Annotated in this window: 36 protein-coding genes (1 of these 36 cut by a window edge); 15 read left to right on the top strand and 21 right to left on the bottom strand. The window is 71.0% G+C overall.

Annotated features, from left to right (window positions below):
• From Q5425_RS02665 to Q5425_RS02675, 3 genes are all read left to right on the top strand, one after another.
• Window positions 1-491, top strand: the end of a protein-coding gene (locus Q5425_RS02665) for a winged helix DNA-binding domain-containing protein (protein ID WP_308670436.1). The gene continues 604 nt to the left of window position 1, outside the view; the window shows 491 of its 1,095 coding nt (coding positions 605-1,095); the start codon falls outside the window, past its left edge; its stop codon occupies window positions 489-491.
• Between the two features lie 75 nt (window positions 492-566).
• Window positions 567-2,030, top strand: a complete 1,464-nt coding sequence (locus Q5425_RS02670) for an NAD(P)/FAD-dependent oxidoreductase (RefSeq protein WP_308670437.1) — start codon at window positions 567-569, stop codon at window positions 2,028-2,030.
• A complete protein-coding gene (locus Q5425_RS02675) occupies window positions 2,030-3,688 on the top strand; it encodes a GMC family oxidoreductase (RefSeq protein ID WP_308670438.1) in 1,659 nt (552 codons plus the stop codon). The genes Q5425_RS02670 and Q5425_RS02675 overlap by 1 nt, the downstream gene beginning before the upstream one ends.
• Before the next feature lie 52 nt (window positions 3,689-3,740).
• Here the strand turns inward: Q5425_RS02675 and Q5425_RS02680 are convergent, their stop codons facing one another.
• Window positions 3,741-5,222 carry a glycosyl hydrolase family 18 protein gene (locus Q5425_RS02680; protein WP_308670439.1) on the bottom strand — a complete coding sequence of 494 codons (1,482 nt, stop codon included), beginning with the start codon at window positions 5,220-5,222 and terminating at the stop codon, window positions 3,741-3,743.
• A gap of 143 nt (window positions 5,223-5,365) precedes the next feature.
• Between Q5425_RS02680 and Q5425_RS02685 the strand changes: the two genes are divergently transcribed.
• Window positions 5,366-7,756 (top strand): Tex family protein, encoded by a 2,391-nt coding sequence (locus Q5425_RS02685; protein ID WP_308670440.1) that lies wholly within the window; start codon window positions 5,366-5,368, stop codon window positions 7,754-7,756.
• A 192-nt stretch (window positions 7,757-7,948) separates the two neighbouring features.
• Window positions 7,949-8,665, top strand: a complete 717-nt coding sequence (locus Q5425_RS02690) for a hypothetical protein (RefSeq protein ID WP_308670441.1) — start codon at window positions 7,949-7,951, stop codon at window positions 8,663-8,665.
• Window positions 8,666-8,739: 74 nt separating this feature from the next.
• Here the strand turns inward: Q5425_RS02690 and Q5425_RS02695 are convergent, their stop codons facing one another.
• Genes Q5425_RS02695 through Q5425_RS02710 form a run of 4 tightly spaced genes read right to left on the bottom strand, consistent with a single transcriptional unit; the run spans window position 8,740 to window position 12,077 of the window.
• Entirely contained in the window at window positions 8,740-9,153 is a 414-nt protein-coding gene (locus tag Q5425_RS02695) for a hypothetical protein (RefSeq protein WP_308670442.1), read from the bottom strand.
• A 4-nt stretch (window positions 9,154-9,157) separates the two neighbouring features.
• On the bottom strand, window positions 9,158-9,928 hold the full coding sequence (locus tag Q5425_RS02700) for a fumarylacetoacetate hydrolase family protein (protein ID WP_308670443.1): 771 nt from the start codon (window positions 9,926-9,928) through the stop codon (window positions 9,158-9,160).
• Entirely contained in the window at window positions 9,925-10,371 is a 447-nt protein-coding gene (locus Q5425_RS02705) for a nitroreductase family deazaflavin-dependent oxidoreductase (protein ID WP_308670479.1), read from the bottom strand. Before Q5425_RS02705 ends, Q5425_RS02700 begins: the two co-directional genes overlap by 4 nt.
• A complete protein-coding gene (locus Q5425_RS02710) occupies window positions 10,371-12,077 on the bottom strand; it encodes an acyl-CoA dehydrogenase (protein ID WP_308670444.1) in 1,707 nt (568 codons plus the stop codon). The genes Q5425_RS02705 and Q5425_RS02710 overlap by 1 nt, the downstream gene beginning before the upstream one ends.
• 236 nt (window positions 12,078-12,313) lie before the next feature.
• Here Q5425_RS02710 and Q5425_RS02715 point away from each other — a divergent pair, with 236 nt between their 5' ends.
• The gene (locus Q5425_RS02715; protein WP_308670445.1) at window positions 12,314-13,804 is read left to right on the top strand and encodes a DEAD/DEAH box helicase; all 1,491 of its coding nucleotides are present in this window, start codon (window positions 12,314-12,316) and stop codon (window positions 13,802-13,804) included.
• 81 nt (window positions 13,805-13,885) lie between these two features.
• Here Q5425_RS02715 and Q5425_RS02720 read toward each other — a convergent pair whose 3' ends face one another.
• Genes Q5425_RS02720 through Q5425_RS02730 form a run of 3 tightly spaced genes read right to left on the bottom strand, consistent with a single transcriptional unit; the run spans window position 13,886 to window position 16,620 of the window.
• A complete protein-coding gene (locus Q5425_RS02720) occupies window positions 13,886-14,770 on the bottom strand; it encodes an ABC transporter permease (protein WP_308670446.1) in 885 nt (294 codons plus the stop codon).
• Window positions 14,757-15,548, bottom strand: a complete 792-nt coding sequence (locus Q5425_RS02725; protein ID WP_308670447.1) for an ABC transporter ATP-binding protein — start codon at window positions 15,546-15,548, stop codon at window positions 14,757-14,759. Before Q5425_RS02725 ends, Q5425_RS02720 begins: the two co-directional genes overlap by 14 nt.
• Before the next feature lie 19 nt (window positions 15,549-15,567).
• Window positions 15,568-16,620, bottom strand: coding sequence for an ABC transporter substrate-binding protein (locus Q5425_RS02730; RefSeq protein ID WP_308670448.1), 1,053 nt, complete (start codon window positions 16,618-16,620; stop codon window positions 15,568-15,570).
• A 206-nt stretch (window positions 16,621-16,826) separates the two neighbouring features.
• Here Q5425_RS02730 and Q5425_RS02735 point away from each other — a divergent pair, with 206 nt between their 5' ends.
• Window positions 16,827-17,210 (top strand): hypothetical protein, encoded by a 384-nt coding sequence (locus Q5425_RS02735; protein ID WP_308670449.1) that lies wholly within the window; start codon window positions 16,827-16,829, stop codon window positions 17,208-17,210.
• A gap of 277 nt (window positions 17,211-17,487) precedes the next feature.
• Here Q5425_RS02735 and Q5425_RS02740 read toward each other — a convergent pair whose 3' ends face one another.
• The 3 genes from Q5425_RS02740 to Q5425_RS02750 are packed head-to-tail and all read right to left on the bottom strand — an operon-like array spanning window position 17,488 to window position 20,565.
• Complete coding sequence (locus Q5425_RS02740; protein WP_308670450.1) at window positions 17,488-18,495, bottom strand: S-adenosylmethionine:tRNA ribosyltransferase-isomerase; 1,008 nt, start codon at window positions 18,493-18,495, stop codon at window positions 17,488-17,490.
• Window positions 18,492-19,163 (bottom strand): SDR family NAD(P)-dependent oxidoreductase, encoded by a 672-nt coding sequence (locus Q5425_RS02745; protein WP_308670451.1) that lies wholly within the window; start codon window positions 19,161-19,163, stop codon window positions 18,492-18,494. Before Q5425_RS02745 ends, Q5425_RS02740 begins: the two co-directional genes overlap by 4 nt.
• A 31-nt stretch (window positions 19,164-19,194) precedes the next feature.
• Window positions 19,195-20,565 carry a cytosine permease gene (locus Q5425_RS02750; RefSeq protein WP_308670452.1) on the bottom strand — a complete coding sequence of 457 codons (1,371 nt, stop codon included), beginning with the start codon at window positions 20,563-20,565 and terminating at the stop codon, window positions 19,195-19,197.
• 175 nt (window positions 20,566-20,740) lie between these two features.
• Here Q5425_RS02750 and Q5425_RS02755 point away from each other — a divergent pair, with 175 nt between their 5' ends.
• The gene (locus Q5425_RS02755; RefSeq protein ID WP_308670453.1) at window positions 20,741-22,258 is read left to right on the top strand and encodes a sensor histidine kinase; all 1,518 of its coding nucleotides are present in this window, start codon (window positions 20,741-20,743) and stop codon (window positions 22,256-22,258) included.
• Between the two features lie 83 nt (window positions 22,259-22,341).
• Here the strand turns inward: Q5425_RS02755 and Q5425_RS02760 are convergent, their stop codons facing one another.
• Both Q5425_RS02760 and Q5425_RS02765 read right to left on the bottom strand, forming a co-directional pair.
• Window positions 22,342-24,300: a S53 family peptidase gene (locus Q5425_RS02760; RefSeq protein ID WP_308670454.1), complete on the bottom strand. Its 1,959-nt coding sequence runs from the start codon at window positions 24,298-24,300 to the stop codon at window positions 22,342-22,344.
• 304 nt (window positions 24,301-24,604) lie between these two features.
• The gene (locus Q5425_RS02765) at window positions 24,605-25,741 is read right to left on the bottom strand and encodes an ROK family protein (protein WP_308670455.1); all 1,137 of its coding nucleotides are present in this window, start codon (window positions 25,739-25,741) and stop codon (window positions 24,605-24,607) included.
• 62 nt (window positions 25,742-25,803) lie between these two features.
• Here Q5425_RS02765 and Q5425_RS02770 point away from each other — a divergent pair, with 62 nt between their 5' ends.
• Window positions 25,804-27,039 (top strand): MGH1-like glycoside hydrolase domain-containing protein, encoded by a 1,236-nt coding sequence (locus Q5425_RS02770; protein WP_308670456.1) that lies wholly within the window; start codon window positions 25,804-25,806, stop codon window positions 27,037-27,039.
• Here Q5425_RS02770 and Q5425_RS02775 read toward each other — a convergent pair.
• Window positions 27,018-28,790, bottom strand: a complete 1,773-nt coding sequence (locus tag Q5425_RS02775; RefSeq protein ID WP_308670457.1) for an alpha-L-fucosidase — start codon at window positions 28,788-28,790, stop codon at window positions 27,018-27,020. The two genes, Q5425_RS02770 and Q5425_RS02775, sit on opposite strands and share 22 nt — an antisense overlap.
• A 351-nt stretch (window positions 28,791-29,141) precedes the next feature.
• Here Q5425_RS02775 and Q5425_RS02780 point away from each other — a divergent pair, with 351 nt between their 5' ends.
• Complete coding sequence (locus tag Q5425_RS02780) at window positions 29,142-30,329, top strand: glycoside hydrolase family 88 protein (RefSeq protein WP_308670458.1); 1,188 nt, start codon at window positions 29,142-29,144, stop codon at window positions 30,327-30,329.
• A 176-nt stretch (window positions 30,330-30,505) separates the two neighbouring features.
• Here Q5425_RS02780 and Q5425_RS02785 read toward each other — a convergent pair whose 3' ends face one another.
• From Q5425_RS02785 to Q5425_RS02800, 4 genes are all read right to left on the bottom strand, one after another.
• Window positions 30,506-31,987, bottom strand: coding sequence for a glycosyl hydrolase family 28 protein (locus tag Q5425_RS02785; protein ID WP_308670459.1), 1,482 nt, complete (start codon window positions 31,985-31,987; stop codon window positions 30,506-30,508).
• 244 nt (window positions 31,988-32,231) lie between these two features.
• Window positions 32,232-32,858 (bottom strand): TetR family transcriptional regulator, encoded by a 627-nt coding sequence (locus Q5425_RS02790; protein ID WP_308670460.1) that lies wholly within the window; start codon window positions 32,856-32,858, stop codon window positions 32,232-32,234.
• A 16-nt stretch (window positions 32,859-32,874) separates the two neighbouring features.
• Entirely contained in the window at window positions 32,875-34,446 is a 1,572-nt protein-coding gene (locus tag Q5425_RS02795) for an alkaline phosphatase D family protein (RefSeq protein WP_308670461.1), read from the bottom strand.
• Window positions 34,447-34,476: 30 nt separating this feature from the next.
• Window positions 34,477-35,133, bottom strand: coding sequence for a hypothetical protein (locus Q5425_RS02800; protein ID WP_308670462.1), 657 nt, complete (start codon window positions 35,131-35,133; stop codon window positions 34,477-34,479).
• Window positions 35,134-35,247: 114 nt separating this feature from the next.
• On the opposite strand from Q5425_RS02800, the gene Q5425_RS02805 reads away from it, so the two are divergent.
• The 4 genes from Q5425_RS02805 to Q5425_RS02820 all read left to right on the top strand — a co-directional run bounded on the left by Q5425_RS02805 (window position 35,248) and on the right by Q5425_RS02820 (window position 41,959).
• Complete coding sequence (locus tag Q5425_RS02805; RefSeq protein WP_308670463.1) at window positions 35,248-38,181, top strand: BTAD domain-containing putative transcriptional regulator; 2,934 nt, start codon at window positions 35,248-35,250, stop codon at window positions 38,179-38,181.
• 50 nt (window positions 38,182-38,231) lie between these two features.
• Window positions 38,232-39,176: a pentapeptide repeat-containing protein gene (locus Q5425_RS02810; RefSeq protein WP_308670464.1), complete on the top strand. Its 945-nt coding sequence runs from the start codon at window positions 38,232-38,234 to the stop codon at window positions 39,174-39,176.
• A 103-nt stretch (window positions 39,177-39,279) separates the two neighbouring features.
• Window positions 39,280-40,506, top strand: a complete 1,227-nt coding sequence (locus tag Q5425_RS02815; protein WP_308670465.1) for a hypothetical protein — start codon at window positions 39,280-39,282, stop codon at window positions 40,504-40,506.
• 217 nt (window positions 40,507-40,723) lie between these two features.
• Entirely contained in the window at window positions 40,724-41,959 is a 1,236-nt protein-coding gene (locus tag Q5425_RS02820) for a glycoside hydrolase family 88 protein (protein ID WP_308670466.1), read from the top strand.
• A gap of 39 nt (window positions 41,960-41,998) precedes the next feature.
• On the opposite strand, the gene Q5425_RS02825 is transcribed toward Q5425_RS02820, so the two are convergent.
• On the bottom strand, window positions 41,999-42,451 hold the full coding sequence (locus tag Q5425_RS02825; RefSeq protein WP_308670467.1) for a DUF4396 domain-containing protein: 453 nt from the start codon (window positions 42,449-42,451) through the stop codon (window positions 41,999-42,001).
• Window positions 42,452-42,742: 291 nt separating this feature from the next.
• On the opposite strand from Q5425_RS02825, the gene Q5425_RS02830 reads away from it, so the two are divergent.
• A complete protein-coding gene (locus tag Q5425_RS02830) occupies window positions 42,743-43,759 on the top strand; it encodes an autoinducer 2 ABC transporter substrate-binding protein (RefSeq protein WP_308670468.1) in 1,017 nt (338 codons plus the stop codon).
• Between the two features lie 4 nt (window positions 43,760-43,763).
• Here Q5425_RS02830 and Q5425_RS02835 read toward each other — a convergent pair whose 3' ends face one another.
• Together Q5425_RS02835 and Q5425_RS02840 are read right to left on the bottom strand one after the other, a co-directional pair.
• Window positions 43,764-45,032, bottom strand: a complete 1,269-nt coding sequence (locus Q5425_RS02835) for a DUF6923 family protein (protein WP_308670469.1) — start codon at window positions 45,030-45,032, stop codon at window positions 43,764-43,766.
• Window positions 45,029-45,796 carry a hypothetical protein gene (locus Q5425_RS02840; RefSeq protein ID WP_308670470.1) on the bottom strand — a complete coding sequence of 256 codons (768 nt, stop codon included), beginning with the start codon at window positions 45,794-45,796 and terminating at the stop codon, window positions 45,029-45,031. Before Q5425_RS02840 ends, Q5425_RS02835 begins: the two co-directional genes overlap by 4 nt.
• Between the last annotated feature and the right edge of the window lie 591 nt (window positions 45,797-46,387).

Here is a 46,387-nt window from a genome sequence, read left to right on the forward strand (position 1 = left end):
CGCGGTACCTGCGCGCGTTCGGACCGGCCACGGTGGCGGACGTGCAGACGTGGGCGGGCATCACGCGGCTGGGCGAGGTGGCCGCCTCGATGGACCTGCGCCGCTACCGCGACCCGGACGGCCGCGAGCTGCTGGACCTCCCGGAACTGACGGTGCCGGACGAGGACGTCCCGGCCCCACCGCGGCTGCTGGGCCCCTTCGACCAGACGATCCTGTCCTACGCGGACCGGACCCGGGTCATTTCGGACGTCTACCGCAAGCGCGTGATCTCGCACAACGGCCTGGTCAAGGGCACGCTGCTGGTCGACGGGCAGGTGTGCGGCTTCTGGGAGATCAAGGCATCCCGCAAGGCGGCGGCGATCGAGCTGTCGCCGTTCGAGAAGCTGGCGAAGCGGGACTTGGCGGCGCTGGAGAAGTCGGCGGCAGAGCTGGTGAAGTGGGCCGAGGCGGCCGCCGGGACGCACGAGGTGCGCGTCTCGGCACCGGAGTGAGGCTGGCCGGAATTCTCGATTGAGTGACCGTTCGTGGCCTGTTGTCACAGGCGTCCGGTGCGTAGCTTTTCCGGCATGACTGGTTCGGCGAAGGGGCCGTCGGTGCTGATCGTGGGCACCGGGTTCGGCGGCATCGGGACGGCGATCGAACTCAAGCGGGCGGGGTTCACCGGCTTCACGATCCTGGAGAGCGCCGCCGAAGCCGGGGGCGTCTGGCGGGACAACACCTACCCCGGGGCCGCGTGCGACATCCCGTCGCCGCTGTACTCCTTCTCCTTCGAACCCAACCCGCGGTGGCCGAAGCGCTTCTCCCACCAGCCCGACATCCTCGCCTACCTGCGCGGCGTCATCGCCAAGTACGGGCTGGAACCGCACATCCGGTACCGGACCGAGGTCACCGGGGCCGCGTTCGACGAAGAGCGCAACCTCTGGCGCGTCGAGACGAAGAGCGGGGAGACCTTCGAGGCGAACGTCTTCGTCCCCGCCGTCGGGCAGCTGTCGCGGCCGGTGCTGCCGGACATCCCGAACCGCGAGAGCTTCGCCGGCGACGCCTTCCACTCCGCGCGGTGGGACCACGGCGTCGAGCTGACCGGCAAGCGCGTCGCCGTCATCGGGACCGGGGCCAGCGCCGTGCAGTTCGTGCCCGAGCTGCGGAAGCACGCCCAGCACGTCACCGTCTTCCAGCGCACCCCGCCGTACGTCATGGCGAAGTCCGATCCGAGCTACCGGCGCTGGCAGCACTGGCTGTTCGAGCACCTGCCACCCGCCCAGCTGCTCGGCCGGCTGCGGATCTTCCTGCTCGCCGAGTACGCCACCTACGCCATGACGCGCCACCCTCTGCTGGCGAAGATGTTCGAGCTGCGGACCGCGCAGCTGCGTCGCCGCCACATCGAGGACCGGGAGCTGCGCGCGAAGCTGACCCCGGCCTACCCGCTGGGCTGCAAGCGGATCCTCTTCACCAACGACTACCTGCCCGCGCTGGCCCAGCCGGACGTCGACGTCGAGACGCGGCGGATCCGCGAGATCACCGAGAAGGGCGTGCGGGTCGAGGACGGCACGGAGATCGAGGCGGACGTCCTGATCTACGGCACCGGGTTCGCCGCGACGGAGTTCCTCGGCCGGATGGCGGTGCGCGGTCTCGGCGGCCGTTCGCTGCAAGAGGAGTGGTCCGGTGGCGCGCGGGCGTACCTGGGCATGACCGTGCCCGGCTTCCCCAACCTCTTCTGCGTCTACGGCCCCAACACGAACCTCGGCGCGGGATCCATCATCTACATGATCGAACGCCAGGCCCGGTACATCCGGCAGGCGGTGGAGCGGCTCGCCCGCCCCGGGGTGTCCACGCTGGACGTGCGCCCCGAGGTCGAAGACGCCTACGACCGGGAGGTGCAGCAGCGGCTGGGCCGCAGCGTGTGGACCGCCTGCACGAGCTGGTACCGCCAGGCCGACGGCCGGGTGACGACCAACTGGCCCGGCCTGGTCACCGAGTACGACCGCCGGACCCGGCGCTTCGACGTCGCCGACTACCGGGTGGCGGGCTGATGGACTACGACGTCCTGGTGATCGGTTCGGGGTTCGGCGGCAGCGTCACGGCGCTGCGGCTGACCGAGAAGGGCTACCGCGTCGGCGTGCTGGAGACCGGCCGCCGGTTCGCCGACGACGAGTTCGCGAAGACGTCGTGGCGGCTGCGGAAGTACCTGTGGGCGCCCGCGCTGGGCTGCTTCGGCATCCAGCGGCTGACGCTGCTGAAGAACACGTTCGTGATGAGCGGCTCCGGCGTCGGCGGTGGTTCGCTGGTGTACGCGAACACGTTGTACGAGCCGCCGGAGCAGTTCTACGCCGATCCCCAGTGGGCGCACATCACCGACTGGAAGAGCGAGCTCGCGCCGCACTACGACCAGGCGAAGCGGATGCTCGGCGTGGTCGAGAACCCGGCGACGACGGCCGCGGACCGGGTGCTTCGTTCGGTGGCCGAGGACATGGGCATCAGCCACACGTACCGCCGCACCCCGGTCGGAGTCTACTTCGGACAGTCCGGGGTGGACCCGTTCTTCGGCGGCGCGGGTCCCCTGCGTTCTTCCTGCACGCTGTGCGGCGAATGCATGACCGGCTGCCGGGTCGGGGCGAAGAACACGACCGTGAAGAACTACCTGTACCTGGCCGAGCAGGCGGGCGCTTCGGTGCACCCGTTGACGACGGCGGTGTCGGTGCGGCCGGTTCCCGGCGGGTACGCCGTGGACACCGTCCGCACCGGCCGCCGCGCCCGCCGGACGTTCACCGCGACGCAGGTCGTGTTATCCGCGGCGGCTTTGGGGACCCAGCGCCTGCTGCACCGGATGCGCGACACGGGAACGCTGCCTTCGCTGTCGCCCCGGCTGGGGCTGCTGGCCCGCACGAACTCCGAGGCCGTGCTGGCGGCCCGGTCGCTGCGCCCGGACACGGACTACACGCGCGGTGTCGCGATCACGTCGTCGATCCACCCGGACGAGGTGACGCACGTGGAGCCGGTGCGGTACGGGCGCGGCAGCAACCTGATGGGCCTGCTGGCCACGGTGCTGGTGGACGCGGCCCCGGGACGCCGTCGGTGGGTGCTGGGGCTGCGGGAGCTGTGGCGTTCCCGCCGCGACCTGGTCCGCATCCACAACCCGCGGCACTGGTCGGAGCGGATGATCGGGCTGCTGGTGATGCAGACGCTCGACAACTCGGTGACGACGTACACCAAACGCGGGCTGTTCGGCCGGCGCATGACGACTCGCCAGGGTTCCGGAGCGCCGTCCCCGGACTGGATCCCGGCCGGCCACGAGGTGACGCGCCGGGTCGCGGAGAAGATCGGCGGCCTGCCGCAGGGTGCCTGGACGGACCTGGCGAACATCCCGATCACAGGCCACTTCATCGGCGGCTGCGCGATCGGCGACTCCCCCGAGACCGGGGTCGTCGATCCGTACCAGCGGTTGTACGGGTACCCGGGGCTGCACGTGGTGGACGGCTCGGCGATCTCGGCGAACCTGGGCGTGAACCCGTCGCTCACGATCACGGCACAGGCCGAGCGGGCGATGGCGTTCTGGCCGAACCACGGCGAGCCCGACCCGCGGCCGCCGCTGGGTGCACCGTACCGGCGGGTGACGGCGGTGGCCCCGAAGAACCCGGCGGTGCCGTCGGCGGCACCGGGAGCCCTGCGGCTGCCGATCGAGCCCGCCTGAGCTGAACAGGCCCTCCCGGACCGCGCCGCCGGGAGGGCCGCTCAGCGCACGGTTACGGCAAGCCCGCGAGGCCGGCCGAGACCGTGTTGGCGAACGCGTACCCCTGCGACGCGTCCCAGTTGATCGACCACGTCATCGCGCCGCGGATGGTCGGGTACGTCGTCGACGGCTTGAACGAGCCGCACGAGGTTCCGCGGGCCAGGCAGTTCAGCGCCGACACCGTGTTGGCCGGGGACTGGTAGCCGCCGCCCGCCGCTTGCGGGGAGGCCGGGAGGCCGAGGCCGACCTGGTCGGCGCGCAGGCCGCCCTGGAGCTGGATGCAGGCCAGCGCCGTCAGGAAGTCGACCGTGCCCTGGGAGTAGACGTTGCCGTTGCAGCCGTTCATCGACCCCGAGTTGTAGTACTGCATGTTGACGATCGTCAGGATGTCCTTGATGTTCAGCGCGAGCTGGAAGTAGCCGCCCGCCGTGGACTGCATGTCGATCGTCTGCGGTGCCATCGTGATGACCTTGCCGCCGCCGTTGTGGATGCTGCGCAGCGCCTGGCCCATGTACGTGGCGTTGATGCCGTTCTCGAGGTCGATGTCGACGCCGTCGAAGCCGTAGTTCGCGATCAGCGACTTGATGCTGTTGGCGAAGTTGGTGGCCGACGACGAGTCGGCGACGCTGATCGTGCCGTTCTGGCCGCCGACCGAGATGATCACCTTCTGGCCGCGCGACTGGACCGTCTTGACGTCGGCCTTGAACTGGGCGTCCGTGTAGCCGCCGAGCTGCGAGGACAGGCCGGAGTCCAGCGTGAAGCTCACCGCGCCCGGCGTGCCGGTGGCGTCCGCGAACGACACCGCGATGATGTTGTACTTCGTCGGGACGTCGGCGAGCTTCAGCGCCTTGGCGCCGTTGTAGAAGTTCTGCCAGTAGCCCGTGAGGACGTGCTTCGGCAGGTCACCCTGGGTGGGCGGCGTGGTGGTCGTCGTCGGCGGAGTGGTCGTGGTGGTCGTCGTCGGGGTGGTGGGCGTGGTCGGCGTGGTCGGTGTCGTCGGCGGCGGGGTGCCCGGGCCGTCGAGGCTGACGTCGTCGGCGTAGTACCCCGGCTGGCCGTACCAGCCGTGCAGGTAGACCGTCAGCGACGTGCTCGAGCCGGTCGTGAAGCTCAGCGACAGCTGCTGGTAGCCGCTGGTGCCGGGCGTCCACGTGCTGGTCGTCGCCGAACCGGAGACGCCGACGTAGACGTAGCTGCCCTGGACCCAGGCCGACAGCTTGTACGCCGTGTTCGGCGAGACGGCGAGCGTCTGCGAGCACTGGGCGTTGTCCGACCCCGACGGCGTCGCGCTCAGGGCGCGGCTGCCGCTGTGCACCGGCGTGCTCACCGCGGCCGGCGTGCCGGTGCACGTCCAGCCCGTCGTGCCGGCCTCGAAGCCGGGGTTGGCCAGGATGTTCGCCGCCGAAGCGCTGCCGGCGAGCACGAACGTCACGCCGAGGGACAGCGCAACCACGGATAGTAACGAGAGCAGAGCGAAGCGAACTTTGGGGACCACGGGACCTCCACGGCCTTGGTGAGGCAGGTCACCACAAAATGGACTAGACCAATCTGATTGTCAAGGAGCCCCATCCGAAAGTCGGGGTGCCGGAAACGGCAGAATGAGACGATCGGATCCAGGTCTAGCAGGAGCGTGTTGGAGTGAGCGTGTCGGTCGAGCAGAAGATCGCCGAAGAACTGGGCGTGCGCGAAGGACAGGTGAAGGCCGCCGTCGAGCTGCTCGACGGCGGGTCGACCGTGCCGTTCATCGCGCGCTACCGCAAGGAAGTCACCGGCATGCTCGACGACGCGCAGCTGCGCACGCTCGAGGAACGGCTGCGCTACCTGCGGGAACTCGACGAGCGCCGGCTCGCCGTGCTGGAGTCCGTCCGGAGCCAGGGCAAGCTCGACGACGCCCTCGAGGCCCAGATCCTGGCGGCGGACACGAAGTCGCGGCTGGAGGACATCTACCTCCCGTTCAAGCCGAAGCGCCGCACGAAGGCGATGATCGCGCGCGAGGCGGGCCTCGAGCCGCTGGCCGACGGCCTGCTGACCGACCCGTCGACCGACCCGCAGGCCGCCGCCGCGGTGTTCGTCGACGCCGACAAGGGCGTCGCGGACGCGCAGGCCGCACTCGACGGCGCCCGCGCGATCCTCGTCGAGCGCTTCGCCGAGGACGCCGACCTGATCGGCGAGCTGCGCGAGAAGATGTGGGGCCAGGGCCACCTGGTGGCCAAGGTCCGCGCGGGCAAGGAGGAGGAAGGGGCGAAGTTCTCCGACTACTTCGACTTCTCCGAGCCGTACACGAAGCTCCCCTCGCACCGCATCCTCGCGATGCTGCGCGGCGAGAAGGAGGAGGTCCTCGACCTGACGATGGCGCCGGCGGAGCCCTCCGACGAGCCGCAGGTCGGGCCGACGGAGTACGAGCAGCGCATCGCGGCGAAGTTCGGCATCGCGCAGCAGGGCCGCCCGGGCGACAAGTGGCTCGGCGACACCGTGCGCTGGGCGTGGCGCACCAAGATCCTCCTGCACCTGGGCATCGACCTGCGGATGCGGCTGCGCCAGGCGGCCGAGGACGACGCCGTGCGCGTGTTCGCGGCCAACCTGCGCGACCTGCTGCTGGCCGCGCCGGCCGGCACCCGCGCCACGATGGGCCTCGACCCGGGTTTCCGGACCGGCGTCAAGGTCGCCGTCGTGGACGCGACCGGCAAGGTCGTCGACACCCACGTCATCTACCCGCACCAGCCGGCGAACAAGTGGGACCAGTCGATCGCCGAGCTGGCGGCGCTGTGCGCGCGGCACAAGGTCGAGCTGATCTCGATCGGCAACGGCACGGCGTCGCGTGAGACCGACAAGCTCGCCGTCGAGCTGATCAAGAAGCACCCGGAGCTGAAGCTGACGAAGGCCGTGGTGTCCGAGGCGGGCGCTTCGGTGTACTCGGCGTCGGCGTTCGCTTCGGCGGAACTGCCGAACATGGACGTCTCGCTGCGCGGCGCGGTCTCGATCGCCCGCCGGCTGCAGGACCCCCTGGCCGAGCTGGTGAAGATCGACCCGAAGTCGATCGGCGTGGGGCAGTACCAGCACGATTTGTCCGAGGTTTCGCTGTCGCGCTCGCTCGATGCGGTGGTCGAGGACTGCGTGAACGCGGTCGGCGTGGACGTCAACACGGCGTCGGCACCGCTGCTGACCCGGGTTTCGGGCATCACGACGGGCCTGGCGGAGAACATCGTCGCGCACCGCGACACGAACGGGCCGTTCCGGTCCCGGATGGCGCTGAAGGAGGTCGCGCGCCTCGGCCCGAAGGCGTTCGAGCAGTGCGCGGGCTTCCTGCGCATCCCGGACGGCGACGACCCGCTCGACTCGTCGTCGGTGCACCCGGAGGCGTACCCGGTGGTCCGCCGGATCCTGTCGAAGACGGGCACGGACATCCGCGGGCTGATCGGCAACACCCGGACGCTGTCGTCGCTGCGCCCCGGCGAGTTCGTGGACGAGACGTTCGGCCTCCCGACGGTGACGGACATCCTGTCCGAGCTGGACAAGCCGGGCCGCGACCCCCGCCCGGCCTTCAAGACGGCGACGTTCGCCGAGGGCGTGGACAAGATCGGCGACCTCAAGCCGGGCATGCGCCTGGAGGGCGTCGTGACGAACGTGGCGGCGTTCGGCGCGTTCATCGACGTGGGGGTGCACCAGGACGGCCTGGCCCACGTTTCGGCGCTGTCGAAGAACTTCGTGAAGGACCCTCGGGAGGTCGTGAAGCCCGGGGACATCGTGAAGGTGAAGGTCCTGGAAGTGGACGTGCCGCGCAAGCGCATCTCGCTGACGCTGCGGCTGGACGACGAGCCGGGCGCGGGGACTTCCCGCGGCGGTGGCGGTGGGGAGCGCCGGGACCGGGGCCAGGGTGGTCAGGGTCAGGGCCAGGGTCAGCGCCGTGGCGGCGGCGGTGGCGGTGACCGGCGCGGTGGCAGCGGTGGCGGTGGCGGGGCCCGGGATCGCGGCGGGAACGCGAGCGGCTCGATGGCCGAGGCGCTTCGGCGGGCCGGGTTCGGCAAGTAGGACTTCCGTGAAGGCCATCCTCCGGGGTGGCCTTCACGGCGTTCGGGCCGTCACCCGTCCGAAGGAATTCTGGTGACGGAACAGATACGGCCCTCCGAAGATCGTAACGCAGCGCAATGACCGGCCGAACTACTCACCGTTCAGCCCACGCGCCGGGGATTTTCCGCCCTGCTCGATCCAGGAGACGCCGCCATGACCGCTCCCTACTCGCCGCCCCCGGCCGGCTTTCCGTACGCGACTCCCGCTCCCGCCCGGAAGCCCGCCAAGTTCGCTGCTCTCGCGTGGACCGCGTTGATCCTCGGCATCGTCGGAGTGGTCGGCTCGCCGGTCATCTTCCTCAACAACCTCACCGCCGTCGTGGCTGCGGTCGGGTTCGTGCTCGGGGGCATCGCCCTCTTCGGCAGCAAGAAGATCCTCGCCGCCATCGGGGTCGTGCTCAGCGTCTTGGCGATCGTGTTCACCGTCATCGCGCAGAATGCCGCCGTCGAAGATCTGCAGGACAAGCTCGGGCTGCCCGCCACCGACGACAACGCCGCGGGGCAGACGTACCAGATCGGGCAGACCCACCGCGGCACCGACGTCGACATCACCATCGCCGACGCCAAAGCCTTCACCACCGGCGACACTGCCGCTCCCCAGCAGAACGCGCCGGCCACCAGCTTCCAGGTCACCATCGCGAACCACTCGGCCAAGCCCTGGTCCGCGGCCATGCTCATGGTGCAGGCGACCGCCGGTAACACCACCGCCGAGCAGGTCTTCGACACCGACCTCGAAGGCTCCCCCAGCCAGGACGTCCTGCCGGGCAAGGAACTCACCTACCGCATCGGCTTCCTGGACGCCCCGGGCGACCTGACCATCCAGGTCGGCGCCGTCGGCGGGGACAAGGTCTACTTCGTCCACCAACGCTGACACGCTGGGTGGGTGCGGGCAGGCTTTCCCTCGGCAGCCCGCACCACTCCTCGCACAACCGGGGCCCGTGCGTCCTAGCGCAGCGCGAACAGGCCCACCGCGAACAGCACCACCGGTACCACGGCGGCAGCGGCGCTGATCAGCCACAGCCCCCCGCGCCACCCCACCGGGGACGCGTCGAGGACCAGCCGCCGGACCAGCGCGGCCTCCACCACCGCCGTCAGCAGGAAACCCAGGCCGACGCTGAAGATCGCCGTCGCGCCGACGAACAGCAGGCCCGACGTCGAGGCCGCTCCCAGCGGGGCCGCGACCTCCCAGCGCACCACGCCCGCGGCCGCCGCCAGCAAGGCCAGCAGCAGCACGAACGCCACGAAGAAGCCGATCCGGGCCGTCATCGGGTGCGGGCCGCGCGCGAAGATCCAGTAGCCCGCGTCCAGTCCCGCCACGACCAGCGCCAGCACGACGAAACCTGCACGGAACGTCAGCACCCGATCACCCTAGCGGGCGGAACCTCGCTTCCACACTGCCCAGCTCGCCGAAGTCCGCCACCACGTGACCGCCCGCCCGGATCGGGCACGGCGGGGTCGCGGTTCCCGTCGTCACGATGTCGCCCGGGCGCAACGCCCGGCCGTGGCGGGGCAGCTCCATCGCCAGCCAGTGCAGCGCCAGCCTCGGGTCGCCCAGGACCAGGCTGCCGCTGCCGCGGGCGAACTCCTCGCCGTCGGCGTGGAGGACCACCGGCCGGCGGGGCAGGTCCAGGTCACGCCATCCCGGCACCGCGCGCCCCTCGACGAAGCGGCCCGCGCACGCCGCGTCGGCCAGCAGCTGGGGGCCGCCGACGTGGCGGTGGTCGGTGTAGCGGCTGTCCGGCAGCTCGATCGCCAGGAACATCGTGTCGACCGCGTCGAGCACCGCCGCCAGCGACGGCGACAACCCCGGGTCGGCCTTCAGCCGGAACGCGAACTCGGGTTCGGCGACACCCATGGTCATCGTGTCCGCCGGTACCGGGGCGCCCTCGACGTGGTGGAACCGCTCGAACATCGCGCCCGGCAGGGGGCCGGGGACGCTCAGGTACTGCCGGGCGTACACGGTCGTCGCCGCGATCTTCCAGCCGGACACCGGCCCGGCCAGCTCGGCCAGCGCCGCCTGCGCGGCCATGCCGTCGGCCAGGTCGCCCGGGCGGGCGTCGTCCGGGAGGCCCTCCAGCCGCTTGCCGGTCAGCCACGCGTCCCAGATCAGCTCCGCCGCCCGCTCTCGGTTCACGCCCGCGATCTTGCCAACCGGAACACCGGGTGTCGATCGGCTTCCGCGGCGAAGGCCTCCGCGGGGTCGGTCAGCTTCGCGTCGAAGAACGGCGCCGTCACCGGGATCTTGCGGACGTACGCGCGCAGCACCCGGCCGGCCGTGGCGGCGTCGGCCTCCTCGACCTCCCACGTCTCGCGGCGGCGGCCCCGCCACAGCCGGGCCGTGGCGTCGGCGCGCAGGTTGTGCACCCAGCCGACCCGCCCGTACGGCGACACGAGCCAGCGGTCGCCGCCGACCTCGATGACGTTGACCGGAGTCGTCCGGTCCACGCCGCTCTTGCGCCCCCGCGTGGTGAGCAGGAACCCGGTGCTGCCCGTGACCGGGATCCCGCGCTCCAGCATCGCCTTCACGAGGACGTTCGCGGCCTTCCGCGTCACGCCCAGCCGGTACTTGCGCGCCATCACGGGTGCATAGCGTAGACCCCGGAGAGCTCCCGCACCCGCGCCCAGACGTTCTCGAACCGCGCGGCGTCCACCACCGGCTTCCGCAGCGCGGCCAGGGCGATGGCCTGCTGGGCCTCGGTCGAGCTCGCCTTGCCGTTGAGGTCCACCGCCGCGACGCTGAAGTCCTGCACCAGCACCGCGAAGATCTGGTCGGCGACCTCGTCGTCCAAGCCGGTGATGCGGGCCTGCTCCAGGATGAGCTGGCCGTACACGATCAGCGTGAACAGCTCGGTGAGCGCGAGCCCGAAGTCGAGGTCGGCCTGCTGCGCCTCGTCCGGCGCCGCCTCGGTGAGCAGCTTGACCAGGTAGCCGGCCTGCTCGGTGAACAGCGCGACGTTCGGGATGTGCGCGGCTTGCGCGTAGGCGGTCTTCCAGTCGTGGAAGCGGACCTTCGACAGGCCGCGCGCCGGGCCCTGGCGGAAGAGGAACTCGTCGTCCGCGGCGTCGGTGCGGGTCGGCACCGGCGCGTACTCCTGCGGCGCGAACAGGTAGTTCGGCATGAACTTCGCGATCAGCGCGAGGTTCACCGCCACCGTGCCTTCGAGCTTCGGCAGGCCGTCGATGTCGTTCTTCGACATCGCCAGGTAGGTGTCGGCTTCGAAGCCCTTGGCCGCCACGACGTCGGCGACCAGGCCGATCACCTTCTGCGCCTCGGTGGTCACCTTCATCTTGGTGATCGGGTTGAACAGCAGGTAGCGCCGGTCTTCGGGGTGCGCGCTGCGGAAGTAGTCGACGGCGCGGTCGGAGAACAGCTTCATGCCGGTCAGCCGCGCGTAGGCCTCGACGAATTCGCGGCGGACGTGCGGGAAGTCCGTGACGGGCTTGCCGTAGAGGACGCGGTTGTGCGCGTGCGTGATGGCTTCGTACAGCGAGTGCGTCGCCATGCCGATGCCGCCGAAGCAGAGGTTGAACTTGCCGATGTTGACGGTGTTCAGCGCGGCGCTGAAGGCTTCGGCGCCGACGTGGAGGATGTCGTCGGCGTGCACCGGGTAGTCCTCGAGCCGGAACTCGGCGACGTACATCTGCGACGGCACGACGTTCTTCACGACGTGGTAGTTCGGGTGCTCGGAGTCGGCGTAGAAGAAGACGTACTGATCAGGGCCGTCGACGCCGTCGATGCGGCCGAACACCGACACCGTGCGCGCGCAGTTGCCGTTGCCGATGTAGTACTTGGAGCCGGTGGCGCGGTAGCCGTCGCCGTCCTTCGTGAGCACCATGTCGGACGAGTAGATGTCGGCGCCGTGGTCCTTTTCGGACAGTCCGAAGGCGCCGACTCCCCCGGCGTCCAGCGCGTCGGCCGCGCGCTTGCGGGCGGCGGCGTTGCCGCTCTGCCACACCGGGCCGAGGCCGAGGATGGTGACCTGCCAGGGGTACCAGTAGTTCAGGCCGTAGAACCCGAGGATCTCCGACAGCGCCGCGACGCGGCTGGTGTCCCAGCGCTTGTCCGGGTGGCCCTCGGCGTTCGCGGCCGGGGTCAGGAAGGTCGAGAACAGGCCTTCCTTGCCCGCGAACTCGATGAAGTCCGCGTAGAAGGTGCGGTTGTGGTAGTCCTCGGTCAGCTTCGCCTTGCCGCGCTGCTCGAACCAGTCGATGGTGGCGCGCAGCAGGCGCCGCGTCTCGGCGTCGAAGTGCGCCGGGTCGTACTCGCGCGGGTTCAGCAGCATGGTGGGTCCTCCTCGATTACCGACCGGTAACTTAGCAAGGCGCCGCGGGTGCGGGCAATCTCACTGGGAGTACGTCACCCTCTCCCGCTATACTGATCTTGCGGGCCGCTCAGTTCTGCCTCGGCCCGCTGCTGTTGTCGACTACCACGCGCCGCGGCCGTTGACGGTCTGCGCCGGGCAGGACAACCCTTCTCAGGTTATGGAGACCAGGGCGCTTCCACGCCCGCACGCACCCTATGAGCACTTTTTCCGAACTCGGCCTGCCCACTCCCCTCGTGGCCGCGCTGGCCACCCAGGGCGTCACCGAGCCCTTCCCGATCCAGGCGGCGACCCTGCCGCACACCCTCGCCGGACGCGACGTGCTGGGGCGCGGCCGCACCGGCTCCGGCAAGACGTACGGCTTCGTGCTGCCCTTGCTGGCCCGCCTCGCCGCGGGCCCGACGCGGCGCAAGCCCGGCCGTCCCCGCGCGCTGATCCTCGCGCCGACGCGCGAGCTCGCGACGCAGATCGAGGCGTCGATCCTGCCGCTGGCGAAGCCGCTGGGCCTGAAGACGACGACCATCTTCGGCGGCGTCAGCGCGAACCCGCAGATCACCCGGCTGCGTGACGGCGTCGACATCGTCGTCGCCTGCCCCGGCCGGCTCGCCGACCACATGCGCTCCGGGCACGTGAAGCTCGACGCCATCGAGATCACCGTGCTGGACGAGGCCGACCACATGGCCGACCTGGGCTTCCTGCCCGAGGTCCGGCGGATCATGGACGCCACGCCGTCGCGCGGGCAGCGGATGCTCTTCTCCGCGACCCTGGACAACGGCGTCGACGTGCTGGTCAAGCGCTTCATGACCGACCCGATCACGCACAGCGTCGACTCGGCGCAGTCGCCGGTGTCGACGATGGAGCACCACGTCCTGCACCTCGAGGAGACCCACCGGCTGCCGGTGCTGGTCGACCTGACCGCGGCGCCGGGCCGCACGCTGGTGTTCACGCGGACCAAGAGCCGCGCGAAGGCGCTGACCCGGAAGCTGGTGGCGTCGGGCGTCCCGGCCGTCGAGCTGCACGGCAACCTGGGCCAGAACGCGCGGACGCGCAACCTCGAGGCGTTCTCGTCGGGCGCGGCGAAGACGCTGGTGGCCACGGACATCGCGGCCCGCGGCATCCACGTCGACGACGTCCGGCTGGTCATCCACGCCGACCCGCCGGTCGAGCACAAGGCGTACCTGCACCGCTCGGGCCGCACCGCGCGCGCCGGGGCGTCCGGCACGGTGGTGACGCTGATGACCGACGCACAGGTCCGCGACGTCCGCGACCTGACCCGCAAGGCGGGCATCAAGCCGACGACCACCCAGCTCGGCCCGGGTCACCCGCTGCTGGCGGAGCTGGCCCCGGGCGAGCGGACGTTCTCGAAGGCCCCGGCGGTGGACAACCGGCCGAAGAAGGTCACCGCCACGGGCGCGGCGCCCGGTGGCGGCCGCGGTCGTCGGGGTGGCCCGGCCGCGCCGAAGGACAACCGGGGCGGTCAGCGTTCGCGGGTCGCCGGGCAGGAGCGTTCGGCCGGGTCCGGTTCGCGCCGCTCGGACGGCGCAGCCGCCTCGGGCGGTCCCCGCCGGTCGGGCACCACGGGCAAGCCGAGCGGCACCGGCGCCCCGGCCGCGGGCAACCGCCGTTCGAGCGGCGGAGCTGCGGCCTTCTCGTCCGGAACCCGGGCCGGCGGCCGCCGCCCGCGCTGAGCGGTCTGCCACGGCTTGTCGTGAGTGGTAAGGAGGGTTAGAACCCTCCTTACCACTCACGACCCCGGGCCGGAGGGGTTTCTACAGCGATGACGTGAGCCCGCGGGCCCGCAGCACCGCGCGCTCCAGCGGGCGGAACACGATCAGCTCGATCCCCACGCCGACCAGCAGGATCAGGAAGATCGCCGCGATCACCGTCTCCATGCTGTTGAACGACGAACCCTGGTTCAGGTACGCGCCGAGGCCGATGCCCAGCTGCGGGGACAGCGCGATCAGCTCGGCCGCCATCAGCGAACGCCAGGAAAACGCCCAGCCCTGCTTGAGCCCGGCGAGGAAGCCGGGCAGCGCCGCGGGCAGCAGGATGTGGCGGGCCGACGACAGCCGGTTGGCGCCCATCACCTGGCCGACGCGCGGGAGGATCGGCGGGATCTGGTCGATACCGGACACCAGGCCGTTCGCGATCGACGGCACCGAGCCGAGCAGCACCACGAAGTAGATGGCCGCGTCGTTGATCCCGAACCACAGGATCGCCGCCGGCACCCAGGCCACCGACGGGAGACTCTGCAACCCCGTCAGCAACGGCCCGATCGCCGCCCGCACCACGCGGACCTTCGCCACCACCAAGCCGAGCGGCGTGCCGATGAGCACGCCGGCCAGGAACCCGAGCGCGGCGCGGTGCACCGACGTCCAGACGAACCCGAACACCTGGCCGTCGACGACGATGCCCCGGAATTCGTTCCACACCGCCAGCGGCGCGGGCAGCTGCGCCTCGGGCCAGAACGCGGCCGCCCACAGGATCTGCCAGACGACGACCAGCACGACGAGCGCGCCCACCGGGGGCAGGAACCCCCAGGCGAACCGCTTCCAGAAACCCGGGCGCCGTTCCCCGACCGGGGCGTCGAGCGAATCCAGTCCGGCGCCGACCGCGTCGAGGTCGGCCTCCGCGGACCGGTCAAGCTGCGGCATGGGTGCTGATCACCTCACGCAGGTGCCCGGTGATTTCCTCGGTCAGCTCCGTGGCGTCGGCCAGCGGCACGTCCGTCCACTCCCGCACGACCCGGCCGGGCCGCGACGACAGCAGCACCACGCGCTGGCCGAGCCGGACCGCCTCGCGCACGTCGTGCGTCACGAACAGCACGGACGTGCCCGTGCTGCGGTAGACGCGCAGCAGCTCGCCCTGCAGGACGTCGCGGGTGATGGCGTCGAGCGCGGCGAACGGCTCGTCCATCAGCAGGAGCGACTGTTCCGGGTCACCGCCGACGCGCAGCGTCGCGGCCAGGGCGCGGGCCAGCGCGACGCGCTGCCGCATCCCGCCGGAAAGCTCGTGCGGCCGCTTGCCGCCCGCGCCGTTCAGCCGCACCAGGTCCAGCAGCTCGGCGGCCTTTTCGCGGCGCTCGGCCCGGCCGAACCCGGCCAGCCGCAGCGGCAGCTCGACGTTGCGGGCCGCGGTCAGCCACGGCATCAGCGCGGCTTCCTGGAACATCACCGCGGGCCGGGACGTGTTCAGCGTGATCTCGCCCGCCGACGGCGCGTCCAGCCCGGCGACCAGGTTCAGCAGCGTGCTCTTGCCGCAGCCGGAGGCACCGAGCAGGCAGACGAACTCGCCGGGCGCGACCGTCAGGTCCACGCCGTCGAGCGCGACGACCGCGCGGCCGGCGGTCCCGAACGTCTTGCGCACGCCGTCGAGACGCACCGCGGTCGCGCCGGTGAAATTCGACCGGCCGGTCGGGAGGGTGGTGGTCATCGGTGGCTGCCTCTCCGGATCACTTGGTCAGTTCGGGAGCTACGACGGCGGGCAGGTTCTGCGCCTTCAGCACCGCGTTCAGCGGCCCGAAGTCGGCGAAGCCCTTCAGCGCCACCGCCGACTTCACCACGCCGGCCGTCACCGAGTCCTGCGCGAGCTGCGGGAATTCGGTGGCGATGGGGTCGGTGGTCAGCTCGATGCCGGAGAACGCGCGGTCCAGGACCGCTGCACTCAGGGTACTGCCGGCCAGCTCCTTGAGGGCGCCGTTGACCACGGTCTTCGCGTCCGCCGGGTTGGCCTTCGCCCAGTCGATCGCGGCGAGCTCGCCCTTGAGGAGCGCGCGGACGGTGTCCGGGTGCTGCTGCAGGAACTCGCTGCGCACGATGACGACGGTGGACGGGAAACGCCCGCCCGGCCACAGCGTCTTCTCGTCGACCAGGACCTTCGCGCCGGCGTCGAGGACCAGCCGCGACGCCCACGGCTCGGGCAGCCAGCCGCCGTCGACCTCGCCCTTCTTGAAGGCGTCGAGCGTCTTCGGGTTGTCGAGGTTGGTGATCTTGACCTGGTCGGTCAGCTGCTTGCCGGCCAGGAACTTCTTGAGCGCGACGTCCTGGGTGTTGGCCAGCTGCGGCGTGGCGATGTTCTTGCCCTTGAGCTGCTCGACGCTCGTGATGTCCGGTTTGACGACCAGCTGCGCGCCGCCCGAGACGGCGCCGGAGACCAGCTGGATGGCGCCCTTGGACTTGGTGAAGGCGTTGATCGCCGGCCCGGAACCGATGAACGCGACGTCGAGGGAGCCGCCGAGCAGGGCGTTGACCTCTTCGGGGCCGGCGTTGAAGGTCTGGGTGGTGAGCTTGGCCGAGCCGAGCTCGTTCTTGAAGAAGTCCTTCTTGACGCCGATCAGGGCGGGCGCGTGGGTGACGTTCGGGAAGAACCCGACCCGGACCTCACCGGCGGCGCCCTGGTCGGCGGCCGGTGCGGTGGTGCTGTCCGCGCGCGAACAGCCCGCGAGCACGCCCACGACGGTCAGAGCGGCCAGCGCCGAGGCCAGGGTTCTCCGGGAGGTGCGCACGTCAGCATCGCCTTTCGTCGGTGTCGGGGCGAGGTTCGCACGGTCACCCACTCAGGCGCATAGCCATCCGCATCCCGGGACATCCGGTGAGATTTCTTGACATCGGCGGCCCCGGCCCCTACGGCCACCGGAGAAAGTCACCGGCGCGGGCAACCGCCCGCGTCACCCGGACGTGGTAAAGGTGACCACGGATTCGGGAGGAAGTCATGACGAGCACCGCACCTCGACGGGGCGTCGGCGTCCGCGTGGCGCTGGTGGTGTTGTTCATCGGGCTGGGCCAGGCGTCGTTCGAGTGGCTCAGGTCGTTGGGGATGGACCCGCTGACGAGCGCGGTCGTCTGGGCGATCCCGGTGACCACGGGTGCGGCGGTGACGCTGGTGCTGTGGGTGGCATCGGACCGGGCGTTCCTGCTGCGCAACTGGCTGCCGGTGGCGATGTCGATCCCGGTGTACCTGGGCGGGGCGTTCGGCCTGGCCACCGGGACGGCGAGTTTGGTGGCGTCGATCGTCAGCGGGGTCGGGCTGGGGGTGGCCGCCGTGGTGGTGGCCGGGTTGCTCCGCTCGCGGCGGCAGGTCGAAGCGGGCCGGTAGGGGTTGCTGGCCGGGTTGTCCACAGGTGGGTGGGCCTGTGGACAACCCGGGCTTGGCAGTGGGGTTTTCCGGTTTTTGTCGGGAGGGCCGGATACGCTGGACGCGGGGCCGGACCCCCGGAGAGGGCGGGGGCTGCTTGAGGGCCCGGGCTGCTGGGGGCCGCCACCGGCACCGGCGCCACTGACCGGGCGACCGAACCCGCTCGTAGGGCGGCCCTGCTCGAAGGCCCGGCCGGCGTCAACGCGAGCCTGCCCGACCGCGGCGAATCAGCCGCGACTCACCGGCGCAGCAGGAGCGACACGTCGCCGAACTCGTGCCACAAGTACCGCTGCTCCACCGCCGCGTCATACGCGCGCTGGACCACCTCCGCTCCCGCCACCGCCTCCAGCAGCAGCAAGTGGGACGCGTCCGGGGCGTGCAGCCCCGTCACGATCCCGTCCACCACCCGCGCCGGGCGGTCCGGGCCCAGCACCAGCTCCGTCCAGCCCTCGGCCGCGCCGACGACACCGCCGTCGAACGCCGACTCCAACGCCCGAGCCGCTGTCGTCCCCACCGCGATCACCCGGCCCCCGCGGGACCTGACCCACAAAACCAGGGCCGCCGTTGCCGGGGGGACGCGGAACCGCTCCGCCTGGGGTGGCTCGCCCGCCTCCGGCGAGGACACGCCCGTGTGCAACAGCAGCGGTGCGAACAACACCCCGTCCGTCACCAGCCCCGTCACCACCCCCGCCGTGAACGCCCGGCCCGCCGAGGGCATCTCCGCGCTGCCCGGCTCGCGGGCGAACACCGTCTGGTAATCCGCCAGCGGCCACTCCCGCGGGACGTACCCGTAGCGGATGGGGCGCCCCACCGTCGCGAGGAACTCCGGCACCTCGACCGACACCGCCGCCCGCCACAAGCGGGCCGTCCCCGCGACCGCCGGGGCCAGCAACGTCAGCGACGCGTCCCCGGCCAGCGAAAGGCGCTCCCCCACCCGACCGTCGAGCAAGGGACCTCCCGGCGCGCGCAGCTCGACGACCCAAGAGCCGTCGTCGAGCGCCGTCGAGAAGTGGACCACGACCGGGCGCCCCGCCCGTAGAGCGTCGACCGCCGCCGGGAGTGTCCCCGAGGTGTTGACGACCAGCAGGTCACCCGGCCGGAGGTACTCGCCCAGCGAGGTGAACACCGTGTGGTGGACGCCGGACGGCGATGCGACCAGCAGGCGGACCTCGTCGCGCGACAGGCCCCTGGCCTCGGGCGGGGCCGACGCCGACAGCTCCGCAGGCAGGTCGAACCGGATGTTCATGCCGTCACCAGGAGGTCGGCGGCGCGGTAGCGGCCGCTCGATGGGCGCTCGTCGAGCAACCTCAGGAACGCCGGGACGGCCGTCTCCGGCAGCGGGCGGTCCGAGATGTCCGCACCGGGGAACGCTCGCTGGTGCATCGCCGTGCGCAGGTCGCCCGGATCGACCGCGTACACGGACAGGTCCGGGTGTTCCACGCCCAGGACGGCGGTCAGCTGGTCGAGGGCCGCCTTCGCCGAGCCGTAGCCGCCCCACCCTTCGTACGCTTCGACAGCAGCGTCCGAACTGACGTCGATCACGACGCCGCGCGCCGCGGTCAGAGCGGGTAGCAGGAGCTGCGTCAAAGCCAGCGGTGCGAAGACGTTGACGCGGTAGACGTCTTCCAGCGCCGCCAAGGGATAACGGCCGAGCGGTGGGAGCGGGCTGACGCCCAGGGAACTCGCGTTGTTGACGAGCAGGTCGAGCGCAGGACAGGCGTCGGCGAGCGAGGCGCGGTGGGCCGGGTCGGTGACGTCGCCGGGGATGGCCGTGAAGCCGTCCTCGCGAGCAGCAGAACGCAACGCGGCCGCGTCGCGGCCGTCGCCGATGACCGTCCACTGGCGACTCACGAGGGCGGCCGCGAGGGCGCGGCCCAGGCCGGCGGAAGCACCGGTGACGAGTGCGGTGGGCATGGTTCCTCCTTCGAGGGGTTGCCCACCATCGTCAGACCTCTATATTACTCGAGGTCAACCGCGATCGGCCGCGCAGCAGGAAATACGCTGCCAGCGAAACGACGAGGCCGACGTAGTACGCGAGGTCCGCGCCGTGCAGCGCCGCCGCGACCGGTCCCGTGTAGAGGGACGTGTTCATGAACGGCACCGCCGCCGCGAACCCGAGCACGAACGCCACCACCGCGGCCCAGGGGCGGACGGGAACCGAAGCCAGGACGTCCACCCGCCGCCCGCCGCGGGTGCGCGCGAGCCAGTCCGGGAGCACCACGCCGAGGAACGGCGGAATCCAGTAGGAGACGAACAGCAGCACGTTCTCGAACTTCGCCGAAAGGTCGCCGCTGTGCATCCAGAGGATCAGCGCGAACGCGAGCACCGTGACGACCACCGCCGACACCGGGCGCCGTAGCCGGACGCCGACGGTCTGCAGGGCCAGCGAGCCGCTGTAGTCGTTCATCGCGTTCGACGACACCGCCGCCAGCGCGATCACCGCCAGCGCCAGCGCGCCCAGGAACCCGCCGCCGAGCAGCTGGGCGATCCCGGACGCCGTGTGGTCGCCGAGCGACGACCCCAGGGCGAGCCCGAGCCCTTCGCCGATCGCGTACGACACGACGAGGCCGAGCAGCGTCGCCCAGAAGACCGCTCGCGACGAAGCCGAGACGGGCAGGTAGCGGCTGAAGTCCGCCGCGTAGGGCGCCCAGGAGATCGCCAGCGACAGCGTGATCGTCGTGAACAGGACGAAGCCGCCGGCCAGGTCGGCGCCGGACGCGGTGTCGGCGACGGCGATCGCGTGTCCGGAAACGACTTTCCCGATCAGCGCGGCGAACGCGAGCACCAGCAGCACGCTCATCACCGCCTGGACGCGGTGGATCAGCGCGTAGCCGAACACGCCGAGCGCGCACTGCAGCACGAGCACGATCAGCACCGCCGCCCAGAACGGCAGCCCGGTCAGCTCGGCCAGCGCCTCGCCGCCGAACAGGCCGACGAGGGCGTCCCAGGCGATCGAGCCGAGCCACTGCACCAGGCCGGGCAGCACGACGCCGCCGCCGAACGGCAGCCGGGCGAGCGGCAGCTGCCCGGTGCCCGTGCGCGGGCCCCACGTCGACAGGTACGCCACCGGCAGCGACCCCAGCACCGTGCCCAGGAGCATCGCGGCCAGGCCCGTCCGGAAGCCGAGGCCGAGCGACGCCGCCAGGGTGCCGGTGAACACCGCCGTCATCGTCAGGTTGGGCGCGAACCACACGCTGAACAGCCGCCACGGGCGCCCGAACCGGTTGTCCTCCGGCACCGGTGTGATGCCGTGGGTTTCGATCGCCAGGTCGCGCCCGCCCGCCGGCATCCGCCCGCCGAAGACCTCAGCGTCCAAGCCACGTCCGCTCATGTCCTGCCTCTCGTCGCGATCACCCTAAAGCGCAGCCGCGTGGTGTAACGCGACGGCCCGAACGGACGAATCACGGTTAGCCGTTGCCGGACCACTTCACACACCCGCCAAGAAGCCGCCGGGGAGGGGTCGCGAAGTGCAGCACCCGCGGACGTCGGTGATGACGGGCCTCCTGGCGGCCGGCTGCGCGCTCGGCGTGGTCGCGCTGACGCTCAAAGCCGCCGAAGGCACCCACTCCGCGCTCGACACCGCGCTCAGCACCACGACCGGGTTCCTCTTCCTGCTCGCGGGCGCGGTCGCGCACGTGCGGCGCCCGGCCAACCCGATCGCGGTGCTCATCGCCCTCGCCGGCGTCGCCCTGTTCCTCGAGGACCTGCAGTTCACCCGGAACCCGGTGCTGTACACGATCGCCGTGCCGCTGCGCGCCGCGTCCAGCCCGGTGATCGCGCACCTGGTGCTCGCGTTCCCGCACGGGAGGCTGCGCTCGCGGTGGGAACGGCTGCTGGTGGCCGCGGCCTACGCCGTGGTGCTCGGCATCGGCGTGATCGGCTTGCTGGCCAACGACGACCCGCGCGACCTGCTGGCCGTCTCGGCCGACGTGCGGGCCAGTCCCGCGGTCGGCCGCGCACTGGCGCTCGCCGCGACGGCGACCAGCGCGGGCGTGGTCGTCGTGCTGCTCTACCGGTGGCTGACCGGGCGGCTCCCGCAGCGGCGGCTGCTGTCGCCGGTGGTGGTCATCGCACTGGCGGGCGCGCTGACGTCGGCGGCGGGCACGGCGCTCGGCGACGCGCACCCGCTGTCCGGCCCGCTGCTGCAGGCGTACCGGATCCTGTACTGCCTGTGGCCGCTGGCGTTCCTGGCCGGGGTGATGCGGGCGCGGGTCGGCAACGCCGAGATGATCCGGCTGCTGCTGGAGCGCGACGGGACCGGGCTGGCCGCGCTGGTGCAGGACGACGAGGTGTGGAAGGACAGCCGGTCGATCGACGCGCTGAACGCGGCCGCCGGGCTGGTGCTGGACAACCAGCGGCTCACCGCCGAGCTGGAACAGCGGCTGGCCGAGGTGCGCGCGTCGCGGGCGCGGCTGGTCGCGGCCGGGGACGAGGAGCGCCGCCGGCTCGAACGCGACCTGCACGACGGCGCCCAGCAGCGGCTGGTCAGCGTCGTGCTGCTGCTGCGGATGGCCGCCCGCCGCTCCGGCGCCGAGCTGCCGCCGGAGCTGCGGGCCCTGCTGACCGGCGCGGTCGACGAGCTGCAGACGGCGATCACCGAGCTGCGGGAGCTGGCCAGGGGCATCCGCCCGGCGATCCTCACCGAGGCGGGCCTGGTCGCGGCGGTCCGGTCGCTGGCCCACCGCATCCCGATGGAGGTGGCGCTGACGGTCGGCACGGTGCCGCGCCTCGACGCGGCGGTGGAGGCGACGGCCTACTTCGTGACGTCGGAGGCGCTGACGAACGCGCTGAAGCACGCCCGGACCGACCGCGCCGACGTCCGGATCGCGGTGGACGGCGCCGAACTGCGGGTGGAAGTGACGGACGCGGGTGTCGGCGGCGCGGACGCCGAGGGCGGCAGCGGCCTGGCCGGGCTGCGCGACCGGGTGCAGGCCCTCGGCGGCGAGCTGGACGTGGCCAGCGGCCCCGGCGGCACCACGGTGACCGCGGTCATCCCCCTCGCGGACTGAACGGCTCCTGACCCTGGCTGCACTTTCACGTGAAAGTGCCCCCTCGCCGGGAGCGGCGAGGGGGCACTTCCTTCGAGCACTGACTAGACGAGCAGCAGGAACAGCAGCCCGTTGGGCACCCCGAGCCCGGTCACGTCGTCGTAGCCGGGGGTGGTGTGGATGGTCAGGCCCTGGTAGTCCAGCGTCCGCGCCGAGCGGAGCAGGCCGTCCGAGGCGTCGACCGAATTCGCGTAGTCGACCCGGGCCACCGCCTGGCCGTCCACGTGCTTCACGTCGCTGATCGCCGCGGTGCGGGAGGTCAGCTTGTAGATCACGGGGTTGATGAAGCCGTGGTGGAAGTGGTCGAAGCTGTCGGCCACCGCCATGATGCCGGCGAACACCGGCGACGCGAGGCTCGTGCCGCCGATCCGGTACTGGTCGTAGTGCGCACCCTCCGGGAAGGTCTGCGTCTGGCCGACCAGGAAGCCGGTGTTCGGGTCGCCGACCGCGGAGATGTCCGGGACGACCCGGCCCTTCTTCTTGCCGGTCTGGTTCTTCGTCGCCAGCGCGTCCGGCACGACGCCCTTCTGGTAGAAGGGCTGCTCGAACAGCCGGCTCGTGCCGCCGCCGGAACCGCTGGTGTAGGCGGCCGGGCCGTAGACGCCGCCTGCCAGCAGCGACTTGCTGGTCTCCCAGCCGGTCTCGAAGATCCGCTTGCCGTCCTTGCCGATCGCGATGGACGTGCCGCCGACCGCGGTGATCCACGGCGCCGAGGCGGAGAAGTCCGGCGACGGCGTGCCGAGGCGCGCGACCTCGTCACCGTTGTCGCCCGAGGAGAAGTACACGCCGATGCCCTCGAGGACCGCCTGCAGCGAGATCTGGTTGAACACCTTGACCTCGTCGGCCGGGATGTCCTCGCCGGTGTCGCCGTAGGAGTTCGACACGATGTCGGCCTTGTGGCCGGCGATCACGTAGTTCAGCGCCACGTCGAGGGCGTTGTCCTCGCAGGACTCCCCGCCGACGTACAGGATGTTCGCGCCCGGCGCCATGCCGTGCGCGGCCTCGACGTCGAGGGTTTCCTCGCCGTACCAGCCGGCCGCGTCGCACTGGTCCGGCGGCTCGAGGACCGGGTTGGCCGGGAAGATGTGCTGCGAGAACTGGCTCTGCTTCAGCGGGTGCGCCGGGTCGTTGCGCCGCGCGTACTCGCTGGCGTCGGCGTAGATGGTCGGTGAGGCGAAGGCGTCCACGATGGCGATCGTGGTGCCCTTGCCGTCCGCGCCGACCTTGTCGACGCCGTAGGCCGACCGCAGCTGTGCCGGGGTGTAGCCGCAGGGCGCGTATGGCAGCTGCTTGCCGTTGTAGGCGGGGTCGGTGGTGTCGATCTTCTCGCCGTAGTAGGCGCTGCACGGCGGCGCGTTGCGGAACCCGGGGCCGGGCGCGACGTCGGACGGCTGCACGGACTTGGCCGCCTGGCCCGAGTCGATGCCGTCGGTGTGGTCCGGCTTGAACAGGTTGGTGGCCTGGTCGACACCGACGACGCCGAGCACGTCGCCGGCCAGGTTCGACGGCACCGACAGGTTCTTGTCGGCGGCGCGCAGCGTCTGGCCCTTGACCCGGTACTTGCCGAGGTCGACGGCGAACGCCTGCTCCGTCTGGCCCGCGGTGCCGGTGGCTTCGACGTAGGCGCGGTTCGACGGGACTTCGCCGATGCTGAAGCCGTTGCCGGTCAGCCACGCCTTGACGGCGTTCACGGTCGCGTCGGTGGCCGCGAAGCGGTCACGCACCTGGCCGGGGCTCAGGAACTGGCGGTAGGTCTTGCTGCCCGGGTCGGACACGGCCTGGGCCAGCGCCTCGGCGCCGGCGTTGTCGCGCTGGTTCAGGTAGACGCGGAAGCTCAGCTTCGCGGCGGGCGCCGTGTCGGCGACCTTCGCCTGCGCGTTCGCCCACAACGGGTGCGACTGCGGAATGTCCTGACGCCCCTGCGCGGACGCCGTCGCCGGCAGGGCGCCGGTCAGGCCACCCACCACCGCGAGCGAAAGGAGCAGGGTGGAGCTTCTTCGCACAGAAATCTCCCTCTTCGAAACGGCCCCCGGAAAATGGGCCTTGGAACACCCGGCTGAGACTAAGCCGGTGTTCCGCTCGCGGGGAAGTGCGTGCGGAACCGTTATCCGGCCGGGAATTCCCGCGCTGTGCACCGTGGGACGGAAATCCGATTTGTCGCGACGAAAACGCGAGGAATGTTATTCAGTGCGAGGTTGGTCCGTTTCGTGCTGGTACCGCGGACCACGCCCGAGGAGCGTGCGCCACCTACTAAAGTCGGTCGCTCCGTCCACTCGGGACAGTCCGGCGGTGGCGGTACTTCGGCCGTCACGCCAGCCGCCGGTCCACCTCGGCGGGGGCGAACACCGCGTCGACGACCATCGCGACCGCGCCGGCCACCGCCATTCCCTCGCCCCGGCCGCCGATTTCCACGCGCAGGTTCTGCGTCGCCCGCGGCAGCGCCCGCCGGTAGAGCACCTCCCGGACACCGGCCACGAAGTGCGGCTCCGCGAGGTCTCCGGCGATCACCACCACCCCCGGGTTGACCACGCACACCAGCGTCGCCAGCACCTCCCCCACCTGGCGGCCCGCCACTTCGGCGAGCCGCACCGCGGCCGGGTCCCCCGCCGTGATCCGGTCGCGGACACCCGAGCCCGAGTCCGTCGGCAGGCCCAGCTCCGTCAGCTTCGCCGCCAGGGCCCCGCCCCCGGCGACGGCCGCCAGGCAGCCGCGGGAACCGCACAGGCACGGCGCCTCCGGGTGCCCGGGGAGGCGGATGTGGCCGATGTCGCCCGCGCCGCCGTCGATCCCGCGGTACACCTCGCCGCCGAGGACCAGGCCCGCGCCGATCCCGGTCGACACCTTGACCACGACCAGCGCCGCCGAGTCCGAATACCGGGCGCGGTGCTCGCCCAGCGCCATCAGGTTCGCGTCGTTGTCCACCAGCACCGGGGCGCCGAACCGCGCGCCGAGGTGGCCGTCGATCGGGTAGCCGTCCCAGCCCGGCATGATCGGCGGCTGCGTGACCCGGGCGCGGCCGGGCTCCACCGGGCCCGGCACCGAAACGCCCACGCCGCACACCGGACGGCCCGCCTCGGCCCGCAGCGCCTCGAACCACTCCGCGATCCGGTCGAGCACGGGCTCCGGGCCGTCGGCGACCCGCAGCTCGCCCGCGCGGCGGGCCACTACCCGACCCGACAGATCGGTGACGGCCGCCTCGGCGTGCGTCGTGTCGATGCTCGCGGCGAGGACGACGGCGTGCCGGTCGTCGAACCGCAGCTGCCGCGCCGGGCGGCCGCCGGTGGAGTCCTCCTGGCCGCCCTCGGCCAGCAGGCCCGCCGTTTGGAGCTGCTCGAGGCGCGCGGTGAGCGTCGAGCGCGACAGCCCGCTGCGGACCTGCAGCGCCTTGCGGGTGCTCGCCTGCCCCGTCCGGACCAGCTGCAACAGCTCGCCGGCGCTGGTCATCGCAGAGCCCCCTTCAGACTTTTGTCCATTGACAAGACACAAGTCGGAGATAGATTGGACATATGAACGTAACACGGGAGCGGGCCGCGGCTGTCCTGGCCGGCAACTGGCTCGGCTCGTCGACCGTGCCCTCGCGTTCGCTCTACCCCCACCAGTGGAGCTGGGACTCCGCCTTCATCGCCTTCGGCCTGCGCCACCTGTCGCCCGGGCGCGCGCGGCGCGAGCTGCTGACGCTGTTCTCCGCGCAGTGGCCCGACGGCCGCGTGCCGCACATCGTGTTCGACCCGGGCACGCCGCCCGAGGCGTACTTCCCGGGCCCGTCCTTCTGGCGGGCCGGGCGGACGTCGGGCCTGGTCCAGCCGCCGGTGCACGCCCGTGCGGTGCTCGCGGTGCACGAAGCCGCGCCCGACCACGCCTTCCTCGCCGCGCTGTACCCGAAGCTCGTGGCCTGGCACGACTACCTGCGGACCCGCCGCGACGCGGGCGGGCGCGGGCTGGTGGCGATCGTGCACCCGTGGGAATCCGGCATGGACAACAGCCCGGCCTGGGACGGTCCGCTTTCGCGCGTCACGCCCGCCACCGGGTTCGTCCGCCGCGACCTGACGCACGGCGAGGCCGGCGACCGGCCGAGCGACGACGACTACGGCCGGTACGTCCGGCTCGCCACCGCTTACCGGGACAGCGGCTACCGCGCCCCCGGGGACTTCGTCGTCGAAGACCCCGGTTTCAACGCCTTGCTGGCCGACGCCGAGCTGGCGCTGGCCGAGATCGCCGAGGAACTCGGCCTGCCCTCGGGCGCGCACCGCGAAGCCGCGGCACGCGTCGAGAAGGCGTTGCAGGAAACGCTGTGGGAGAACGGCTTCTTCTTCGCCCGCGACGTCCACACCGGCGCGCTGATCCGCGAGCACACCTGCGCGGGCCTGCTGCCGCTGGTGCTGCCGGACCTGGCGGTCGCGCCGGCCCTGCTGGCCACCGCGACCGGCCCGCGCTTCGGGCTCGGCCGGGTGCACGGCGTCCCGAGTTACGACCTGACCGCGCCGGGCTTCGACCCGGGCCGCTACTGGCGGGGGCCGTCGTGGTCCAACGTCGGCTGGCTGGTCCGGCGAGGGCTGCTCGGCCACGGTGAGCACGCCCTCGCCGAGCGCTTGCGGGACGACCTCGTCGAGACCGCCTTCGGGACCGGCTTCGCCGAGTACTGCGACCCGCTGACCGGCACCGGCCACGGCACCCGCTCGTTCAGCTGGACCGCGGCCCTGACCGTCGACCTCCTGACCGCTCAGCCCGCCGCGGTCGCGTAGGCCGAGCCCAGCCAGGTCTCGTCGATCCGCAGCCGCTTGTAGCGTGAACTGTCGCTCGAGGCCGCGTACGTGCTCGTCACCTGGAGCCGCACGTACCGGGCCGTCACCGCGGAAAGGTCGACGAACCGGACACCGCGGTGGCTCGGCAGCGTCCCGGACTTGACGGCACTGCCCCAGTCCTTGCCGTCATCCGACACGAACACCTTGTACGCCTTGATCCGCGCCGACTGTTCGGTGTCCGAGCGGGCGTAGCCGACCGAGTCCTCGCGCTGGTTGACCCCGAGGTACTGCACCTTCTTCGCTGCTCCGAGGTCGTAGTCCAGGTTGACCGGCAGCGTCTTGTTGTTGTCGAAGTAGGTGAGGTAACTGCCGTCGCTCGCCGACTGTCCACTGTGTCCACTCGCCGAAGCGCTCGCCTTGAGCGTCACGGTCTTCGGGTCGTACGTGCCGGCGCGGCCCGCCGTCTCGACCTTGAACACCGTGTCGTAGGGATCCCAGCCGGACAACCCGGTCAGCGTCAGGCTGCCGCCGCCCTGGGTGAAGGAGATCGCCGCGCCGGTGCGCAGGTTCGTGACGCGGCGGATGCGGTAGCCGTTGTCGCGGATCTTCAGCGTCGACGTCGACGGCCTGGTCAGGACGTGCACGTACTGCGTGTCGCCCTTGATGGTGATGACGCCGTGGGCGCCGTCGTTCCAGAAGCCCGGCTGCATGCCGCCGTACAGGTACCCGGCGCCTTCGGTGCCGCCGAGAGACTCCCAGATCGCGTCCAGGTAGGTCTTCGCGAAGTTGTTGAACCCCTCCTGGTTCGAGGGGAACCTGCCGTTCACCATGGCCGTTTCCGCCATCAGCGACTTGATCGACGAACCCGAGTTCGTGATGAGCCGGCCGATGTTCAGCATCTTGTTCACCGCCGAGTTCGACCCGCTGTACCACCACGCGCCGGTGTCGGGGAGCTTGAAGCACGCCTCGGTGAGCCGCGGCATCGCGGTGTACGTCGCCTGCGGGTAGTCGTACGACGGCGACATGCCGGTCTTCTGCTCGTTGCTGATCGTGTCCATGATCGGCGTGTCTTCGTTGTTGTTGCTCAGCAGGTAGCCCGGACGCCGCTGGTAGATTTGCCGGTACAGGTCGTGCGACTCCCAGTAGGCGTTGTCGTTGTCGATCCAGAAGCCGCCGAGATCGGGGTAGTTGTTCATGACCTCGAAGAAGTTGTCGTAGCTGAACTGACCGAAGCCGTCCTGGCCGTCGAGGTTCACGGTCTTGCCCTTGTACTTCGAGTAGCCGGCGGAGTCGAGCCACTCGTGGCCGCCCTCGTCGTGCCACTGGGCGTCGTTGGTCATGTACAGGATCACCTTGAGCCCACGCGGTTTCGCCGCGGCGATCAGCTCACCGAGGAAGTCCCGCTCGGTGGTGCAGCTGCCCGGGATCTCCGACGGCCAGGCCCGCGAGTAGCCGAGGCGGCTGTGGAAGGACGCGAGCACGAGGTACGACGCGTGCAGCTTCTCGGCCTCGGTGACCCAGTAGGCGGGACTCCACCCGCCGTCGGTGATCGCCTTTTCCCAGGCGCTGCAACTGGTGTAGCCGGGTGAGGTGCGCATGCCCCAGTGCAGGAACAGCCCCGCTTGGCTGTCGCGCAGCCACTGCTGCGACGGCTTCTGCAGGTCGGCCGAAGCCGGCGCGGTGAGGAGCCCGGACACCGCCAGCATCGCCGCGCACGCGACGAGCGCCCGGCGGAGGAACCTGTCTGCCATGACGACCTCCAGTGGTCTGGTCCACCCGGTGTGTACTCCTGGCGGCGACAAGCGGTCAAGGTTTTAGATCCGACCTTTCCGCGAAGTTTCGCTGGCCGGTACATCTTCATTGCCGCCGTTCGGGTTAAATATCTGATATATGACGCAAGAGATCCGATCTCTCTTGACGCCGTGTCCGGGAGGCGAGTAGATGTTTTCCCCGAGAGCGCTTTCGCTCCCAGACCATCGCTCCGGCGACACGGGCAGCACGCCGCGCCCCCCAGAGCTGGTCGGGATGCCGACGGACGGCGGATCGGCATCCCGGCCACCCTTTCACCGCGTCGCGGGGCCAGTGCACGAAAGGGACGACGCATGTCCGAACATCCCCTTCGCCCGACCCGGCGCGCGGTACTGGGCGGCACCCTCGGCGCCTTGGGCGCCCTCGCCGCGGCGGGTCCCCTCGCACGGGCGTCGGACCGGCTGCCCCCGATCGGCGGCGCCGCGCCGCCGCCGGACTGGTCCCGCGCGGTCATCGACTCGACGATGCAGCGCTACCCACCCGACAAGATCGGCGGCTGGGGCTACACGCTCGGCCTGTACCTCTACGGGCAGTACCTGTTCTACAAGCGCACCGGCGAGAAGAAGTACCTCGACTACATCATCGCCTGGTACGACCGCTTCATCACCGACAGCGGCATCTCGAACAGCTTCACCAACCTGGACTCGATGCGCTCGTGCCAGCTGCTGCCGCTGCTGCACGCGGAGACGGGCCGCAAGAAGTACCAGACGGCGGCCGACCAGCTGCGCAAGCGGTTCCCGTCCTACCCCCGCACGTCCGACGGCGGCATGTTCCACGCCACGAGCAAGGTCGGCCAGCTGTGGGGCGACGGCGTCTACATGGCCCAGCCGTTCCTGGCCCTCTACGGCGCGGCGTTCGGCGACGGGAGCTACTGCTTCGAAGAAGCGGCGAAGAACATCGCCGTGTACTTCGGCCACCTGCGCGAACCGGCGAAGGGCCTGCTGTACCACGCCTACGACGAGGACGGCTCCGAGTCGTGGGCGTCCGGGTCCGGCCACCACTCGAAGTACCACTGGGCCCGCGCGATCGGCTGGTTCGGCATGGCCACGATCGACGTCCTCGAGGTGCTGCCGGCCGACCACCCGCGGCGGCAGGCGCTGATCGACGTCGTCCGGTTCCTGGCCGCCGGTTACCAGCGCTACCAGGACCCCTCGACCGGCCGCTGGTACCAGGTGGTCGACCGCGGCGGGGACGCGAAGAACTGGCTGGAGACGTCGGCGTCGTCGATGTACACGTTCACGCTGGCCCGCGGCGTCCAGCGCGGCTACCTGCCGTCGTCCTGCCAGGTGGTGGCGGATCGCGGGTACGCCGGTGTGCTGAAGAAGGTGTCACTCGGCTCGGACGGCCTGACGAACATCACCGACATCTGCGAAGGCACCAACGTCGGCGACCTGCCCTACTACTACGCCCGGGCCCGCAAGACCAACGACTTCCACGGCCTGGGCGCGTTCCTGATCATGAACGAGCAGTACTCGCACTGACTCCTCTCGCGCCGCAGAAGGGGCCCCGGCTCACCAGCCGGGGCCCCTTCGTCACGTGCGGAAACCCGGACCTCGCGTGATCCGGGACGGAACTCGCGTGATTGGAGCCGGAACTCGCGAGTTACGGCCCTGATCACGCGAATTCCGGCTTCAATCACGTGGGATACGGGAAAGCGTCAGCAGGTCGAGGTGGAGCCGGAAGCGTCGATCCGCAGGGCGGAACCCGAGGTGGTGGCCGAGTTCTTGACGCAGTAGCCCGTCACCGACTGGAAGCCGACGTCGAAGGGGCTCTTCGTGCCCTTCTCCGCCGTGAAGTGGTCGAACGTGATGTCCGAACTGTTGTTGACGATGCTCGCTGGGCGGCCGTCGTCCTCGGCGAACTCCACCGAGCTGTCCACGAACCGGATGCCGGCCGCGTGGTGCAGGTACCAGCCGTACGACGGGCGCGTGCCGATGCTCTTCGGGTTGTAGTCCGTCGCCGTGTTGCTCGGCACGCCCGTGCCCATGGTGCCGTGGCCGCCGGGCACGGTGAGCTTCACGCCGGTGAACGTGACACCGGAGACGCGGTGGCCGCTGTCCGCGCCCCAGATCGTCGGGCTGAAGCTGCTGCCCGTGTGCGTGCCGGTCACGTTGTCGAACGTGATGCCGCTGATCGACCCGACGCCGGGGTTGTTCCCGCAGCGCTTGCGCGTGCCGATCTTCATCATGATCGGTGAATACGTCCCGGACATCGTGATGTCGCGGTAGTGGACGTCCGAAATCTTCGCGCCGTCCATCGAAACGATGCCGATACCGGATTTGTGGGCGCCGGTGATCGTGATGCCCGAGAAGTGGTAACCGGTGAAGTCGCCGCACGTCTCGGACCCGAACATCAGCGCGTTGCAGCAGACGGCCGACAGTTTTGCACCCGTCACCGTCACGTTCCCGTTCGGCAGTTTCGCGCCGAGCGCGTAGTCGCTCTTGAACACCAGTGCGTCGTCGTTCGCCGCGATGTTCGCGTTGGTGATCGTGACGTTGGTGGTGCTGATGATGTTCCAGCCGTCGCGGTCGCTCGCCGTGTCGATGGTCAGGTGGTCGGACCCGACGTTCGTGCAGCCGTTGATCAGCGCCGCGAAGTGGCCACCGCGGCGCAGCTTGATGCCGGACAGCGTCAGCCCGTCACACCGGGTGAGAGACAGGATCTTGTCCGCCTCGCCGGACTTCGGGTTGCCGGTGATGAGGTTGCCGCCCCCGTCGATCGTGCCGGCGCCGGTGAAACCGATGTTCGTCAGCTTGTCGCCGGAGAACATCGCGTTGCGGAAGTGGCTGTGGCCGTAGTCCTGGTAGTCGTCCCACGGGTTCGGCTCGGGCTTGTCGTAGGTGTCCGCACCGGACCCGGTGATCGTCGCGCCCGCGTCGAGCTGGATCGTGACGTTGCTCTTGAGGTGGACGGTGTTCGCCGATTTGTAGGTGCCGGCAGCGAACCGGACGGTGCCGCCGCCCGCCGCGGCGGCCGCGGTGATCGCCTTGTCGATGGCGGCGGAATCGTTGGCCGACCCGTTTCCCTTGGCGCCATAGTCCCGCACGTCGTAACCGCCGCCGGGTGCGGCGGAGGTGACGCCGGCGCCGGCCACCACCAGTCCCGCCACCGCGCAGGAGATCAGCAAGAATTTTTTCACCGGGGACCGCCTTGTCATGGAATCGAAGAATCTCGGCATGACGGCGGAACAGCCAGATTACGAGCGAAGCGAACCGGATGTCAAGATCGCCGGGATCGGAGGACCCGCGCCACCCCCAGTAGGACGCGGGTCCCCCGTGGCTCGGGGGTGTCCATTCAGGATTCGGGCAGTTTACCTTCGCCCGGCCTACGGACCCTGTGCGTTTTTCATGGTCCGGGCCATGAATGCGTCATGATCGGCGCGGTCACGGGAACCCTACGCCGGACGACAGCAGCGTGAACGCCCGTTCGGCCGCCGCCAGCGCCTCCGGGTGGCGCCGGCGGGCGGGGACGCCGGCCACGATCGCGTCCATGTTCGCCGTGGCCAGCGTCCGCCGGACCGCCGCGATCTGCGCCGCCGCGAGGCTCGCGTCCGGGGCGGGAACGCCGGCCTCGGCGAGCGCGGCGGCCAGCGCCGCCTCCCCCGCGGCGGCGAACTCCGTCAGCCGCGCGGCCAGCGCCGGCGTGCCGGTGACCAGCCGGAACACCGCGACGACCTCGGGGAGGTCGCACAGCCCGGTCACCGGTTCCCGCTCCTCGAGCCCGCGCACGAACGCCTCCCGCAACGCGGACAGGGGCCCCTGGTCCGGGCGGCGGGCGCGGACGACGTCCGCCGCGTCGGTCTCGTGGTCGGCGAACCGGTGCAGCACGAGGTCCTCCTTGGCCGGGAAGTAGGCGAAGAGCGTCCGCTTGGACACCTCGGCCACCCGCGCCACCTCGGCGACCCCGACGGCGTCGAACCCGCGCTCGAGGAAGAGCCCGATCGCCGCCGCCGAGATCGCCGCCCGCGTGCGGAGCTTCTTGCGCTCCCGCAGGCCCAGTTCGTCGTTCACGTCACGCAGCGTAGCTTCAGACCTTCTGCAGGCCGGGCTTCCCCGCTTGCACCACGTAGCTGACGTCGTTCTTGATCACCACCGCCGCCGGGTCGTAGACGCTGGTGTCGGACGTCGTCATGAAGTCGGCCCGCGTCTGCGACGGCGTGGTCGTGACGCGGACGTAGCCGCGCTCGCCCTTGCAGTACTTGACGTGCGGGTTGTTCGCGTACCAGGCGGCGCTGGGTGCCCCGGCGGTGTCGCTGTTGCTCGTCACCGACGTCGTGACCAGCTCCGAGCCGATGACCGGGTCGCTGTGGTCGAAGTAGTCGAGCCGCAGGTCGGCGGCCCAGTGCCGGTGGACGTCCCCGGTGAGCACAACCGGGTTGGCGACCTTGCGGTCGACCCAGCCCTGCTGGATCCGGTTGCGGGAGGCCTCGTAACCCTGCCAGGAGTCGTTGCTCTCGCAGGTGGCCTTGTTGCCGTCGGCGTCACGCGTGGCGAAGAAGACCTGCTGGCCGAGGAAGTCCCAGGTGGCGGGGTGCGACTCGAACTGCTTGAGCAGCCACGCCTCCTCCGTGCTGCCCAGGATGCTGCGCGAGGTGCTGCGCATGTCGGTGCAGGCCGGACCGGCGTCGCCGGCGGGGTCGGGCACCTGGGCGCTGCGGTACTGGCGTGTGTCGAGCATGTGGAACCGGGCCAGGTTGCCCCACATCAGCTGCCGGTACAGCTGGATCGACGCGCCGTTGGGCTTGGCCGTCGAGCGGATCGGGGTGTTCTCGTAGAAGGCCTGGAACCCGGCGGCCTTGCGCGCGGCCGTGGCGGGCGCGGTGGTGCCGTTCCAGTTGTTCATGACCTCGTGGTCGTCGAACACCACGACCCAGGGCGCGATCGCGTGCGCGGCCTGCAGGTCGGCGTCGGTCTTGTGCTGGGCGTGGCGGGCGCGGTACTGCGCGAGCGTGGTGACGTCCTCGGTGAAGGCGAGGCTGCGCGGGTTGCGCTCCTGCGCGGTCCGGCCGGACTTCTTCTCGTAGATGTAGTCGCCGAGGAACAGCACCAGGTCCGGGTCGTCGGCCACGATGCCCTTGTACGCGTGGTAGTAGCCCTCCTCCCAGTGCTGGCAGGAGCTGAAGCAGTACTTGAGCTGGTTGACCGCGGCACCGGCGGCGGGCGCGGTGCGCGTCCGGCCGACCGGGGAGATGTAGCCGGAACTCTTGAACCGGTAGAAGTACTCGCGCGCCGGCTGCAGCCCCACCGGTTCGATGTGGACGCTGTGCCCGGACGCGCTGACCGCGTTCACCGAACCCCGCTGCACGATCGAGCCGAACGCCTCGTCGTTCGCGATCTCCCAGTCGACCGCGTACGTGGCGTCCGGCATGCCGCCGAAGCCGTCCGGGGTGAGCGGCGCCGGTGCCAGCCGCGTCCACAGCACGACGCTGTCGGGCAGCGGATCGCCGGAGGCGACGCCGAGCTGGAAGGGATCGCGGACGGCGGGGGCGGCGGCCGTGGTGCGGGCGTTCGCCCACGACGGCAGCGCCGCCGAAGCCGCGGTGGCGGTGACCGCGGCGAGCCCGCCGAGGAGCACCTTGCGCCGGTTGACCTGACCCATGGGAAAGCCCTTTCTCGTGGTGGACGCGCCTCAGGCCGCGTAGTCGGTGATGCCGTCGCTGCAGGACTTCAGGTCGGGCTTGGCGGTCGTGTAGTTCGCGACGCACACCTTGTAGAAGACCCAGGTGCCGTGCGGGACGGTGACGGCCTTGTCGACCTTCGTGCCCTCGCCGGTGGAGTTCCAGACGTAGAACGGCCCGGCACCGCCCTTGAGCCAGTACGCGACCACGGCGGAGTAGCCGTCGGAATTCGTGTCGTAGACCAGGAAGTGCGAGTCGGACGAGCGGTACTGCGCCTCGCCGGCACAGGCGTCGGAGCACTGGCCGCTGCCCGAGCCGGCACCGCAGTCGGGCGCGATCCGCGTGTCGGAGTTGGTGAAGACGTAGGTGTCCGAAATGTACCCGCCGAGCGCGGGCACGTAGTCCCACAGCGTGCCCGTGCCGTAGGTGCCGGTCACCGACGAGCCGGTGATCTGGCAGTCGATGGTCACGGTGGCGCCGTTCGCGACGGTCTTGACGGCGGTGGCACTCGCGGTGGGTGCCCGGCGGACGTTGAGGGGGTCGCCTGCGGTCTTCACGGTCCCGCTCGCCGCTGCCGACGCTTCGAGCGCGCCGCCGGTCAGGAGCGCGCCGACGGCGGCCAGTACCAGGCCGGAACCGGCGATACGCCGGAATTTCGTACGCTTCATGCCGAGGAGCCTGGCTCCGGGCCGTACACGTCTCGTACAAAGCCCGGAGTGGGCGTGCACACACACTCCGAATGGATCTAGCCCCCTGCGCCGGACGGTCCTAGAGTCCGGGACATGGGGGAACTCATCGGGCAGGTTGAGACCACCTCGCTTACCATCCGCGTCCTCGGTCCGCTGGAGGTCACCGCCGCCGGGCGGGTGATCGCCCTCGGCGGGCCGAAGCCCCGGCTGCTGCTGGCCGCGCTGGCCCTGCAGCCGAACGTCGTCGTCTCGACCGACGTGCTGGTGGAAGTGCTGTGGCCACAGGCGGCGCCGCGGTCGGCCGCGGCGAACATCCGCACGTACGTGCATTCACTGCGAAGACGGTTCGCGGAGATCGACCCCGGCTTGGGCGAGCGGATCAGCAGCCGGGCCTCCGGCTACCTGCTGACCGCGTCGCCGGACGAACTGGACCACCTCGCCTTCGCCGCTTTGGCCGGCGAAGCGCAGGAAGCGCTCGACGGCGGCGAAGCCGAAAACGCACTCAAACTCTTCGACAAGGCCGACGCGCTGTGGCGCGGCGAAGTCCTCGAAGGCCTTCCGCACGACCACAGCTGGGGCGCGACCGTCGCCCGGCTCGCCGAACTGCGGCTGTCGGTGCAGGAACAGCGCCTGCGGGCGCGGATCGGCCTCGGCCGGTCCGGCGAGGCCATCGCCGAGCTGCGCGGGCTGGTCACCGAACACCCGTTGCGCGAAGAGCTCTGGGCGCAGCTGATCGTCGCGCTGCGCGCGGCGGGCCGGACCGGGGACGCGATCGAGGCGTACGAAGCGGCCGAGCGCGTCCTGCGCGAGGAACTCGACGCCGAGCCGGGCGCCCGGCTGCGCGAGCTGCGCGCGACCCTCGTGCCGGAGAACGTGCTCGTCCCGCGCCCCGCCGACGTCGCCCCGGTCTGCCAGCTGCCCCTCGACCTGCCGGACTTCACCGGCCGCGACACGCTGATCCACGACGTCGTCACCCTGCTGCGGGAACGCGCGGACTCCGGCACCCCCGCCGTGGTCGTGCTGTCGGGCGCGCCCGGTGTCGGCAAGTCGGCGGTCGCCGTCCGGGTCGCGCACGCGGTCCGGGACGAGTTCCCCGACGGCCAGCTGCACGTCGACCTGGCCGGCACGTCGTCGTCGCCGCGGGCGCCGATGAGCGTGCTCGCCGAGCTGCTGCGCGCGCTGGGCATCCCGGACGCCGGCCTGCCGCGCGAGCTGGCCGAGCGCTCGGCGCTGCTGCGGTCGCGGCTGGCCGGGCGGCGGATGTGCGTCGTGCTCGACGACGCCGGCAGCGAGGCCCAGGTGCGGCCGCTGCTGCCCGGCGCCGGGGCCTGCGCGGTGCTGCTGACCAGCCGGATCCGGCTGCCCGGACTCGCCGGCGCGAAGCCGGTGGACGTCGACCTGCTGCCCGAGGCCGAGGCCGCGCAGCTGCTGGAGGGCATCGTCGGGGCCGAGCGGGTGGCCGCCGAGCCGGAGAGCGCCGCGGCGATCCTGCGCCAGTGCGGGCACCTGCCCCTGGCGATCCGGGTGGCCGGCGCGAAGCTGACGCACCGGCCGGGCTGGACGCTGCGGCTGCTGGCCGACCGGCTGGGCGACGAGCGCCGCCGGCTCGACGAGCTGCGCGTCGGCGACCTCGCCGTCCGCGCGAGCGTGACCCTGTCCTACGACCTGCTGCCGATGTCGGCGGCCACGGCGTTCCGCGGGCTGGGGTTGCTCGGGCCGGTCCAGTTCCCGGCGTGGACGGTCGCGGCCGTGCTGGGCCGCCGCGACGCCGAAGACGTGCTCGACGTGCTGGTCGACGGCCACCTCGTCGAGCTCGTCGGTTCGGATTCGGCCGGGCAGCCGCGCTACCGCCTCCACGACCTGCTGCGCGTGTACGCGGTGGAGCTGGCGGAGCGGAGTGACGCGGCGAAGACGCGGGCCGGCCTGCGGCGGGTCCTGGAGGGCTACCTGGGGCTCGCGCTCGAGGCGGCGCGCCGGATGCCGCTGCACTTCTTCGGCATGTACTGCGACGACGAGCTGCGGCGCCCGGCGGTGGCCGAAGGCGTGCTGCCCGATGACCCGGCCGCGTGGTTCGCCGCCGAGCGGCACACGACGGTCGCGGCGGTTTCGCTGGCGGCCCAGCAGGGCTTCGACGACCTCGCCTGGCAGCTGGCTTCGGCGCTGACGCCGTACTTCGACCTGAGGGGTCCGCAGGACGACTGGCACACCACCCACCTGGTCGCACTGGCGGCGGCCCGCCGGGCGGGCTCGCCGCGGGCGGAGGCGATCGTCCAGCGCAACCTCGGGCAGTACCTGCTCTACCTGGACGAGTACGCCGAGGCGCGGGTGGCGTTCGAGGAGTCGAGGAAGCTGTTCGAAGCCGTCGGAGACGTCCAGGGTGTCGCCGTCGCGCTGACCGGGCTCTCGACGATCGCGCGCATCGAAGGCGAAGACGACCTGGCGCTCGACCACTGCCACGAGGCCCTGAAGCTGTTCGCGGAAGCCGACGATCCGAACGGCGAAGCTGTGGCCCGCCTGGGCGCGGGCGCGGTGTGGATGTCCCGAGGCTGTTACGCGGCGGCGAAGCGCTGGATCACCGACGCACTGGAGCTGTCGGCGTCGATCGGCGACCGCCACCGGGAGGCCCACGCGCTCAAGCGCCTGGGCCTGCTGTTCCAGCGCCAGGGGAACCTGGCGGCGGCCCGCGAGCACGTCGACCGGGCGATCGCGATCTTCACCGACCTCGGCGACGACCATTGTGTGGGGTACGCGAACCAGAACCTCGGCGAGCTGTGCCTGCACAGCGGCGACTTCGCGCACGCGCAGCTGTTGCTGGTGAACTCGCTGGCGGTGCACCGCCGCAACGGGGACCGGCGGTCGGAGGCCGAGGTGTCGCAACTGCTCGGGGAGCTGCACCGGGCGCTTCTGCAGCCGGAGCGGTCGCGGGACTATTCGGAGCGGGCGCTGGCCATCTGGCACGAGCTGTCGGCCCGGCCGAAGGAATCGCCGGCCGTCGTCGAGGAGCGGCCGCACACCGCTTCCGCCTGAGCCACCACGATCCTCCGCTCAGCCGGACCCGGGTGACCTAGGATCTCGCCGTGACTTCGGCGAATTCCCGGCGCGGTGAGACCACCGGACTCTGGTCGATCAGGAGACACATCGTCGCGGTGGTCCTGATCGGTCTCGGCGTGTTCGCGGTCGCGACCGTGCTGTTGTGGCTGGCGCTGGGACTGCCGGCCGCACCCGGCCCGGACACGAAGCTGAACGTCGTCAAAATCGCGCTGTCGGTCGTGGCGGGGGTGGGCGGGGTGGTCGCGCTCGTCGTCGCCTACCGCAAGCAACGGATCGGCGAGGCGGCCGAAGCACGCGAGCACGTCAAAGTCCTGAACGAGCGGTTCGCCGGCGCGTGCGCCCAGATCGGCCACGAAAAGCCGACCGTCCGGCTCGCCGGGATGTACGCCATGGCGAGCCTCGCCGACGAGTGGGCCGAGCAACGCCAGGTGTGCATCGACGTGCTGTGCGCGTACCTGCGCATCCCGTACGAACCGGCGTTGGATTCGCCGTGGCACCACGACGAGGAATCCGAAGTGCGCTTCTCGATCACGAGCGTGATCAGCGATCACCTGCGCCCGGGCGCACCGGTCAGCTGGCAGGGTCACGAATTCAACCTCCTGCGGGTCATTCTCCGCTCCGCGGATTTCGCGGACATCCAGGTGACCGGCGGCCGGCTCCTGTTCAGCCTGGCCCGGTTCCCCGGCGGCTGGACGTCGTTCGACGGAATGCACGTCAGCGGCGGCGAAGTCTGGTTCGGCGGCGCGGAGTTCCTCGGCGGCCGGGTGAGCTTCGACAACGCCGAGTTCAGCGCCGGCCGCGTTCAGTTCGACGGCGCCACCTTCACCGGCGGCGAAGTGACCTTCCGCGGGGCCAGGTTCACCGGCGGCGAAGTCGACCTCTCCAAGGTCAGCCTCGACGACTACACCACCCCACCCGTGTTCGATCCGTGGGAGACCCCGCCGCCCGGGCTCCTGCTGCCGGGCGCGTAGCTCTCAGGCAGCCTTCGCACAATCTGCTTGTACGGATCATGTACGCGGTCCCGTCAGTCTTCCTCCACCTTCGAAACGAACAGGTGCGAGAGGAGAACCGGGGATGATCCGGATCATGAAAGCCGGCCGCGTGACCGCGGCGGTTCTGGCCGCCGGGGCGGTGACGGCGCTGGCCGGAGCCCCCGCGCAGGCCGCCGCGGCGCCGTCGGCCAACACCGGCTGGACCGCTGATTTGTCCACTGTGGACGGCGATGACGTCAACGTCACCGGTGCGGGTGGCACGCTCACCCTGGCCGACGCGGCGTGGCACCGAACCGCCGTCGTGTTCGCCGGCAGCGAGGGCAGCCTCGTCACCGCCGGGCACAAACTGGGCTCGCCGGCGAACCGCGTCAGCGCGGAACTGACCGCCGAAACCCCCAAGGGCACGTCGATCGACGTCGACGTCCGCGGCCGGACGAGCGGCGATTCCTGGACCGAGTGGACCCCCGCGGGCACCACGCTGAAGAGCTCCGTCAGCGAGGTGCAGGTGCGGATCGGCCTGCACAGCACCACCGACGGCGTGCGGCCCGCGGTCAAGAGCGTCGCGTTCCGCGCCGACAGCGCTCCGCAGGCCAACGCCGTGACCGCCGGGACCGAGCTGACCTACAAGGTCTACGGCACCCGCGAAGGCCTGACCGGCCGCACCACCGCCAACGGCCACGTCATCACCAGCCGGGACCACTTCGTCGCGCTGCCGTCCGGCAAGTCGTTGTCCCCCAAGGGAACCGGCAACTACTCCGTCCGCGTCTGCCGGACCGACGGCAGCAAGTGCGAGTACGCGCCCGTGTGGGACGTCGGCCCGTGGAACGAGCAGGACGACTACTGGAACCCGGCGTCGGTGCGCACCAAGTTCAAGGACCTCCCGCAGGGCCAGCCCGAGGCGTACGCCGCCTACTACAACGGCTACAACGGCGGCAAGAGCGGGCTCAACACCAAGGTGGGCAACCCGGCCGGCATCGACCTCGCCGACGGCGTCTTCTGGGACGGGCTCGGCATGTCGGACAACGGCAACGTCAACGTCACCTACCTGTGGACCGGCTCCGGCCCGGCCGGCAACATCAGCACCGCCGGCGACCCGATGAACGTCCGGGCGAGCGCCAGCACGTCGGCCGCCGTCAAGGGCATCGCGGCCAACTACGCCCGGGTGAACATCGAGTGCTACGTCGAGGGCGACACCGTCACCGGCAAGCTGGGCACCAGCAACATCTGGGACCGGATCGGCCCGGACCACTACGTCTCGGACACCTACGTCCAGACCGGCTCGGACGCCCCGGTCGCTCCGCACTGCTGAACCCCGATCGTCGCGTGGTTGACTGCCCTCACCTGCGCGACAACCGCGAAGGCCCGGTGTCCCCCGCCGGGCCTTCGCCTATTTCCGCGCTATTCCGCTCACCGGCACACAATTCACAACCGTGAACAAATGTCCGCCGGGTGTACAACGGCCCGCCGGTCGTGCAAAAATTCCGGGCACTCTCCTTCCCCACGGAATCACGGAATGGCGGTCACCTGTGAGCGTTTCCCGGAGAACCCTGCTGACCACCGCGGCCGGTGCCGCGGTGGCGGCGAGCGCCGGCCCTTCCACACTGGCCTCTGCGGCCACCCCTGACGGCTCCGACCAGGCATCGGTCACCCGGACGCTCCGCCAAGCGGCCGACTACGCCGTGGCCAAGCTCGGCGCGGTGGCCCCCGGCGTCACCGCGTTTCCGGTCGGCACGAAGTTCGAGAAATGGACCTATTCGCAGAATGGCGACTGGGTCGGCGGATTCTGGCCCGGCCAGTTGTGGCTGGCCTGGCTGCACAGCGGCGACGACCGGTTCAAAACCCTCGCGCTGGCGTCCGCGGAGAAACTCGCGCCGCGCCAGAACGACACGGGCACGCACGACCTCGGTTTTCTCTTCTACCCGTCGTGGGTGACCGCCTGGCGGCTCACCGGCGACGAGAAGTGGCGGGCGGGCGCGGTGCAGGCGGCGTCGTCGCTGATCAAGCGCTACAACCCGGCGGGCCGGTTCATCCGCGCCTGGGGATCGCTGTCCGACCCGAACAACGCCGGCCGCGTCATCATGGACACGATGATGAACCTCGACCTGCTCGCGTTCGCCAGTGCGCAGACCCAGGATCCGCGGTACCTCGAAATCGCCGTCGCGCACGCAAAAACGGCGCAGCGGAACTTCCTGCGCCCCGACGGGTCGTCGCCGCACGTGTTCGACTTCGACCCGGTCACGGGCGCGCCGATCGGGCCGAACACGGTACAGGGCTACAGCCCCACGTCGTGCTGGTCGCGCGGGCAGGCGTGGGGCGTCTACGGGTTCACGACGATCCACCGGCGCACCGGGGACGCGGAGTTCCTCACCACGGCCCGGCGGCTCGCGGACTTCGCGCTGTCCCGGCTGACACCCGACCACGTGCCGGTGTGGGACTACCTGGCCCCGCAGGCCCCGAACGACGTCAAGGACGCTTCCGCCGGTGTGATCATGGCGTGCGGCCTGCTGGACCTCGCGGAGCTCACGCACCGCCCGCACTACCGGGAAAGCGCGCTGCGGATCCTCACCGCGGTGTCGCGGACGTGCCTGACGACGAAGTCCGCCCGCGCCGAGGCGAGCGTCGCCCGCTGCACCCGCAACCGGCCGGCCGAGGACGGCGTCGAGGTGTCGCTCCCCTACGCCGACTACTACCTGCTGGAAGGCATCCTCCGGGTGCTCGACCGGCGGAAGGCCGACCGCGCGATCGACCTGTCGAGCGTGTAGCGGCGCCCGGGGAGGCCGCCACCTCCCCGGACGCGCTGGTCAGTGGTGGTGCGCGTGCACCTTGGCGTGGCCGAGACCGCGCCCGATCATCCACTTGTTCACCGGCACCGTGACGACGAACGCGACCGCCAGCGAGAGCGCCAGAGCCAGCCAGAAGAGCAGGCTGGCCAGCCCGGCGTCCATCGCCCCGGGAACCGCCACGATCACGGTGTTGTCGATCAGCTCCATGACGGCGATCGACACGGTGTCCGCGGCCAGCGCGACCTTGAACGCGGCCGCCGCACCCAGCCCCGACTTCAGCACCCCCCGCATGGTCAGGGCGTAACCGAAGACGAAGGCCAGCACGATCGACAGGACCACGGTCGCCGCGTTGTGCAGGCCGAACGCCGTGCCCAGCACCATGCCGAGCACCTCACCGATGGCACAGCCGGTCAGGCAGTGCAGAGTCGCCTGGATCGCTGTCGCCCACGAAGCTCCGTGCTGTTCGCTCATGCCTGGGAGAATACCCCCTGGGGGTACTTGGCGCACGCTCCACGCGTCACATCGGCTCGGCAAACGCCGCGAATGGACGCCGGCACGGAAAGACCACCCCGCCATCACTCACCGTCACCAATACCGCCGACCAGCGGATCTTCCCTGGTCGGCCCTCCGAGCAGAACTCACTTCCGTAACCCTTTGCGCACATCCCGTTGACCACAGTTACCCGGGGCCCTACGTTCGCCCTTGGTCTCCACCGTGCGCAGACCGATCGAACTGATCGAATTTCCTGAGAAATGGGTGGGGATGCGAGGGCCGACGAAGACCTTCCGGCTGGTCGCGACGTTGCCGCTGCTCGGGGCGCTCGTGCTCGGGGGCTGCTCGGACCAGCTGGGCAGTGCTCCCGCGCCGTCGCCGACCCGGATCGAGTTCGTGCCGAAGGTCCGGGACATCCCGTACTTCGAGGCGATGGACACCGGTGGCCTGGAGGCGGCGAAACAGCTGGGCGTGGCGTGGCACTCGACCGGGCCGTCGACCGTCGACCCGGCCGCGCAGGTGACGATCCTGCGTGACCTGATCGCGAAGAAGGTCGACGTCATCGTCGTGGCGCCCAACGACCCGGCCGCGCTCGCGGACGTGATCGCCGAGGCCAGGGCGAAGGGCATCCACGTGCTCACCTCGGACACCGACGCGCCGGGCACGCAGCGCGAGGTGTTCGTCAACCAGGCCAGCGCCCACGGCATCGGCACCGCGCTCGTCGACGCGCTGATGGCGAAGACCGGCGGCGCCGGCCAGTACGCGATCGTCTCCTGCGGCGCGGCCGCGGCGAACCTCAACACGTGGATCGCGGTCCAGAAGGAGTACGCGGCCGCGCGCTACCCGAAGGCCGAGCTCGTCGAGACCGTGTACGCGGGCGAAGACGAGAACGCCGCGACGACCCTCGCCAAGCAGCTCATGGCCCGCCACCCCGGCCTGACCGGGCTGATCGGCGAGTGCACGACCTCCGCGCCCGGCGTCGCGAAGGCCGTCGGCGACGAGCAGAAGATCGGCCGGGTGTTCACCGTCGGCGTCGGCACGCCGCAGGCCATCAAGCCGTTCCTGCTCGACGGCTCGTGCTCGCAGTCGGTGCTGTGGAACGTCGAGTCGCTGGGCTACCTGACCGCGTGGACGGCGAAGCAGGTCGCCGACGGCAAGCCGCTCCAAGCCGTCAACAAGGTGAGCCTGGAGCTGCCGTCGGTGAAGTACGACACGGCAACGAAGACCGTCCTGCTGGGCGACCCCCTGCTCATCACCGCCGACAACGTCGACCAGTTCAAGTACTGACGGCTCACCGGTGCCGGCGCCCGTGCGCGGCCGCCGCGCCCCCGCCGAGCACGAGGATCAGCGCCGTCATCCCCCAGCGGCGTTTCTCCTCGGTGCGCACCCCGGTGTCCCGGACCACCGTCTCGGCCTCCTTCACCGGACGCGCGCGGGACGTCGTCGTCGGGGGCGGTTCCGGTGCAGACGGCGCGGGCGTGACCACCGGCGACGGCGGGGGTGCCGGCACCGGATCCGGCGGCGGGAGGACGACGGGCTGCTCCACCGGAGGCGGCTGCGGCGGGGGTGGCGGCTCCGGCGGCTGCGTGGCCGGCGGTGAGGAGGGAGCCGTCGACGGAGGCGGGGGCGACGACGGAGGCGGCGGCGTGGACGAAGGCGGCGGAGGAGGCGGGGGCGGAGGCGGTGCCTCGGCGAGGCAGCCGGCCGCGTCGCCGCTCACCAGCGGCGGGCCCGAGGCGACCTCGTTGGCCGGGTGCGAGCCGTCGCGCGGCAGGCGGTAGGTGACACTGCGCTGCCCGTCGTGGTTGGCCGTGGCGTAGATCGTGCCGGGCGCGAGCACCACCGACCCGTACGCGCCGCCGTGGGGGAACCGGAGCCCGGGCACCACCGCGACCTTGCCGCTCGCGGGGTCGATCCTGACCACCGAGCTGTCCCCGCGCGAAGTCGCCGAAACGCCGTAGAGGAGCCCGTCCGCCGGGTCGAAGGCGAAGTCGTCGACGCCGGTGGCGAGCGAAACCGGCCGCAGCGCCGTCCGGTGCACCACCCGCACGTAGTCCGCGCTCGCCGGGTCGATGTCCACCGTGTACAGATCGCTGCCCTGCCGCACGTACCAGCGGTCGCCGTCGATCGCACCCGCGGTGGCGCCGGTGACCTGGCTCCACACGGGGTGGGGCCGGCCGGCCCGGCCGATCACCCCGAGGTCGGTGATCTTGCCGTCGTCGTCGATCCGCACGGCGTGCGCGCCGTGGTACCGGCCGGTGCGGGTGCCGTCGGCGACGCCGTAGACCACGCCCTGCTCGGTGGAGTAGCCCATCGCGTTGATCCAGTACCCGGCCCGGGTCACCCGCTTCGTGCCGCCGCCGGGCAGCGCGAGCAGCCGCAGCGTCGTCGGTGCGCCGGGGCGTTCGTTCTCCGCCTGCAGGACCTTGCAGCCGTCCGGCTCCTGCGCCACCCGGACGCGGGACGCCGGGGGCGCGAGCCAGCCCGTCGCCGCCAGCAGCGCCGAGACCGCCGCGGCCACGCCGGCCATCGCCGCCCAGCGGGCTCGCGCGCCGGTCAAACCAGCCTGGCCAGCGCTGAGGAGAACGCCTCGGGCGGCACGCTCACCCCGCCGCTGAACGGGTTCTGCAGCTGGTAGATCGCGAACAGCAGCAAGGTGATCGTGCCGGCCAGGGTGGACACGATGACGATGTGCGCGGCCAGCCGGGTGCCGCCGAAGAGGTTGGGCAGCAGGATCGCGGTGATCAGGCTGCCGAGGACCAGCGCGAACCAGACGACCGCGCCGACCCCGCCTGCCCCGGAGTGGGACAGCCGCTGCTGGCGGGCCTGGTAGACCGACCAGAGCTGGTTGCTCGCCTCGGTCTTGCGGTCCAGCACCCAGTCGTCGTCGGCCGGGGCTTCCGCCACCGCCTGGCGCATCTGGTCCAGCTGCGTCGCGCCCGTGGCGGGCACCTCGACGCCCTCACCCAGGCGCGGCCACTCCTGCTCCTGCACCGTGCGCGCGTAGGCCGCGGCGAGCCGGTGGACGCGCTCCTTCGTCGCCTCCGGCAGCGCGTCGGCCGCCCAGGTGGCCGCGACCAGGCTGTCGGCTTCGGTCTGCGCGTTGTCGCTCACGGTGGCCACCGAGTCGTACAGCGAGATGAGCACGAACGCGACCAGGACCGCGTGCAGCCCGCCGACGATGGTGAACACCTGGCCCGCCGCGTCGTTGTTGCCGGGCCTGCCCTCGTCCTCCCGGCTGAACCGGCGGACCAGGTAGGCGATCAGGCCGCCGACCACGGCCGCACCGGCCACCCAGAGAATGCCGGCCACGAAGATGTTCATCCGGGTCCTTTCGCCCGCGAAGCGCGGGAAGCGCTGCCCGGCGCATTCCACGCCCGGGACGGTTCAAGTTAGCCATCCCTTTACGTACGGACAACCGCATATTGTTCGATTCATCCTGCTGGCCTCACCCTCGCGGCGATTATCGCCGTTTCGGCGCAATTTCCGCGTGCCCGACCGGCCTCACCATCTCCCAGGGCGACCGTGGACGTCGGTGCGGGGCGGGAAATCTCACGACCGAGTGACGCATGCGAACAGGCGGTGACCACCGCCTTCGAACATCATCCGAAAACGATCAAGGGCCGTGTCCACGGCTTTGCCGTTGACCCGATCGTGTCATTGTGCGGCCGGACGCGGTTGCTATGTTTATTTCGCGGCGCCGAGAAACCGCGCACTTATCAGCAATAACAGGTCATGACCGGCGTGCCCGCTGGGGCCGGCACGTACCGTACGCGAATGATTGGGTGGTTTTCTGGTGACTGTCACCGATCCGGTGGAATCCGAGCAGGTGCCCTCGAGCCTGGGCCGGGCGGCGGCCCGGACACTGGCCACGACGACCAAGTCGGTCCCGCAGATGCAGGGCATCTCCTCACG

The organism is Amycolatopsis sp. A133, assembly GCF_031082405.1.
GTDB lineage: Bacteria > Actinomycetota > Actinomycetes > Mycobacteriales > Pseudonocardiaceae > Amycolatopsis.

Bases quoted from the DNA above. Each gene is read 5' to 3' on its own strand.
- Q5425_RS02840 (WP_308670470.1), bottom strand. From the start codon at position 45,796: ATGAACATCTTCGTGGCCGGCATTCTCTGGGTGGCCGGTGCGGCCGTG.
- Q5425_RS02720 (WP_308670446.1), bottom strand. From the start codon at position 14,770: ATGCCGCAGCTTGACCGGTCCGCGGAGGCCGACCTCGACGCGGTCGGC.
- Q5425_RS02830 (WP_308670468.1), top strand. From the start codon at position 42,743: ATGCGAGGGCCGACGAAGACCTTCCGGCTGGTCGCGACGTTGCCGCTG.
- Q5425_RS02675 (WP_308670438.1), top strand. From the start codon at position 2,030: ATGGACTACGACGTCCTGGTGATCGGTTCGGGGTTCGGCGGCAGCGTC.
- Q5425_RS02715 (WP_308670445.1), top strand. From the start codon at position 12,314: ATGAGCACTTTTTCCGAACTCGGCCTGCCCACTCCCCTCGTGGCCGCG.
- Q5425_RS02825 (WP_308670467.1), bottom strand. From the start codon at position 42,451: ATGAGCGAACAGCACGGAGCTTCGTGGGCGACAGCGATCCAGGCGACT.
- Q5425_RS02815 (WP_308670465.1), top strand. From the start codon at position 39,280: ATGATCCGGATCATGAAAGCCGGCCGCGTGACCGCGGCGGTTCTGGCC.
- Q5425_RS02725 (WP_308670447.1), bottom strand. From the start codon at position 15,548: ATGACCACCACCCTCCCGACCGGCCGGTCGAATTTCACCGGCGCGACC.
- Q5425_RS02755 (WP_308670453.1), top strand. From the start codon at position 20,741: ATGACGGGCCTCCTGGCGGCCGGCTGCGCGCTCGGCGTGGTCGCGCTG.
- Q5425_RS02690 (WP_308670441.1), top strand. From the start codon at position 7,949: ATGACCGCTCCCTACTCGCCGCCCCCGGCCGGCTTTCCGTACGCGACT.
- Q5425_RS02670 (WP_308670437.1), top strand. From the start codon at position 567: ATGACTGGTTCGGCGAAGGGGCCGTCGGTGCTGATCGTGGGCACCGGG.
- Q5425_RS02770 (WP_308670456.1), top strand. From the start codon at position 25,804: ATGAACGTAACACGGGAGCGGGCCGCGGCTGTCCTGGCCGGCAACTGG.
- Q5425_RS02780 (WP_308670458.1), top strand. From the start codon at position 29,142: ATGTCCGAACATCCCCTTCGCCCGACCCGGCGCGCGGTACTGGGCGGC.
- Q5425_RS02745 (WP_308670451.1), bottom strand. From the start codon at position 19,163: ATGCCCACCGCACTCGTCACCGGTGCTTCCGCCGGCCTGGGCCGCGCC.
- Q5425_RS02775 (WP_308670457.1), bottom strand. From the start codon at position 28,790: ATGGCAGACAGGTTCCTCCGCCGGGCGCTCGTCGCGTGCGCGGCGATG.
- Q5425_RS02740 (WP_308670450.1), bottom strand. From the start codon at position 18,495: ATGAACATCCGGTTCGACCTGCCTGCGGAGCTGTCGGCGTCGGCCCCG.
- Q5425_RS02805 (WP_308670463.1), top strand. From the start codon at position 35,248: ATGGGGGAACTCATCGGGCAGGTTGAGACCACCTCGCTTACCATCCGC.
- Q5425_RS02795 (WP_308670461.1), bottom strand. From the start codon at position 34,446: ATGGGTCAGGTCAACCGGCGCAAGGTGCTCCTCGGCGGGCTCGCCGCG.
- Q5425_RS02800 (WP_308670462.1), bottom strand. From the start codon at position 35,133: ATGAAGCGTACGAAATTCCGGCGTATCGCCGGTTCCGGCCTGGTACTG.
- Q5425_RS02705 (WP_308670479.1), bottom strand. From the start codon at position 10,371: ATGGCGCGCAAGTACCGGCTGGGCGTGACGCGGAAGGCCGCGAACGTC.
- Q5425_RS02710 (WP_308670444.1), bottom strand. From the start codon at position 12,077: ATGCTGCTGAACCCGCGCGAGTACGACCCGGCGCACTTCGACGCCGAG.
- Q5425_RS02765 (WP_308670455.1), bottom strand. From the start codon at position 25,741: ATGACCAGCGCCGGCGAGCTGTTGCAGCTGGTCCGGACGGGGCAGGCG.
- Q5425_RS02735 (WP_308670449.1), top strand. From the start codon at position 16,827: ATGACGAGCACCGCACCTCGACGGGGCGTCGGCGTCCGCGTGGCGCTG.